Source organism: Eikenella longinqua (assembly GCF_001648355.1).
GTDB classification, from domain to species: Bacteria; Pseudomonadota; Gammaproteobacteria; order Burkholderiales; family Neisseriaceae; genus Eikenella; species Eikenella longinqua.
Genome location: NZ_LXSL01000030.1, coordinates 1 through 52466, shown reverse-complemented (window position 1 = coordinate 52466; position 52466 = coordinate 1). Strand labels below are relative to the sequence as shown.

Below are 52466 nucleotides of genomic sequence, written 5' to 3'. Positions count from 1 at the left end.
AGGAAATTGGGCAAGATTATTGCCTATTGTCAAGCATAAATTGATGGTTGGAATAGCAATTCTAGCGGCAAAGGTGTAAACTAAAACCGTAGAAAGCGAGAGGTTGTTTGAGATTGGAGCCGGTGCTTTCCGGCCAAACCGGCTTCGGAAATGCCCAAATGACGTAGAGTTAAGGCGGTATATTTCGCTATTAATGAAAATTATGGCGGATTATTCCAACACAAATACAATATAATATGCACGAATTTTCGTGCATGCAGCACAGGCCGGCCACAAGCCGGCCATATTGTTGTCGCCCTGGCTGCCTGCCCGGAGTGGCGCACATACTGCCTTTAAACCAGAAAGTATGATTGGATACCGAATCATGACAACTACTGTTTCGCTGGATAAAATCGACCTGAAAATCCTCCAGGCTCTGCAACACAACGGCCGCCTGAGCAATGTGGAGCTGTCCGAACGTGTTGCGCTTTCCCCTTCGCCCTGCCTCCGCCGCCTGAAACAGTTGGAGTCCACCGGCATCATCCGCGGCTATGCGGCACTGGTACACCCTTCTGCCGTGGCGCTCGGCTTGCAGGTGTTTATCCGTGTGTCGGTGGATAAGGCCAACCACCTGCGCGACGGCTTTGCCGAATCTGTGCGCAAATGGCCGCAGGTGTTGCGCTGCTTCGCGCTTACCGGCGAAACCGACTATATGCTGCACGCCTTTTTCTCCGATATGGAAAGCTTCTCCCATTTCATCCTGGATACGCTGCTGGCGCACCCCGGCGTGGTGGATGCGCGCTCCAGCTTTGTGTTGCAGGAAGTGAAAAACTCCACCGTGTTGCCGCTGGATCATCTGCAAACCGCCGAATAGCTTGGCTGGAAAACTGTTTTCAGGTAGCCTTTATGCCCGATTGCGGCATCAGGCTACCTGAAAATTTTTTTTGCGGGGCGGAATGGATAATATCAATATTGCAAACAACCCTATATGGCTCGGCGCGGCTTTTTTGGAGGCAGGGCTGGCGGCGGGCGTGCTGTGGATACGGCGGCGGCGCTTGTGCGGGCGCGATTCCTGGCTGCCGCTGTGGCGGCCGCTGGTGTGGCTGGCGGGCTGGCTTTCGCTGCTGTTGGGCATCATCGGCATTTTCCTGCCGGGGCTGCCCACCGTGCCTTTCGTGCTGCTGGCGGCGGGCTGCTGGTCGCGCACTTCGCCTCGTTTCCACCGCTGGCTGAGCACGCACCGCTATTTCGGCCCGATGGTGCAAAATTGGGAGCGCAAGCGGGCGATTCCGCTCAAGGGCAAGATTTTGTCGGCGCTGATGATGACGGCTTCGTGCGCTTGGATGTTTTACCGTTTTCCGGAGCGCTGGTGGGCAGGCGCGGGGATGGCTGCAGTGTGTTTGGCGGTGGCGTTGTGGATGTGGCGGCTGCCGAGCGAGTGAATGCGGTGGAAAAATGTGCCAAAAAGGCTACCTGAAAAATGTTTGTGCACTTTCAGGTGGCCTTTTTTGGTTTATGGCTGTTTACAGCCCGTACACTTTAAAGCGCTCGGCAACCGGGGCGAATTGTTTTTCGCCGGCGGGCGCGGCGATGCCGCCGAATACGAGCTGGGCGCGCAGTGTCCAATCGGCGGGGATTTGCCATTGTTCAGCCACAGCGGCGTCGATCACCGGGTTGTAGTGTTGCAGGTTGGCGCCGATGCCGGCGGCGGCGAAGGTGGTCCACACGGCGTATTGGTGCATGGCGTCGGCGTGCTCGGCCCACACGGGGAAGTTGGCGGCGTAGGCGGGGAACTGCGCTTGCAGGCCGCGCACCACGGATTGGTCTTCAAAGAAGAGCACGGTGCCGGCTGCGGCGGCGAAGCCGGCCAGCTTTTGGGCGGTGGGGGCGAATTTGTCGGCGGGTACGATTTGGCGCAGGGCCTGCTCGGTGAGCTGCCAGAGTTTTTCGTGTTCGGCGCCGAAGAGCACTACCACGCGGGTGGACTGGGAATTGAAGGCGGAAGGGGTGTGCAGCACGGCGTGCTTGACGATGGCGGCCACTTCTTCGGCGGGCAGCGGCAGGGTTTTGTTCAGCGCGTAAACGGAGCGGCGGGCGCGGGCGGCTTCTTGCAGGGTTTGGTGGGTCATGATGTTTCCTTTTGATGGGGTGGATAATGGGGCGCAGTATAACGCGCTTGGCGGAAGAGGGGTTAGCCGTGCTGGGAAAGGTGGTGTTTCCGGATAGGAAAACGGCGCGGCGGGCTGGAAAAGGCTACCTGAAAAACAGGCTGAAGCGGTTTCAGGTAGTCTTTCTGCGTTGTTGGCTCTCTATTCTATGAGAGAAGGGTGTGTAAACCTTAGGTTCGATTGAATTTCGATACTAAATGAATTTTCAGGTAGCCTTTTACTATTCATACCTTGTTTACTTTTGCGCCTTATGCCGGCGCGGGCACTTCCTTTCTTTGCTTCGCCAAAGAAAGGAAGCAAAGAAAGGCGACTGCGGGCACAGGTTTGGCTTTGCCAAACTTCCCTCACTCCGCACGGTTTTTCGGGCGGGCTCGCAACTTGCGGCTGCGCCGCTTCGAACATGCAAGCCCTTGTTTCCCGAAAAACCGCGCTCCATTCGGCTGCGCCAGCAGAGAACGGTGCAGCTCCAACCTTTTGCGCTCAATATGTTGTGCGTGGAGATGCAAAAAGTTTTAATGGAAGGAGAAAGGCTACCTGAAAACCTTTATCCGCTTGGCAGGCGCCACCTTTTCAGGTAGCCTTCCCGTTTTTGCCCAAACTGTTTCCTTGCCCGCCATGAACACCGAACACGAAGTGCAAACCGCCCCCGACATTCTCGAAGAAACGGCTGCCGAAAACGCCGCTGCCGCCGCGCCGGAGCCCGCCGCTGCCGATGCGGCCGCAGTGGAAGAAACGCCCGCCGCGCCTGTATCCCATCCCGCCGAAGCGGAAGGCGAGGACGATGAAGACGCCGCCGAAACCGGGCGCGAATGGCGCGAAGGCCGGATTGTGGACGCCGCCGTGCGCGTGTGGGACGCAGCCGAGCGCACCGGCATTGCCGACGTGGTGAGCAACAGCGAAGACGAACCACCGATCAGCGTGTTTTTGGTGGGCGACCTCTTCGCCGCCACCGACCTTTCCCCGCAGCCGGGCGACGTGTTGCGCGGCGTGTTGCAGAGCCACCCCTTCGGCGGCCACTGGCTGCTCGACAGCGCCGAAAACGCCGCCACTTCCAGCCTGCAACGGCGCAGCCCGGAAGAAGAGGAAGCGCTGTTTAAAGAGCGCAAACAGGCCAAACGGCAAGATAAATTGGTCAACGGCGAAACCTATGTGGGCAAAGTGGTGCGCTGGCGCGACGAAGAGCGGGCGGGCTACATCAAGGTGAAATCCATCAAAGCGCGCGTGTTTTTCCCGCAATCGGCCTTTGTGTTCCGCGACAAACGCCCGGCCAAACACCAACAAGTGAGCTTCGTGCTGGGGCGGCGGCGCGGCGAATGGGTGGCCACCCGCGTGATTCCGCAAGGCTACGAGCTGGGCTGGGCCGACCGCGAAAGCACGCCCTCCGGCACGGTGTTGGGCGGCGGCTTCAGCGAAACCCTGCTCGGCAGCGCGTTTATCCTGCTTTATTTGGCCGCCGTATCGTTTATCTCCCTGCCGCTGGCCTCGGCCTACCTGCTGGCCAGCTGCCTGCTGCTCATCCTCTACCGCACCGACAAGCGCAGCGCGCAAAACGGCCGCACCCGCGTGCCCGATTTCGTGCTGCACCTCCTGGCCGTGCTCGGCGGCTGGCCGGGCGGCTTGTTGGCGCAGATGCGCTACCAGCACCACACCGCCAACATCGGCTTCGTGCGCGCCTTCTGGTTCAGCGTGGCGCTCAATGCCGTCGGCAGCTACGTTTTGCTGGTGTATTTGGTGGGCAGCCTGCCTTCGTCTTCCTGAAGAACTGAGCGATGGATTATTGCACTTTCGCCCACAGCCTGCCCGACGACGGCAGCAACCCCAACAAACACTACCACGACCACCTCTACGGCTTCCCCATTGCCGACGACAACGAGCTCTTCGGCCGCCTGCTGCTGGAAATCAACCAGGCCGGCTTGAGCTGGACGCTGATCCTGCAACGCGCCGAAGGCATCCGCGCCGCCTATGCCGGCTTCGATATCGCCGCCGTGGCCGCCTTCGGGCAGGCCGAGCGCGAACGCCTGCTGGCCGACCCGCGCGTTATCCGCAACCGCCGCAAAATCGACGCCGCCATCCACAACGCGCGGCAAATCCTGCGCCTGCAACAAGAATCTGGCTCCTTCAAAAGCTGGCTCGACAGCCACCATCCGCAAGACTTGCCCGCCTGGGTGAAGCTCTTCCGCCAAACCTTCCAATTCACCGGCCCCGAAATCGTGTGCGAATTCCTCGTGAGCACCGGCTACCTGAAAGGCGCGCACCGCGACGACTGCCCCGTTGCCGCCCAAGCCGCCGCAGCCAATCCGCCTTGGCAGAGGGGCTAGGGCGGAGGGAAGGGCTACCTGAAAACGAGTTTTGCGGGTTTTTGCGAGCTAAAATTTAGCGGCGCAGAAACTTGTTGCGCTGTGTTTGATTACGTTTTAATTTTGTTGAAGTTGCGTTTTCAGGTAGCCTCTAAGCCAAGAGGCTACCTGAAAAATTTGGCGGCATAGATATAGCAAAAGGCTACCTGAAAAAGAGCTTTGCGAGTTTCTGCGAGGCTAGGGTTTTCAGGTAGCCTTTTGGTTTAAACGGATGGGCCGAGCCGGCGGATGGCGGCGTTGATTTCCTGCGCTGCTTGGTAGATGGGGTAGCGGGCGAGGGTGGGGAAATCCGGCCGCTGATATTCGTTCCAATAGCTGACGATGCGGCGCTGCTGGGTTTGCCAGTAGCGCGGGTTTTGGGCGCAGAGGCGGGCGAAGGCGGCGGGGTTGAGGCGGAAGAGGCGCACGGCGTCTTCTTGAATGGGCAGGATGTATTCGCCGAGCAGGGCGAGGGCGAAGGGCAGCACGAAGTCGGCCTGCCCGGCGCGCACCAGCCGCCGGAATGCGGCTTGGCGCACGAAGCCGTTGTGGTGGCGGCTGTGCAGGCAGTCGGCGATGAGTTGGGCGGTGTTGTTTGGCTGGGTGGCGTGCGGGTGCGGGGCGGGGTGGTAGAGGCGGCGGGGGAGGTGCAGGGTTTCGCCGTTGAGGCAGACAGCTTGGCTGGGCATGTCGGCGGGCTGGATGTGCAGGTGGCGGATGACTTCGTCGGCAGTGTCGTGCAGCGCGGCGGGGAAGGCGGCGGTGAGGGGGAGAGGGTGCATGGTGTTGTGGTTTGAGCGGTGATGCGGAGGCTACCTGAAAATGGGTGAAGCCAAGGCATGGGTTTTAAGGAAGATAAAAACGCGGTGCATATTTTCAGGTAGCCTCAATATGCCGAAAGAGGCTACCTGAAAAATATAGTGAGTTAAATTTAAAACGCTACGGCGTTGGCTCGCCTTGTCCCGTTTTTTGTTAATCCACTATAACTTTGCCGTTTTTCAGGTAGCCTCTCGCTGCACGGCGCCTTCCAGCACGCCGCGCATCCATTGCTGCACGGGGTCGAAGTGGGTGCGCTCGTGCCACAAGAGCAGTTTGTCGTAGCCGGCGCTGGGGAAGGGCAGGGGCAGGGTGGCGAGGCGGTTGCCGGGCTGCACCAGCCGCGAGGGCACCACGGCGAGCAGGTCGCTTTGGCGCAGGAGCTCGGGAATCAGGGCGAAGTTTTGCACGGAGAGGGCCACGCGGCGGCTGCGGCCGAGCTTGGCCAGCTCGCGGTCGATGGCGCCGGAGAAGCTGCCGCCGTAAAACGAGCCGAGCGCGAAGGTTTGGCGGCAGAAGGTGTCGAGCGTCCATTCTTGTTGCAATACGGGGTGGTGTTCGCGCAGGGCGCAGATGAAGTGTTCGTGGTAGAGCTTTTTGTGGCGCAGGTTGTCGGGCGCGGCGGGGTGCGCGGCGATGGCGGCGTCGAGCCGGCCTTTGGCGAGCTTTTCTTCCATTTCTTCGCGGCGCAGCTTGAAAAAGGCCACGCGGGTGTGCGGGGCGAGGCTTTGCAGTTGGGCGGCGAAGGGAATGCCCACGGTGCGGAAGCTGTTGTCGGTGGTGCCGATTTTGAACTCGGCCTCCAGCTCGGCGGGGGAAAATTCGAGCGGCTGCACCAGGGTTTCAATCTGGCCGATGATGCGTGCCAGCGGTTCGGCCAGGGCTTCGGCGCGGCTGGTGGGCATCATGCCTTGGGCGGTGCGCACCAAAAGCGGGTCGTCGAAATACTGGCGCAGGCGGGCGAGCATGCCGCTCACGGCGGGCTGGGTGAGCGAGAGGCGGGCGGCGGCGCGGGTAACGTTGCGCTCTTCCAAGAGGGCGTGCAGGGCTTTGAGCAGGTTGAGGTCGAGGTTGTGCAGGCGGCGCATGGCGGGGAAATTGCAAAATGAGATAAGGGGTATGCGATTTTATGATTTTGTTTATGCGAAAGATAGCGCTATGATGGGCAACGGGTTTTATCTTGCCCGCGCAAACGGTTATACTGCCGCCCCTTTGTGTTGCCTTCTTTGCCGGAAAAGCGATTTATGTGGAAACGCCTGATATTGAAAACGTTTAAAGTGTTGCTGATTTTGCTGGTGGTGCTGGCTGCCGCCGGCTTTGCTTTTTATCAATTCCACCCCGTGTTCGGTGGGCAGCCGGATGAGGCGAGCATGGCGAAAATCCGCGCCTCCAAAGCGTTTAACGGCAGCGAGTTTGAAAACCTCGAGCCCACGCCGCTGATGACGTCCGACGAATCGCCCTCCATTCTCGAATGGGGCTGGAAAATGCTCAATCCGCCCCCGGGCAAACACCCGGCCAAGCCCCTGCCCACCGTGGCTCTGGACACATCGCAGCTCCAAGACGGCAGCGTGGTGTGGTTCGGGCATTCCACCGTATTGTTCCGCACCGGCGGGCAAACCTTTATCACCGACCCCGTGTTCTACCGCGCCTCGCCCGTGCCCTTCACCGGCAAGCCTTTCGCCATGAGCCACGTGCCCACCGTGGGCGAGCTGCCCGACATCGACGCCGTGCTGATTTCGCACGACCACTACGACCATTTGGATTACCAAGCCATCCGCGAAATCAACGCCAAAGCCAAGCGTTTTATCGTGCCGCTGGGCGTGAAAGCGCACCTACAACGCTGGGGTATCCCCGACAGCAAAATCACCGAAATAGATTGGGAAGAACAAACCCGCGTGGGCAGGGTTGCCGTTACCTACGTGCCCGCCCGCCATTTCAGCGGCCGCACGTTTGAGCGCAATAAAACCCTGTGGGGCGGCTATGTGGTGAAATCGCCCGAATTGTCCATTTATTTCAGCGCCGATAGCGGCTACGGCAAACATTTTGCCAACATCATCGCCCAACACGGCCCCTTCGATTTCGCCATGATTGAAAACGGCGCCTACGACCCAGCCTGGGCGCTTATCCACGAAACCCCCGAAGAAGCCGCCAGCGCCGTGGCCGACATCGGCGCGCCGCTGGTGATGCCGATACACTGGGGTAAATTCGACCTCGCCAACCACCATTGGAAAGACCCCATCGAACGCTTCACCCGTGCCGCCGCCGAACGGAATCTTCAGGTGGCCACCTCGCGCATCGGGCAGATGTTCCAAATCGGCAAGCCGCCGCAGGAGAAATGGTGGGCGGATTTGGAGTAAAGGCGCGGAAGGCTACCTGAAAAAGTTAAAAGGGCTACCTGAAAATGTGTTTTCGTTTTCAGGTAGCCTTTTTCAGGTAGCCTCTTCGGCTCAAGCGTAAAGGTGCGGTGTAAAACATCAGGCGGCAATAAAGGCAGCCCGCATCAAGAAGGCTGCCTTTATTGCCGTTAAACAGAATTAGTGTGCGGCCGGAGCGTTCGGCAGCTGGCCGATGAAGTTGATGAAGCGCAGCGGACGGTGGCCGGTGTTTTTCAGCGCGTGCGACTGGCCGGGGCGGGCGATTGTAATGTCGCCGGCGGCTACCGGAGTTTCCTTGCCGTTGGAATCCACGAAGGTGCCGCGGCCTTCCACAATCAGATACACGTCTTCATTGTTGGCGTGTTTGTGCAGGCCCACGGAGGCGCCGGGCGGCAGGGTCATCCAGCCGATTTCGCGGATGGCGTCTTGGTCGTTGGTTTGGTGGCGGGTGTAGGCGAAGCGGCCGAGCAGGTGGCCTTGGCCGCCTGCGGCTTGGTCGCGGTCCCAGCGTTGCAGGTCGGCGCGGCGGTATACTTGCACGCTGCGGTCTACCGGCTCTTTGCTCGGCTCGTTGATGTCTTTCGCCCAAGCGCCGGCACTGGCCAGCAGGGTGGCGGCAATCAGGGATACGGCTAGTTTTTTCATGCTTGCTCCTTAGGGGTGCTTGAAGGGGTGGAAACGTTTAATCCGGCGGGCATGCTATGCGGTTTGCCGAAACGGGGTCAAGACGGCGGCGCGGCAGGCGGGGATTATCTGGCGATTATTTGATATAGGCCAAAACGATGTGAATATGGCAGCCGCGTTTCAGGTAGCCTCCATGCGGCGGAAGGCTACCTGAAACGCGGCTTCAATGCAGTGAAAACGGGCAGGGCGGGCGTTTGTGCAGGCAAAACGCGGGTTGCAGCGGAGCGGGAAGCGGCAAGCCCGCCCTCAGTCTGGTTTGGGTGCGGCAGCCAGCTGCGTAAGAAAGCCAAAACAATCCGACTGTTGGCGGGAAGTGTCGCTTTTGCGCGGCGCGGCACAGGTTTTTGGCGTATTGCGGGCGAAACTTGCTATAATCGCGGGCGCATTGCAGCGGCTTGCTTTTTAAACTTCATTGAAGCCCACACTTTCAGGTAGCCTGTTGCCGATGTTTTAAAGAGGCTACCTGAAAAATTAGCATGGCAGAATTTAAGGAGAAAGGCATGGTCAAGCGTTCCATTCTAGGCTGGATGAAGCTGGTCTGCCTGTGCGGCATGATGATCCTGCTGTGGCGGGGGAACGCCGCTTATGCCCTGCTTCCTTTGTTGGCCTATGCCGCTGCCGAAATACAGCAGAGGCGTAACGAACGCGCCGCCCTTGCCGCGTTCCGCGCCAATCCTGAAGCCGCCCGCCAATGGTTTGCCGAACACTTAAGCGGCGAACGCATCGCCGATATTAAAGCCGTCCGCGCCCGGTTCAGCCTCTCGTTGCGCGATGCCGTGGCTGTGTTGGGCGAACACGTGCAGCAGGAAAAGGATTGAATTGGCAGGGAAATTGCTGCCAGTCAAGCATATTGCAAACACATCAGGCCGCCTTTGAGGCTACCTGAAAAATTTCCGGAGCAGCCGGCGCTCCGCTCGATACGCCGGCACAGCGGCGCGCCGCCGGCCACTTTGGCTAAACTAGGCGCGCCAACCCATTCATCTTGATAGGAGATTCATCATCGCACAAGAACGCGAAGCACGCATCAACGGCGAAATCAGCGCCAAGGAAGTGCGTTTAATCAGCGGCACGGGCGAGCAGCTCGGCATCGTAACCGTGAAAGAAGCCTTGGCCATGGCCGAAGAGCAAGACGTGGATTTGGTGGAGATTTCCCCCACCGCCAAGCCCCCCGTCTGCAAACTGATGGACTACGGCAAATACAAATACGAGCAATCGAAAAAGCGCGACGAAGCCAAGAAAAAGCAGAAGCAGGTGCAGATTAAGGAAATCAAATTCCGCCCCGGCACCGACGAAGGCGATTACCAAATCAAAATGCGCAACGTAAACCGCTTCCTCGCCGACGGCGACAAAGTCAAAATCACCCTGCGCTTCCGCGGCCGCGAAATGGCCCACCAGCATTTGGGCGCGCAGCTTCTGGAGCGCGTGAAGGCCGATTTGGCCGAAGTGGCCGCCGTGGAGCAGTTCCCCAAAATGGAAGGCCGCCAGATGGTGATGATGGTTGCGCCGAAGAAGAAGTAAACGTATAATCCGCCGTTTTCCGCTCCGCCGCACGCGGGAAACGGCTTTGATGTTGTGTGCGGCATAAAACCGTGGTGCCGGGTTGCAAGCGCCGCCTGATTTCAGGCAGCCTCCCGATGCCTAATCCGATAAACCGATGGAGTTTTCCCATGCCTAAAATGAAAACCAAATCCAGCGCGAAGAAACGCTTCAAAGTGCTGGGCAACGGCGGCGTGAAACGCGCTCATGCGTTCAAACGCCACATCCTCACCAAAAAAACCACTAAGAACAAACGCCAGCTGCGCGGCACCTCTATGGTGAACGAGCGCGACGTGGCTTCCGTTCACAGAATGTTGCCCTACGCATAAAGGAGTCTGAAACATGCCACGCGTAAAACGCGGTGTAACCGCACGTGCCCGTCATAAAAAAGTATTAGCTCTGGCCAAAGGCTACCGCGGCCGCCGTAAAAACGTCTACCGCGTTGCCAAGCAGGCGGTAATGAAGGCAGGCCAATATGCCTACCGCGACCGCCGCCAGCGCAAACGCCAGTTCCGCCAGCTGTGGATTGCCCGTATTAATGCCGGCACCCGCCAAAACGGTCTGTCTTACAGCAAATTCATGAACGGCCTGAAACGCGCCGCCATCGAGCTGGACCGCAAAGTGTTGGCCGATTTGGCTGTGTTCGACAAAGCTGCTTTCGCGCAGCTGGTTGAAAAAGCCAAAGCCGCTTTGGCCTAAGCCAAGTAAGCAAGTAAGTGAATAAAGCTCAGCCGGGAAGGTTTCCTTTCCCGGCTGAATTGCGTTTGGCGAAAGCAAAATGGGAGGGCGGCGTAGCAACCCGCCCTCCTGCGGAAACCTGGTTTCAGATAGCCAGAGTAGGGCTGGGCGATTTTTCAGGTAGCCTCAATAAGCAAAGGCTACCTGAAAGCACAACTTCAACATCGTGAAAACGTAATCTTCAATGCAGTGAAAACCCAGCGCGGCATCGTTGCGGCGAAGCTAAAAAATAGCGCCAGCCGGTGTTATACTATCGCACCTTTCACCAACCACAGGGGGCGATGATGAGCATTTTGGTAACCGGCGCTTCGGCCGGGTTCGGGCGGGCAATCTGCCGCAGGCTGATTGGGGCGGGCTACCGCGTGATCGGCGCGGCGCGGCGTGCCGACAAATTGGCTGCATTGCAGGAAGAGCTGGGTGCAAACTTTCTGCCGCTGGCAATGGACGTGGGCGATACCGCTTCGGTGGATGCCGCCTTGCAAGGGCTACCTGAAAATTTCGCCGAGATAGATTGCCTGGTAAACAACGCCGGCCTGGCGCTGGGCTTGGATCCGGCTTATCAGGCCGATTTTGCCGACTGGCAAACCATGATTCAGACCAATATCATCGGCCTTTCCTACCTCACCCGCCAAGTGCTGCCCGGCATGGTGGCGCGGCACCAAGGCTATATTATCAACCTGGGCTCGGTGGCCGGCACCTATCCCTACCCCGGCGGCAATGTGTATGGCGCCACCAAAGCCTATGTGCGCCAATTCAGCCTGAATTTGCGCGCCGACTTGGCCGGCACCGGCGTGCGCGTGAGCAATATCGAACCAGGCTTGTGCGGCGACACCGAGTTTTCCAACGTGCGCTTCAAGGGCGACGACCAACGTGCCGCCGCCCTCTATGCCGACGTGGATTTCATCCGCCCCGAAGACATTGCCGACACCGTGCTGTGGCTGTATCAGCGCCCGGCGCACATGAACGTGAACAGCATCGAAATCATGCCCGTGGCGCAAAGCTTTGCCGCTTTGCAAGTAACGCGCAAACCCGCCGGGAAGGAGTCGCCATGACCGACCATTCCGCACTCAGCCACAAAGAAAGCATCATTGAGCGCGCCCGCGCACAAGGCTTGCAAATCACCGCCCTGCGCGAGCAGGTGCTCGACATCGTGTTGCAGCAGGATGGCGTGATTAAGGCCTACACCGTGCTGGCGCAGATGCAGCAGCGCAGCAAAGGCGTGGTGGCGCCGCCCACCGCCTACCGCGCGCTGGATTTTTGGGCGGAACACGGCGTGCTGCACAAAGTGGCTGCGGTGAACGGCTATGTGCTGTGCAGCCACGCCCGCCATGATTGCGACGAACATTGCCACAGCCCCGACGAGCAAAGCCGCCACCACAGCGCCTTCATTTTAGTGTGCACCGAATGCGGCGCCACGGATGAGCAAACGCTGAGCCGAGAATGGCGCGCGCTGCGGGCGGGCGTGGCGGCGCGCGGTTTCAAACTCAAAGAGGAACACGTTGTTTTAACAGGAATATGTAAAGAATGTCAGAAATAAAGAAAGCAAAAGTGCATTTGGTGTCCGGCTTTTTGGGCACCGGCAAAACCACCGCCCTGCGCCACCTGATGGAGCAGAAAAACCCCGATGAAAAATGGGTGATTGTGGTGAACGAATTCGGCGAAATCGGCATCGACGGCGCCGTGTTGAGCGACAACGGCATCCCCGTGGCCGAGATTGCCGGCGGCTGCCTGTGCTGCGTGGCCGGCGCGCAGATGGGCACCACCATCAACCGCATGGTGAGCGGCAACAAGCCCGACCGCATCATCATCGAAGCCAGCGGCCTGGCGCACGCGGCCAGCGTGATCGACGAGCTGCGCGCCAAGCCTTTCGACCAAATGCTGGACATCGGCGCCGTGTTTACGCTGGTGGACCCGCGCCAGTTTGTAAACCCGGAATACGCCAACCAGCCGCTCTACCGCGACCAGGTGAGCGTGGCCGACGTGCTGGTGGCCAACAAGGTGGATATGTGCTCGCCCGAGGAGCTGGCCGAGTTCCGCAGCCGCGCCGCCAAGCTGTTTCCGCCCAAGGCGGAGGTGGTGGAAACGCAGGATGCCTATTTGGACATCGCGCTGCTGGAAACGCCGGTGGCGGAGAAAAGCCGCTATCGTATCAAGGAGCTGGCCGACAACACCATGGGCTTCCAATCGCAGGGCTACACCTTCCCCGCCGACAGCAGCTTCGACGGCGAAAAGCTCACCAAGTTTTTCAATGATCTGCCCAAGCTGTGCGACGGCCTGGTGCGTGCCAAGGGTGTGTTTAAGGTCTTGGGCAGCTGGGTGTGGCTGAACTGGAGCGAGGGGCAGTGGGGCGCCAACCAAGTGGCGTGGCGGCGCGACAGCCGCTTTGAAGTGATTGCCAAATCGTTCGACAGCGACGTGCTGGAGCAGAGGTTGCAGGCAGCGCTGGAGAAATAAGCGGAAGGCCGGCTAAAAAGCAAAGTGCGTTTTCAGGTAGCCCTAGTTTGACGGCAGGCTACCTGAAAATGTGGGCGGCAATGCGATGGTGAAGAAACAAGCGCCTGCAAGTTAAGCCATCAGTGCTGAATTTCTCTGCTTCGGATGACCGCCAAACCAATTTGAGGCTACCTGAAAACCCGTTTTTCAGGTAGCCTCAATATTCATGGAGGCTACCTGAAAGCTATTCGGAATATTCATCCTGTTGCTTGCGCACTTCTTCGGCCAAGGTATGCTCGGTTTTGCCGATTTCCTGATGTTCGACACGCATCAAGGCTGCTGCCGCCAACACGGCAAATGGTGCCACCAGCCAAACTGGAATATCGGGCAGGCGGTTCTTTGCCACAGCGATGAGGCCGAGAGCGAGGGCAGCGCCAATCAGCCATGCCGGTTTTTTCCGCCGTGCGGCGCGATGCCGCATTTTCTGTTCGGTGAAGTCAGCGGGATTTTGCAATTCAATGGTGAGCGGCTGCGGGTATTTGGCGGCAAAATAGCAATACGGCAGAAATATAATAAACAGCCAAGTTGGCCAGTTGGTATCAAATCCTGCCAGATAACCCGCCAAAATCACAAACTGGCAAACAAGGAACAACCCCAATAGCAGGGCAGAGCACACAATGCCGAATTTGGCGTAATGCGCGTTTACCAATTGCATTTGCCGCTCGTCCAATTCCTGCGGGTATTTGCCGATCCAAAATTTAAATATCCTGTTGTATAGCCTGCTGCCCATCGTTTTCATGCGCCTGCTCCTGCGTCCAAAATAAAGTGTTCAAATCACTTTCCAATACCCGTGCCAATTTCAGGCACAGCGACAGCGTGGGGTTGTAGCGGTTGTTTTCGATCAGATTGATGGTTTGCCGAGCCACCTCCACGCGTTCCGCCAACTCTTGCTGCGACCAGCCCTTTTGCCGCCGCAAATCACGTACTTGGTTGGTGTTCATCCATTATCCATTTTGTCGTGTATAGATGACATTCTAAAAACGCACGGTATGGAATGTCAAATATAAATGACAAGAGGCTACCTGAAAACCCGTTTTTCAGGTAGCCTCTCCCTTTTTCATGCCCCGCCGCCCCATCATGCTCACCCCGCAAAGCTGCGACCTGTTCCAACGCCCCTTCTTCCAGTTTGCGCAAATCCGCCAATACCAGCCCGAAACCGAGGCGCAAACCAAGGCGGAATACAAAGCCGCGTGGCAGGTATGGCGGGCGCTGGTTTTTCAGGTAGCCTCCGAGCTGGGCGCGGGTTTCGCCCCGCCGCACATCGAGCGCTGGTGCAACGGCTGGCAGGTGCGTGCGCACTTTTTCGCCTATTTCAAATATGCCGCCCATGCCGATACGGCGGTGATTCTCTCGTTGCTGCTCAACCGCCGCCGGCTCACCGCCAGCCTGGAATGGCACGAATACCGCGCGGCAAAATCCACCCTGCCGCTGGCCTGCTACCAGCAGGCGCTGGCCGGTTTCCCGCGCCATGAGTTTGCCGACTTCCAAATTTGGCACGGCCGCGACAGCGAATATGCCGACTATCCCGCCGTCTCCTCCGCGCCCGCCGCCGCGTTTGCCCTGCAAGACGCTGCCGATTTCCTCTGCCTCGGGCGGCATTTGGAGCGGGAGAAATTGGCGCAGACCGACAGCGCGGCATGGCTGGCGGAGAGCATCCGCCGCCTGCTGCCGGTGTATGAGGCTTGCCATAATGTGCGGCTGTGAGCGGAACACGGCGGGCGGCCGCGCGTTGGCTTTGCGCCATGCGCTGCTGTTAAAGGCTACCTGAAAACGGTAGTGTGCGGATGGCTGGCAGTTGATTGGCAACCGCCGGGCTGCCGTTGGGTTTTGCTTGTTCTTCTAACATTTTCAGGTAGCCTGTTCACCTTCCTGCGGGAGGGTGCGGCAAACCGCAGGTATGCCTCACAAGCAGCCCGTTGCATTCTGCCGTTTGAAACAATAAAACATCGGAGAAACTCATGGACATCCCTTTTCTGCTGTTGCTGGCCGCCGGCTTTTTGGCCGGCCTGATGGACGCGGCGGTGGGCGGCGGCGGGCTGCTGCAATTGCCGGCGCTGTTCGGCGTGCTGCCGGCCGCCACACCCGTGCCCACTGTGCTGGGCACCAACAAGCTGGGCTCTTTCGCCGGCACGTTCACCGCCGCCACGCAGTTTGCCCGCCGCATGCCGCTGCCGTGGAAAATGCTGCTGCCGGTCGGCGCGCTGGCGTTTGCCGCTTCGTTTGCCGGGGCGAAAATGGTGGCCTATGTGCCGGTGCAGTATATGAAACCGGCCATGCTGGCGATTATGGTTGCCATGTTTGCCTACACTTTTTGGCGCAAGGATTTGGGGCAAACGGCGCGCACCGCCGCGCTCACCCGCCGCGAAACGGCGCTGGGCATGGCCTTCGGCGCGGCCATCGGCTTCTACGACGGCATCTTCGGCCCGGGCACGGGCAGCCTGCTGGCCTTCGTGTTCGTGCGCTTCTTCGCCTACGATTTTCTTACTGCCACCGCCTGTGCCAAAGTGATTAATCTGATGACCAATCTGGCGGCGCTGAGCTTTTTCGTGCCGGGCGGGCATGTGCTGTGGCAGTGGGCTTTGCCCTTGGCGGCGGCCAACCTACTGGGCGGTTTTTGCGGCGCGCGTTTGGCCGTGCTCGGCGGCAGCCGCTGGTTGCGTTATGGCTTTATGGCGCTGCTGTGTCTTTTGATTGGCAATTTCGCCCGCCAGCTGTGGCTGGGCTGAGGGCGGGTTTTCGGCGGCGGGCAAAAAGAGTATGCTTGAGGCCGAAGATTGCTTTGTTCACTTGATATTGGTTTTTCAGGTAGCCTCAGCCCAAAGGCCCTAAGAGCTACCTGAAAAGTATTTCCTTTTACCATTCATTCACTTGGAAAAGACATCATGCCCCACTCCAAACCCCTCCACCCGCAAACCTTAGCCATCCGCGGCGCCAAAGAGCAAACCGGCTACAACGAACACAACCAAGCCCTGTTTATCACCAGCAGCTTCATGTTCGACACCGCCGCCGACGGCGCCGCCCTGTTTGCCCACCAAAAGCCCGGCTTCACCTACTCGCGCACCGCCAACCCCACCGTGGCCGCCTTTGCCCAACGCATCGCCCTGCTGGAAAAAGGCGAAGCCGGCATCGCCACCGCCACCGGCATGGCCGCCATCCAAGCCGCCCTGCTCACCTTCCTCAGCGCCGGCGACCACCTCATCACCAGCCGCAGCCTGTTCGGCACCACCATGGGCTTCATCACCAACCACCTCACCCGCTTCGGCATCGAAGTTTCCCTCGTGCCGCAGAGCGACACCGCCGCCTGGCGCGCCGCCGTGAAGCCCAACACCAAAATGCTGTTTGTGGAAACCCCGTCCAACCCGCTCAACGAGCTGGCCGACATCGCCGAGCTGGCCAACATCGCCCACGGCTGCGGCGCCCTTCTGGCGGTGGACAACTGCTTCTGCTCTCCCGCGCTGCAACAGCCGCTCACCTTCGGCGCCGACTTATCCGTGCAATCCGCCACCAAAGCCATCGATGGCCACGGCCGCGTGCTCGGCGGCGTGGTGTGCGGCAAAGCCGATTTGATGGAGAAAGTGGCCATGTATGCCAACTCCGCCGGTCTGCTGCTCTCGCCCTTCAACGCCTGGGTGTTGCTCTCCGGCTGCGAAACCCTGCCGCTGCGCATGGAAAAACAAAGCGCGCAGGCGCTGGAAATCGCCCAATGGCTGCAAGGCCGGAGCGAAGTGGTCAAAGTGTATTACAGCGGCCTGCCCGACCACCCGCAAGCCGCATTAGCCGCCAAACAGCAGGCTTCCGGCGGCATCGTGGTGGCCTTCGAGCTCAAAGGCGGGCAGCACGCCGCCTGGCAGGTGATCGACCACGTGAAAGTGTTCTCCAAAACCGCCAACCTCGGCGACGTGCGCTCCACCATCACCCACCCTTGGACCACCACCCACTGCCGCATGGAGCCCAAAGCCAAGCTCGAAGCCGGCATCCGCGAAGGCCTTATCCGCCTCTCCATCGGCCTGGAAGACAGCGCCGATTTGATCGCCGATTTGCAGCAGGCGCTGGAACACATCCAATAAGCCCGCCGCGCATAGCAAAGGCTACCTGAAAATGCCGAAACATTTTTCAGGTAGCCTTTCTATTGCCCGCCATATCGGGCAGAATAGCGCCGTTTGAATTGAGCCAAACAATTTTAGCTTCGCAGAAACTCGCTTTGCTCGTTTTCAGGTAGCCTGCTATCCCGTGAAGGCTACCTGAAAAACCAAGCCTCGGCGCCGCAGGCTAAGCGTCTGCCAAGCCCAAACGCAAACCCATCCCATCAGTCCAACCGAAAAATCCAACCGAAAACACACACCATGACCGCCTTCACCCCGCCCCCCTTCGCCGGCCACAGCCCCTTAAGCTGGTACCAAGCCGCCGCCCAACAGCCCGGCTTCATCCGCGATGCCGCCCAAGAAACCGCCGTCCGCCGCCTTGACCGGCTCTGGCACGAGCTCGCCGCCCACCGTTCGCAGCGCGGCAGCCTGTTCGGCAAACTCTTCGGCAAAAAAGCTGCCCCGCCCAAAGGCCTTTATTTTTATGGCGGCGTCGGGCGCGGCAAAAGCTTCCTCATGGACGCCTTCCACGGCTGCCTGCCGCCCGGCAGCGCCCGCCGCGTCCACTTCCACGCCTTCATGGCCGAAGCCCACCGCCGCATGCGCGAACACAAAAACCAAACCAACCCCCTGCAAGCCGTCGCCCGCGACATCGCCCGCGAAGCCCAAGTGCTCTGCTTCGACGAATTCCACGTGAGCGACATCGCCGACGCCATGATCCTCGGCCGCCTGCTCGAAGGCCTGCTCGCCGAAGGCATCGTCCTCGTGGCCACCTCCAACTACGAGCCCGCCGGCCTCTACCCCCAAGGCCAAAACCGCAGCAGCTTCCTGCCCACCATCGCCCTGCTCGAACGCAGCCTCGACATCCTCAACGTAGACAGCGGCCAAGACTACCGCCAGCGCAGCCTCACCCCTGCCGACATCTTCTTCATTTCCGACGATGCTCGCAGTGAAGAGCAGCTCGCCGCCCTGTTTGCGCGGCACACCGGCCAAGCCCCTCAAGCCGGCACGCTGCCCCTGCTCGGCCGCCAAATCCCCACCCAAGGCCAAGCCGACGGCGCATTATGGTTTCATTTCGACGCCCTGTGCCGCGGCCCCCGCTCCCAGGCCGACTACCTCGCCCTGGCCGAGCAAAACCGCATGATTTTCGTCTCGCACATCCCCAAGCTCGGCGAAAGCGAACACGCCGAAGCCCGCCGCCTCACCTGGCTCATCGACGTGCTCTACGACTACCGCGTCAAACTCAGCGCCAGCCTCGCCGCCCCGCCCGAACAGCTCTACACCCGGGGCAGCTTCGCCCACGAATTCGTGCGTAGCGCCAGCCGCCTTACCGAAATGCAGTCCGAAGCCTACCTCGCCCTGCCGCACCTCACGCTGGACAAAGAGGCTACCTGAAAAACCAGACACAACAGCAATCCCGCGAAGTGAAAACCGAATCTTCAATTTTTCAGGTAGCCTTTCCGCCTAAGCCAAAGGCTACCTGAAAAACCAAACCAAAGGACACCCCATGCCCATCAAACTCATCGTCGGCCTCGGCAACCCCGGCCCCGAATACGACGACACCCGCCACAACGCCGGCTTCTGGCTGCTCGACGAGCTCGCCCACAAATGGCAAGCCCGCTGGCAAGACGACAAGAAATTCTTCGGCCACAGCGCCCGCAGCGTGCAGCCCGAAGGAGAAATCCGCCTGCTCAAACCGCAAACCTATATGAACCGCTCCGGCCAATCCGTGCAGGCGCTCGCCGCGTTCTACAAAATCAAGCCGCAGGAAATCCTCGTGATCCACGACGAGCTCGACCTCGAGCCCGGCCGCATCAAATTCAAGCTCGGCGGCGGCAATGGCGGCCACAACGGCCTCAAAGACATCCAAGCCCGCCTCGGCACGCCCGATTTCTACCGCCTGCGCCTGGGCATCGGCCACCCCGGCGAACGCAGCGAAGTGATCAACTACGTGCTGAAAAAGCCCCGCGCCGAAGACCGCGAGCTCATCAGCCAAGCCATCACCAAATCCATCGACACCCTGCCCGCCATCCTCGCCGGCGACATCGCCGCCGCCCAGCGCGTGCTGCACGGCAAATAGCGGCGCGGCTCGGGCAGATACTGGTAGATAAAGGCTACCTGAAAAACAGGGGATGAGCATGAGCAAAGATTTTCGTGTTTTAAAAGCATCGTTGGCCGCAATGATTACTGCGCTGGCAACAGGCGTGGGCTTGGGTGTAACAACGCTGCTGTTGGTGGTTTTAGGGCTGCTCACAGATGTATTTGAAATGTATTATGATGATGCCAATCAGGCGTTTTGGGCGGGGATGGCATTATCGCTGGCGGGTGCATTGATAGCGGGGGCCGTGGTGTTTGTCACTGTTTATTCTGCTTATTCTGCCGACGACGAAAAGCAGGACGGCAAGCGGCGTGTTCACATCCGCCGGAGGTGATGAGGAGTGAGGGTTTTCAGGTAGCCTCTTGCCGGGCGGATTGTCCAAACCGGCCGCCCGGCGTATAATCCGCCTTCCTTATCTGGGGGCGACCTTGGTTTCGACGGGGGTTGCAAAGCAGATGCGGGCATACCGGGATCTCAGATTTCCCGTAAAACACTGAATTCAAATAGTCGCAAACGACGAAACTTTTGCATTGGCCGCTTAAGGCCTGCCGTTGCAGCAGTTGGTCAATGGGCTGTGTGGCGCAAGCCACGGCAACGTCATTTCACATTGACTGGTTTTCCGCCGGGTTACTTGGCGGGAAATAAGATTTAAGGTAACTGGCCTCCAAACAGCCTGTCTGTCGGCGGAATGGGGGCGAGATTCAAGTTGGCACGACTAAGTATGTAGAACGCTCTGTAGAGGACTTTCGGACGGGGGTTCAATTCCCCCCGCCTCCACCAATTGGCAAAAATACCCTGCTTTATGCGGGGTATTTTTATTGCCTGCCGTTGGGGAGAGGCTACCTGAAAAGTGGCATGCGGCTGCTATAGCGGATCAACTTAACTTTCGCTACGGCGTTAGCCTGCCTTGCCGTACTCCTGTACTGTCTGCGGCTCGCTGCCTGGTATCGAAAGCCAATTTGATTCGCTATATGCGTTTAACACCATCTCGGGCGCAGGGTGCGGCTGGCGGGGTTTTGGAAGAAGGGGTGGAGCAGGCGCTGCAAGTGGGGCAGGAGCGGGGCGATGGCGGGCTCGCGGCAGTGGGCGGCGCGGTAATAGAGGGCGAAGATTTCGGCCTGCTGCTCCATGTTGAGGCGGCTGAGGTGGGGTACGGCGGCGAGGTGGGGCAGGCGGTAGGCGCGCTGTTTCAGGTAGCCGCCGCGCAGGGCGGTGATGAGGCCGCCGAGCCACACGGGGAAGCCGTTTTGGTGTTGCCACACGTGGGCGAGCTCGTGTATCAGCCAGGCGCGTTCGGGCTGGGGGCGGGCGGAGAAATCGGGGCAGAGTTTGCAGGCGGGGAAGTGGATGTGGCCGAAGGGGGCAACGGCCACGCCGAGGGGCGGCAGCCACCAGGTGCCGAAGCGCAGGCGGATGCGGGAGTAGTCCAGCCCGTTGCCGAACACGCTGCGGGCGAGCCGGGTTTCGGCGGGGGTGAGGGGGCGGGAATGGCGGGGCATGAATGGGAAGGGGAGTGGGCGGCGGTGGAGGCTACCTGAAAATGTGTGGGCGGCTGGGTGTGCGGCAGTTTGGTTTTATTGTGGGTGTGTGAACTTGTGGGCTGCTGGTGCTTTGGCTGCGCAGACATTTGCTTTGTTTGTTTTTCAGGTAGCCTGCTGTGTGTTGGCGGCGTTTGGATTGCAGCGGGCGAGCACTTCGTCGGCGAGTTCCAGATAGGCCAGGGTGCCTTTGGCTTTGGGGTCGTAGGCCAGGGCGGGCATGCCGTAGCTGGGGGCTTCGGCCAGGCGCACGTTACGCGGGATGATGGTGCGGAACACGAGGCGGGAGAAGTGTTTTTCCAGCTGGTCGCTCACTTCCAGGGAGAGGCGGCTTTGGGTGTTGTACATGGTGCGGGCGATGCCGAGGATGTCGAGCTTGGGGTTGATGGCTTTGCGGATTTTGCGCACGGTGGCGATGAGGTCGGAGATGCCTTCGAGCGCGTAGTATTCGCACACCATGGGCACCACGAGCTTGTCGGCGGCCACGAGGCCGTTGAGGGTGAGCAGGGTGAGGGTGGGCGGGCAGTCGATGAGGATGATGTCGTATTCGGACAAAAGCGGCTGGATGGCGGTTTTGAGGCGCATCTCGCGGGCGATTTCCTGAATCAGCTCGACTTCGGCACCGGCCAGCGAGCGGTTGGCGGCGAGGATGTCGTAGTGGCCTTTGGGGCTTCTGAGGCGGGCTTCGGCGGCGGGGATTTGTTCGAGCAAGACTTGGTAGGTGCCGGCGCGCAGGCTGCTTTTGTCGATGCCGCTGCCGGTGCTGGCGTTGCCTTGCGGGTCGAGGTCGATCAGCAGCACGCGCTGTTGGCGGCTGGCCAGGGAGGCGGCCAAATTGACGGCGGTGGTGGTTTTGCCCACGCCGCCTTTTTGGTTGGCAATGGCGATAACTGTGGCGCTCATCATTCGGCCTTTCTGTGTGGAGGGTTTCAAGTAGCCTGCGCGGCGGCGGCGCGGGCTATTTCTGCCGCATGATTACCATGTGCCGCTCGGCGTCGAGCATGGGCACGTTGAGCTTGTCGGCGGCCACTACTTCGATGTCGGCGGGGAGCTGGGCGATTTCTTCGTAGGGGTACACGCCTTTCATGGCGGCCCAGTAGCCGTGTTCGTTGAGCAGGTGTTTGGTGAGGGCGACGAAATCGGCGAGCTCGGCGAAGGCGCGGCTGGTAACCACGTCTACTTTTTTGTCGTAGATGGTTTCCACGCGGCCGGAAGCCACGGTAACGTTGGAGAGGCCGAGCTCGATTACGGTTTGCTGCAAGAAGGCGGTTTTTTTGGTGTTGGAATCGAGCAGGGTGATGTGCAGGTCGGGGCGGCAAATGGCGGTGGGAATGCCGGGCATGCCGCCGCCGGAGCCCACGTCCATCAGGGTTTTTGCCTCTTGCACATAGGGCAGCAGGGTGAGGCTGTCGAGGATGTGGTGGCTGATGATTTTGTCGTCGCGGCGCAGGGCGGTGAGGTTGTACACGCGGTTCCACTTTTGCAGCAGCGAGGCGTATTCGAGCAGCAGGAGCTGCTGGGCGGTGTTGAGGCTGAGGCCGAGCTCGGCGAGGCCTGTTTGCAGTTTTTGTTTGTTGTCCATAATGATTGCGAAAGATTAGGGCTACCTGAAAAAGGGTTTCGGCTGTTTTCAGGTAGCCTGTTTGAAAGTTTGGCTGATTTTACTCTATCCGGCGGTTTTGCAAAACCTAATGCGCTTCGGATATGCCCTGCCGCCGCGCCAGCAGGCGGGCACGCAGGTGGTCGAAGGCCCAATTGTAGGCCAGGGAATAGAGCACGATGAGCAGGGTGAGGCCGAGGTCGGCAAGCAGCGCCTGCCACAGCTTGATTTGCAGAAACCAGGCAATCAGCGGCGTGGTGAAAAACAGCAGCCCGCCTTCAAACGCGCCGGTTTGCAGCATCCTCACGCCCCAGTCGCGCCGCTCGCGCCGGCCGGTGAAGATTTTGTCGAAGCCCCAGTTGAACACAAAATTCCACACCATCGCCGTTACCGACACCGCCACGCTCATGCCAAACGCCGTGCCGGCCTGCGAATGCCCGAACAGCAGCACGGCAATCGCCGAAATCAGCACCGCGCCGATTTCAAACAGCAGGGAATGGATAAAACGCTCGAAGAAGCTCACGGTTTGGCTCGGATAAATCGGATAAAAAGGAGGCGGTATTATACCGCAGAGGCTACCTGAAAAAATTTCAGGTAGCCTTTAATGTGTCGGGCAGCTTGGGCATCCATGCCCGAGCCGGCGGGATTTTTCAGGTAGCCCCTATCCTGCTAAATCAGCCCGCGCTGTTTCAGCTCGTTTTTCAGATAAGCATAATACACCGGCGCGATGATGATGCCGCCGATGCCGAAAATCCGCTCGAACACCACCATCACCAAGAGCAATTCCCACGCGCTCGATTCAATCTGCGAGCCGATGATTTTCGCGTTTAAAAAATACTCCAGCTTGTGCACCACCACCAAAAACACCAGCGAAGCCACCGCCACATAGAGCGACACGCCCAGGCTGAGGATGATGATGACCGTGTTGGAAATCAGGTTGCCCGCCACCGGAATCAGCCCCACCACAAAGGCAATCACCAACACCGTGAGGCGGAAGGGCAGCGCCACGCCGAAGAGCGGCAGAATCAGATACAGATACGCCGCCGTTACCGCCGTGTCGATCAGCGAAATCTTCACCTGCGCAATAAACACGCGCTCGAAGCTGTGCTGGAAGTTCACCACGCGGCGCACCAGCTCGGCCTTAAACGCGGGCATTTGACGGCGTTGGCGTCGCAGGTTCAGGCGGTGGAAGCTGAGCAGCGCGCCGATGATCACGCCGATGATCACATACACGAAGGAGGTGAAACTGTTGCGGCTGATGCGGGTAAGCGTGGCGCCGTATTCGGTAATCAGCTCGGCGGCGGCGGCTTTGATTTCGGCCAGGTTTTCCGGCAGCATGTTTAGGATGGCGGGCGGCAGGTCGCTGCTGTTTTTTGTGTCGGCTAGGATGGCGGCGAGCTTGCCCAGCATTACGGAAATGTGCCCGCCGTGCAGCAGGCGGTACACGCCCAGCGCCATCAGGAAAATGGCCAGCAGCACCAGGCCGATGGTGAGCGTGGCGGAGACGAGGTTGATGTTGCGCACGTTGAGCGAGCGGTGCAGGAAGGTGTTGTGCGGCAGCAGGCGGCGGCGTATCCATAAAATCAGGCCGTTGGTTTGGCTGATAAACACGTAGGTGAGGATAACGGAGAGCAGCAGCGGCAGAAAGCGGTAGTGCAGGATCAGCAGCAGGGCGGCGGCCATCAGGATGTAGGAGGCGGTGCGGTGGGCGGGGTGGTCGGGTTTGGCGGGGAGCATGGGCGAGTTCGTGGTGTGGATGGGAGTGAGGGGCTACCTGAAAGTGGATGGTATTGGTTTCATTGAAGCTAATGTTTTCAGGTAGCCTGGGCGGGATAGCGGCGGCTGGGAGGCTACCTGAAAATTTCCGCGGCGGGTTTAGGGTTGGTGTTCCGTTTCGGCTGCGGCGGCGCTGTCGGTTTCTTTCACCAGCCGCCGTTCGTACACGGATTGCGCCAGCGTTCCGGCGTCGATGTATTCCAGCTCGCTGCCCAGCGGCATGCCCTGCGCCAGGCGGCTCACGCGGTAGGGCAGGTTTTTGAAGAGCTCGGCCAGCACATAGGCGGTGGCGTTGCCTTCGGGGGTGAAGGCGGTGGCGATGATCACTTCTTCCACTTCGCTTTCTTGCAAACGCGCCACCAGCTTATCCAGCGCGATGTGCTGCAAATCCATGCCCTGCGCGGGGCTGATCTGCCCCATGAGCACGAAATAGAGGCCGTCGTGGCAATGGGCGGCTTCCATGCCGGCCACGTCGGCGGGCAGGTGCACAATCATCAGGCGGCGGCGGTCGCGCTCGGGGTTGGCGCAGATGGCGCAGAGCTCGCCTTCGCAGAAGGTGTTGCACAAGCGGCAGTGCTGCACGGCGGTGAGGGCGTGCTGGAGGGCGGCAGCCAGCTCGGCGGCGCCGTCGCGCTTGTGGCGCAGGAGCTCGTAGGCCATGCGGCGGGCGGATTTGGGGCCGACGTTGGGCAGGATTTCGAGGGCGGCGGTGAGGCGGGCGAAGGCGTCGGTTTTTTTGCGGGTCATGGTGGGAATGGGTTTCAGGGGCCTGGGCGCGATATGGGGCCGAACGGCGGCGGCACAAGCGCGATGGTTTTCAGGTAGCCTCTTCTTTCTCCGATGAGGCTACCTGAAAACGCTGCGGCGGCTATTCGCCGGCTTCGCTGTTGTCTTCCGCCGGGGCGGGGTTGTCGAAGGAGGGCGGGGGTGGCAGCAGGTTGTTGAGCGTGAGGGCGGCGGGGTTGAGCGTGGGGTGGCCGCTGAAGCGGGCGGTGTAGCCGCCGGCGCCGTTGCCGCGGATGGCGGTGGGCACGCCCAGCGGGAAGGTGGCGAGGTTGCTGATGTGGCCGAAGGGGAAGCCGGTGAGCACGGGGATGCCGCTGATGCGGCGCAGGGTGCGGATGACGCTGGAGAGGTCGTAGCCGCCGTCGTACACGTCGCGGGCGTTGCCCATGCGGAAGTTGCCGAGCACGATGGCCTGCTGCCGCTTGAGGATGCCGGCTAAATGCAGGGTTTGCAGCATGCGCTCGAGGCGGTAGGGCTGCTCGCCCACGTCTTCGAGGAAGAGGATGCCGCCTTCCGGCTGCGGCAGGTAGGCCGAGCCGGCCAGCGAGGCGATGACGCTCAGGTTGCCGCCCCACATGGTGCCGTGCAGGGTGGGCACGTTATCGGCCTGCACGTCGGACACCTGGATGCTCAAATCGGCCTGCGTGCTGCCGTCGATGAAGGCCTGCATGGCATACACCGAGGGCTGCGCCTTGCCGAAGCCGCTGTAAAGCATGGGGCCGGCGAAGCTGCACATATTGCCCTGCGCCAGCAAGGCGAGCTGGATGGCGCACACATCGCTAAAGCCGAAAAACAGCGTGCCTTGCTCGCGCATGCGCGCGCCGAGCGAGGCCCAATCGATATGCGGCAGCAGGCGCACCGCGCCATAACCGCCGCGCATGCCCATCAGCACCTGCGGCGTGGGCACTTTGCCCGAAGCCACGTCTTGGAAATCGGCAATGCGTTCGGCATCCGTGCCGGCAAAACGCTGGTAGCGGCGCTCCACCGCCTGCTGGTTGGTGATGGCAAAGCCGGCGTTATACAGGCGCAACAGGCCGGCCTGCGCCTGCTCGGGGCGCGGGGCAAAGCCCGAAGGCGCCACCACGCGCAAAGCCGTGCCCCCGCCGCTGCGGCGTGGCTGGGTTTGGCCGCCCGGGGCAACGGCGTGCCCGGGCGAAGCAGGCATCACCGGCGCGCTGCACGCCTGCAAAATGCCGGCACCGGCCAGGGTGGCGGAAGCGCTGAGGAAGCGGCGGCGGGAAAGATGGGGAAACAGCATGGCGGGAATCCTTAATCGGTTGGTGTAGTGTTTGGGTGTTTTAGCTTCGCAGAAACTCAGCCTTGGCTGCGCCAAGACATCGTTTTCAGGTAGCCTTTTCGGGGTTTGGGCTACCTGAAAGCAGTTATGCCAAATCAAATTCCTGTTTCATCTGTTCTTGTTCTTTTTCGCTGAACAAGCAGATGCACAAAGCCTGGCAATCGTATTTGCTCCAGCCGTTTTTCGCTTCAAAGTCAAACAGGGCTTGCGACAGGGCTTCATTATTGTCCGCCACGTTGCCGAATGCGGCTTGGAGCGTTGCCGCGGCCACCGGCTCGGGCGTATCAATCAACATAACACCGCAATTATCGGCCAAATTTAAAGGCTCGGATAACGGCAGAGAGAAATAAGTTTTGCCGTCCCAATCCTGCAAAACGAGCTGGTTTTCGCGCACAGCAAAGAATGCGTCCGTGCCGAGCAGATACCACAAGTTTTCATATTCGCCCTCAATCGCATAATCTGCAAACGCTTGATGGAATTCTTTTAGGAAATTGTCTTGGCCGTTATCAAATAAAATGAGCGAGCTGGGCGAAATCGTCAATAAATACGGCTGTTTCATCACGCTTTTCCATTCCATCATTCACAACAAATACCGCCGTTAAAGCAAGCCCGCGATAGCGGTTTCAGGTAGCCTTTGCATTGGGCGAGCGGCAGGCATTATACCAGTCGCCCCTCACGCTTCGGCAGCCAGCAAAGCCGCCACCTGCCGCTGCCAATCGGCCGGCAGCGCCAACTCGGCTTCGCGGCGCGGCGCGGCGCGGCCCAAATCGAATCGGGGAAACAGGCATCGTTCTCAAAGCGGGCAATCACATGCCAATGCAGGTGCGGCACCTGGTTGCCCAGGCTGGCCAGGTTGATTTTGGCCGGGCGCAACACTTGCCGCATCGCCGCCTCGGTGCGCCACACCGCCGCCATGATTTCCTGCCGCGCTGCTTCCGGCAAATCCGTCATTTCGGCAATATGTTCGCGCCAAATCACGCGGCAAAACGCGGGCGCGGCGGGGCTGTCGTTTACGGCGATGATGCGCAGGCGGCTGTTTTGCCACAATACGGTTTCATCTTCGGCGCGGCACAGCGGGCAGGAGGCGGGCATGGCGGTTTCCTTTCGGGCGGGTGGGTTGGTCAGCCGGGGCAAGGATAGGGCACGGCGGTGGGTTTGCCAAGCGCTTTAACGCTTCGGCGGGAAAGGTAAAGGCTACCTGAAAACGATGTCTTGGCGCAGCCAAGGCTGGGTTTCTGCGAAGCTGAAATCGCTTCAACGCAGTTCAATGGGTGAAAACTTTTTCAGGTAGCCTTTATCGGCATATTGGAAGCCGCCATCAAACAGGCCGTTCCAATTCCCTATCCCAAAACGCCTGCCAGCTGCCGCCAGCCTTGCCGAGGTAAACGGAAAATTCGCTGTTCGCATGGTCGGCGCCATAATCGATTTGCGGCGGCTCGGCTTCATAGCAAACGATGGATACGCTGAATTGATGCGCTTTGCGCCAACGCTCCTGCGTCCAGCCGGTTTGGCGGTGCGCTTCGGGCACGGGCGATGCGGCAGCGCGTTCGCAATCGGCCTGAACTTGGTTGTCTATTTCGTTTAGGGCGCTCAAAATTTCCGCCATCTCGGCTTCGTATTCGTTTTTGAAATATAAGACAATATGGCCGGCGCCCGCGCCCAATTCCAATTCGGTATAGGCGCCATGCTCCGCGTAGCTGCCGCTTTCGTTGCACAAGCGGCGGGTGGCGGCCGCCAGCTCTTGCGCCCAGTTGGTGCCGGCAAAACGGTTGCGCGGAAATGGCGGCTCGGATTGGGCAAGTAGTTGCTTGAAAAAAGAAAACATAGGGCTCCTTGATGGAGTTGGGTTGAAAAGCGGCAAGGATTGCCACGCTTCGGCATCAATCCCCACGGCAATAGATAACGGCATCTAACTCCATGCTTTTTTGATAGAAACTTTATGATTTCGCCGTATCCGTGAACAGCCTGCAGGTAATTGGCCAAAATCTGCTGATGAGCGGGATAGAGCTTGGTGTCGCCGTAAGGGTCTAAATAGATTCCTGTTTTTTCTTTTAAGTGGGAAATGGCGGCCTGAATGGTGTGCTCATCGGTGTCCAAATCCAAATATCGGTATCCGCTGGTGTCTTGGAAATAAATATTCAACATTTTTGCTTTTCTTGAGAAGAAGCGTGGCAAGCATTGATGCAAAGGCATGCGGGCTATACAACTTGCAAGTGAGTTTAATGTACTGTTCCTGCGGGTAGTTGCTGCAGTCTGGCAGGATGCGGCATATTTTTCAGGTAGTCTCTCCCAGCATCCCCAGCAATTCCTCCTCACTCAACACAGCCACGCCCAAGCTCTGCGCCTTTTCCAGCTTGCTGCCGGCGGCTTCGCCCGCCACCACGAAGTCGGTTTTTTTGGACACGCTGCCGCTCACTTTGCCGCCGGCGGCTTCTATCAGGGCGGCGGCCTGGTCGCGTTTCAGCGTGGGCAGCGTGCCGGTGAGCACAAAGGTTTTGCCTGCGATTGCGCTGTTTTCGGAGTGCAGGCTGCCTGAAACGCCGTCCGCACTTTTTTCAGGCAGCCCTTCCGTGAAGGCGGTGATTTCCTGCAACAGTTTGGCGTGTTCAGGCTGGCTGCGCCAGTCTTGCCATTCCTGCGGCAGGGCGGGGTCGGCGGTTAGGGCGTGCAGGCTGCCGGCGAGCTGCCAGAGTTCGGCGGTGCGTTTTTCGCTGAGTTTGATATTGGGCAGACGTTGCAGCCATTGCTCGGGCGCGGCGTATTCTCGGGCTTGGGGCGACGGGGCGGCGGCCTGCGGGGCAACGTGCTGCAATAAGTCGTCCAACATTTTCTGCTGTGCAGGCTGCCTGAAATAGTGGGCGGCGGCATGGGCGACGACGCTGCCGATGTCGGGCAGGCAGGCGAGTATGGGCTGGGGGGCGCGGCGCACGGTGTCGAGGTTGCCGAAGGTGGCGGCAAGCTGTTTGGCGGTGCTTTCGCCGATGTGGCGGATGCCGAGGGCGAACAGGAAGCGGGCGAGCGGCGGTGTGCGGCTTTGGGCGATGCTGTCCAAAATGTTCTGCGCCCATTTGGTGGCGGCGGATTTGCTGTCTTTAATGGTTTGCAGCTTGGCAATATCCAGTTGATAAATATCGGCAAAGCTGTGCAGCACGTCTTGCGCGACGAGGGCTTCGATTTGCCTGTCGCCCAGCCCTGCGATGTCCATCGCCTTGCGGCTGGCGAAATGGATGAGCCCTTGGGCGCGCTGGGCCTGGCAGAGCATTCCGCCGGTGCAGCGGGCGACGGCTTCGCCGGCTTCGCGTTCCACCGCGTTGCCGCACACGGGGCAGGTTTCAGGCAGCCTGAACGGGTCGTACTGCGGTTCTTTGAGGCTACCTGAAAACAAATCGGGTGCAGGCTGCTTTTCCACCATCGGGCGGCGTTCCAGCACCACGCGCACCACTTCGGGAATCACGTCGCCCGCGCGGCGCACCACCACGGTGTCGCCCACACGCACGTCTTTGCGCGCCACTTCGTCCTGATTGTGCAGCGTGGCGTTGGTTACGGTTACGCCGCCCACGAACACGGGCGCAAGCCGCGCCACGGGGGTAATCGCGCCGGTGCGGCCGACCTGCACGTCAATCGCTTCCACCGTGGTGAGGGCCTCTTCGGCGGGGAATTTGTGGGCAACCGCCCAGCGCGGCGCGCGCGACACGAAGCCGAGTTGCCGCTGTTCGGCCAATGAATTGACCTTGACCACCATGCCGTCAATTTCATACGGCAGATTCGGGCGGTGTTCGGCCAGCCGCTCGTATTCGCGCAACACGGCCGCCGCGCCGGTGTACACGCCGAAATAGCCGTAGGGCAGCGAAAAGCCGAGTTCGCCCAGCAGCGCGAGTTCTTCGATATGGCTTTCAGGCTGCCTTGGGATGCCCGCCAGTTGGGCGATGCCGTAAGCAAAAAAATGCAGTTTGCGCTGCGCGGTAATTTTGGAATCGAGCTGGCGCAGGCTGCCGGCGGCGGCGTTGCGCGGATTGGCGAAAGGCTTCTGCCCCGCCGCGAGCTGGCGTTCGTTCAGCGCGGCAAAATCGGCTTTCAGCATCAGCACTTCGCCGCGCACTTCCATCATTTCAGGCAGCGTGTCGCCGTGCAGTTTCAGCGGGATGTTGCGCACGGTTTTGATGTTTTCGGTAACGTTTTCGCCCGTGGTGCCGTCGCCGCGCGTGGCCGCCTGCACCAAAATCCCGTTTTGATACAGCAGGCTGACGGCCAGCCCGTCAAACTTCGGCTCGACGGCGTATTCGGTCTGCGCCACGCCCAGTTCCTTGCACACGCGCTCGTCGAACGCCAAAAATTCGGCATGGTCGAACGCGCCCGTGTCGTAGTCGCGCGGCGAAAAAGCGTTGTTCAGCGACAACATCGGCACGGCGTGGACAACGGTCTCGAAGCCGTCCAACACCGCGCCGCCCACCCGCTGCGTGGGGCTTTCAGGCAGCCTGAACTGCGGATATTCCGCTTCCAGGGCTTCGAGTTCGCGGAACAGGCGGTCGTATTCGCTGTCGGGCACGGTGGGCGCGTCCAAAGTGTAGTATTCGCGGGCGTAGCGGTTTAGCTGGAGAGTGAGATCGCGGATGCGTTGTTGGGCGGTCATGGCGGCGGTGTGATGTGAACAAAAGACGGCGCATATTATCACGCGGGCAAGGAGAAGAGGCTACCTGAAAACGATGTCTTGGCGCAGCCAAGGCTGAGTTTCTGCGAAGCTAAAAACCGCCAAGCATTTTTCAGGTAGCCTGTATAATGCGGCGCATCTCAAACAAAGGAAACCGCCATGGCCGAACTTAACGACCACACCTACCAGCAAATCACCACCCTGTGCGAACAAGGCGATACGCTGGCCGATGAATCCCGCCACGCTGAAGCGCTGGAACACTACTGGCAAGCCTGGGATTTGCTGCCCGAGCCGCAAACCGAATGGGAAGCCGCCACCTGGATACTCGCCGCCATCGGCGACACCGAATTCCTGCGCGGCCGGCACGAAGCCGCCCGCGAAGCCCTCAGCCACGCCATGCACTGCCCCGACGCCATCGGCAACCCCTTCCTGCACCTGCGCCTCGGCCAAGCCCAATTCGAGCTCGGCAATCACGAGTGCGCCGCCGACGAACTCATCCGCGCCTATGCCTTGGGCGAAGAAGATTTGTGGGCAGACGAAGACCCCAAATACCTCGACTTCCTCGCCACCGTGTGCGACGGCATCGAAAACCACAGCCGCAAGCATTAGCCCGCCCCGCTCGATTGCAGCGGCTGGTTGGGGAGCGAAATACTGGCCAGTTCTCTCGCTCCAACCGTGTAGAGCCGGGGCGCTAAACTGGGTTTGGGTATTCCATTTGGCCATTAGTCCTGATTTTTCAGGTAGCCTTTGTCTGGGCAGCAGGCTACCTGAAAAATAAACGTGCCGGCATCATACATCAACGCGCTGTCCAAGCCGCTCCGCAAAACAAAATCCGGTATGCAAGATACCGGATTTTTTATGGGGAAACCCCGCGAGTGCCGTTGGGCTGGATTCGCTTGAACCTTGAGTCAAGGTTGGCCACTTTCGGCAGTTTCGGGTACGTTCACGGGGAACGCGCGCGCCCACCACACAATCTGCAGCCTGAAGCGATGTTATTGGTTCAAAGGAATGGTATGCCTTCGCGAACACCGCAGGGTTAAAAGAAGAATAACTAATTTATTTTTCCAAATCAAGTGCTTTATCGCAATTTTCTATTATGGTGCTTATTCTACGCTCAATTTCGCCGATTGCCAAACCGTCTTTCGCGCTCATTTTGAGCAAATCGTGGGTGAGGTTCAGCGCGGCCATGATCACGATTTTGTCGGTTTCCACAATCCGGCCGGAAGACTGAATCACGCCGATTTTCTGATTCAGCATGTGCACGGCCTGCAACAGGGTTTCTTTTTCGCTGTTGGGCGTGCCGATGTTGAATTGGCGGCCCAAAATATCCACGTTTACTTGTTCGATACTCATGCTGCCTGCTCCTCTTGGGCGGACACGGGCAGCCGGTCGAGCAGGGCGCGGATGCTTTCGGCGCTTTCTGCCAGCAGCTTGCGGTAGGCGGCGTTTTCCTGCTGCAAGGCTTCGATTTGGCCGGTGAGCTCGCGTTCCATGCGCGTCATGCGCTCGCTGTAGGCCAGTTGCAGGCCGTCGATGGTGGCGCGGTGGTCGTGCCGTTGTTTCTGCCAGGCGGCGTCCATCTCGCCGATTTTTTTGTGCAGCGCCTGTTTTTCGCGCACGGCGGATTGGTATCTGCCCACCAGGGTTTCGATGGAGGTTTGCAAATGCTCTAATTGGCTGTTCATGAATCTGCCTTTGTCAATCTTGGGCGCCGGCGCGAATCCGGGCGGGCGCGATAGTCTGCCCGCATTATACTGAAACTTGTGCCGCTCGGAAGCGGCGGCGGGTAAATTTACGCGTTATTCCACGCGGATTTCGCGCAGCATCAGTCGCTCGGCCACGCTGCCGACGTTGATTTTGCCGTCTAAGAGTTCGTTTAGGATACGGGTGATGGGCATGTCGATGCCGAGTTTGGCGGCTTGCACACCGGCTTCGCGGATGGTGTACACGCCTTCGGCCACATGGCCGAGCTCGGCAAGAATCGTGGGCAGGGGTTTGCCTTCGGCGAGTTTGAGGCCGACTTGGCGGTTGCGGGAGAGGGCGCCGGTGCAGGTGAGGATGAGGTCGCCCATGCCGGCGAGGCCCATCAGGGTGGTTTGTTTGGCGCCCAGGGCCAGCGCCAGTCGGTTGATTTCGGCCAGGCCGCGCGTCATCAGGGCGGCGCGGGCGTTGAGGCCGTATTGCAGGCCGTCGGCAATGCCCACGGCGATGGCCATTACGTTTTTCACGGCGCCGCCCACGCCCACGCCGACCATGTCGTCGTTGGCATAGAGGCGCAGCACGGCGGAGCTGAGCTCGGCAGCGAGGCTTTCGACCCAGGGCAGGTTGCTTGAGGCGAGGGTAACGGCGCAGGGCAGCTGCTGGGCGAGCTCTTGGGCGAAGCTGGGGCCGGAGAGGATGCCGATGCGGCTGTTGTCGGGCAGCTCTTGGCGGGCGACTTGGTGGGGCAGCAGGCCGCTGCCTTGCTCGAAGCCTTTGCAGGCGGTGAGGAGGGGGATGTTGCTCCAGCCCCATTGGCGGAGGGTTTGCAGGCTGCCGCGCAGGCCGGCGGTGGGGGTGGCGATGATGACGAGGTCGGGCCGGGGGGGCGGGGTGTCGGCGATGCTGAGTGTGGCGGGGAAGGGGAAGTTTTTCAGGTAGCCTGTGTTGCTGCGTTCGGCGCGCATGGCGGTGGCGTGTTCGCGTTCGCGCGTCCACAGGCTGACTTGTTGGCCGTTTTGGGCGAAGTGGATGGCGAGGGCGGTGCCCCAGGCGCCGGCGCCGATGATGCAGATTTGCATGGGTTGCTCCTGTGTGGATTGCTGGCGATAAAGGCTACCTGAAAAACGGCAAACGGGTTTTAGCTTTGCTGCGTTTTCAGGTAGCCTTCTTTGCTTTCGGTGCTTGCGTTAATCAGCCGGTGAAGCGTTTGAACGCGAGGGTGCCGTTGGTGCCGCCGAAGCCGAAGGAGTTGGAAATGGCGGCGCGGATGGGCAGGTCGCGGGCTTCGTTGGCGCAATAATCCAAATCGCAGCCGCCTTCGATGTCTTGCTCGAAGATGTTGATGGTGGGCGGCGATTTTTGGTGGTGCAGCGCCAGCACGGAATACACGGCTTCCACGCCGCCGGCGCCGCCGAGCAGGTGGCCGGTCATGGATTTGGTGGAATTGACCACCAGGTTTTTGGCGTGATCGCCGAAGGCCAGCTTCAGCGCGGTGGTTTCGTTGGCGTCGCCCAGCGGGGTGGAGGTGCCGTGGGCGTTCACGTAGTCGATGTCGCCGGGGTTGAGGCCGGCGTCTTTCAGGGCGCGGGCCACGGCCAGGGCGGGGCCTTCGGCGTTGGGCGCGGTGATGTGGTGCGCGTCGGAGCTCATGCCGAAGCCGGCCAGCTCGGCATAGATCTGTGCGCCGCGTTTTTTGGCGTGTTCGTATTCTTCCAGCACCAATACGCCGGCGCCTTCGCCCATCACGAAGCCGTCGCGGTTTTTGTCCCACGGGCGGGAGGCAGTGGCGGGGTCGTCGTTGCGGGTGGAGAGCGCCTTCATGGCGGCAAATCCGCCCACGCCGAGCATGCACACCGCGCCTTCTGCGCCGCCGGCCACCATCACGTCGGCATCGCCGTACTGGATCATGCGGGCGGCGTCGCCGATGCAGTGTGCGCCGGTGGTGCAGGCCGATACGATGCCGTAGCTGGGGCCTTGGTAGCCTTTGAGGATGGTAACGTGGCCGGCAATCAGGTTGATCAGCGAGCCGGGGATGAAGAAGGGGTTGATGCGGCGCGGGCCGTTTTCGTGCACCACGATGCCGGTGGCTTCAATGGAGGGCAGGCCGCCGATGCCGGAGCCGATGTTCACGCCCACGCGGGTTTTGTCGAGATTGGCGCAGTCGTCCAGCCCGGCGTCGGCAATGGCTTGCAGGGCGGCGGCAATGCCGTAGTGGATGAAGGCGTCCATGCGGCGGGCTTCTTTGCCGCTGATGTATTCGCCGATGTCGAAATCTTTCACTTCGCCGGCAATTTGCGCGCTCAGCTCGCCGGCGTCAAAACGGGTGATTTTGCCGATGCCGCTCACGCCGGCCAGCAGGTTTTGCCAGGCGCTGGCCACGTTGTTGCCCACCGGGGAAATCTGCCCCAATCCAGTTACCACCACTCTTCTTTGGCTCATGATTGTTTTGTCTTGTGTTTTCCGAAATTCTCCAGCCTGCCGCGAAGGCGGGCTGCATAACAAAAGCCCCTGCCGCCGGCGAACGATACGCCCGAGGCAGAGGCCGGTATTCTGCGGTTAAACCTGCTGCCGGTTAGTTGGAGCGGGAAGTAACGAAATCGATGGCTTGCTGAACGGTAGTGATTTTTTCAGCTTCTTCATCGGGGATGTCGCAGCCGAAGGCTTCTTCCAAAGCCATTACCAGCTCAACCACGTCCAGAGAGTCGGCGCCCAAATCTTCGCTGAAGGAAGATTCGTTTTTCACTTCGCTTTCGCTCTTGCCCAATTGTTCGGCAACGATTTTCTTAACGCGTTGTTCGATGTTTTCCATTGTGGGGTCCTTGTCCTTAATAAACGGGAAAAAATTAAAGGTAGTTCTCTAAAAGGCGGCATTGTAACGGATTTGCCCGCAGTTTGCTATCCGTATGTTGCGGATGAGCGGCGGCTTTGCCGATACGCGGCGCAATCAGGCTACCTGAAAACAACGGTGCGCATATTAGCATAGCGCGGCGGCTTTGCAAACTGTGTGAAAAAACCAATATAAACAAACAACCTATGCGCGCTTTCCTACTGCCGGGGCGCCTATGCTGCGCCAGAGGAAGAGCAGCACGGCGGCGAGCTCGGCGGCCACTTCTTCCTGCGAGGCGTTGCCGGTGTGGCCGCCGGCTTCGGGGGCATAGAGGCGGCTTTCCGCGCCGATTTCGCGCAGGCGGGCGTGGAATTTGAGGGCGTGGGCGGGGTGCACGCGGTCGTCGCTCAGGTTGGTGGTGATGAGGGCGGGCGGGTAGGCTTGGGAGGCGTGCAGGTTGTGGTAGGGCGAGAGTTTTTTCAGGTAGCCTCTGTCGGGCTCGGTGTCGGGGTTGCCGTATTCTTCGAGCCAGGAGGCGCCGGCGGAGAGGTGCGGATAGCGCAGCATGTCGGTGAGCGGCACTTCGCACACCATCGCGCCGATGCTCTGCGGGGCGCGGCAGTAGGCGGCGGCGCACACCAGCCCGCCGTTGCTGCCGCCTTGCAGGGCGATGCGTTCGGGCGCGGCCAAGCCCCGCGCGGCCAAATCCTGCGCCACGGCCACCAGGTCTTCGGCGCTTTTGTGTTTGCGTTCAGCGCCTTGGGCGGCGCTGTGCCAGGCGGGGCCGAATTCGCCGCCGCCGCGGATGTTGGCCAGTACGAAGGCGCCGCCTTGGGCGAGCCAGTGCCGGCCGATGATACCCAGATAATGCGGCAGCTCGGGCACGCCGAAGCCGCCGTAGGCATACACCAGCGTGGGCACGTTTGGCTCGTTGCCGCCCACGTGGTAATACGGAATGCGTTCGCCGTCGGCCGATACGGCGTGAAACTGGCGCACGGCCAAGCCTTCGGGGCTGAACTGGGCGGGCTGGCGTCGCATCACGCACCATTCCTGCCGCTGCAAATCCAGCGTGTAGAGCGTGAGCGGCGAGAGGAAGCTGCTGGCGGCAATATAGAGCACGTCGCCGCCCCACGGCTGATCGACGATTTCCACCACGCCGGCCGCGCCTTCCAGCGGCAGCTCGGGAACGGCGGCGTCCTGCCATTGTCCCTGGTGCAGCCGCCAGGCCTTGAGGCTACCTGAAACATTATCCAGCAAGGTGGCGGCCACGAAATGGCGCGTGGTTTCCACGCCTTCCACCGATTGCCCGGCCTGCGGCGCAAACAGGCAGTGCGCCTGCCCGAGCGCGCCCTTGTTCAGCTTCACTGCCAAGAGGCTGCCGGCGGCGTAAGCATGGTTGGCCCGCTGCCAGCCGCTGCGCAGCAGCACCAGCAGCCAGCCGCCCAGATAGCCGCAGATTTCCGCATTTTCAGGTAGCCCCAAGGGCAGCAGCGCCCCGTCTGAGGCTACCTGAAAATATTGCCGGCTGAAAAAGCCCGCGCTTTCTTCCAGCAAATCAATCGGCGCGCCTTGCGCATCCAGATAGCGCCAGGCGTGCACCCACACCGATTGCGCTTCTGTTTGCAACACCGGCTGAGCCTCCTCGAAGCTCTGACCGCGCCGCAGCAGCCACACCTCGCGCGGGTAGCCCGAAGCCGTGAGCTGGCGCTCGTCCCAAGCCGGGCACACCCACACGCTGTTTTCATCGCGCCAAGCGATGTGGTTTTTGCCGGCGGGGAAGTGGAAGCCGTTGGGCACCACTTGGCGCGTTTCCAAATCAAACTCCAACGTGAACGCCGCATCGCCGCCGCCCGGGCTGAGCGAAAGCAGCACCTTGTGCGGCTGCTCCACATAGTGCGACACGCCGTCTAAATACACATCCGCGCCCAAAATTTCGTCGAAATCCGCCACCGAAAACAGCACTTCCCATTCCGGCAGCCCGGCGCGATACGAAGCCGCGCTGCACACGCGGTACACGCCCTTGGGAAATTCCTCGCTCTGATAGAAGTGATACATCCGCGCGCGGTGCTCCTGGCAAAACGGAATCTGCTGCTCGTCTTGCAGCACGGCCAAAATATCGCGGCGCAGCGGCTCGTAATCGGGCTGGCTTTCCAGCCAGGCTTGCGTTTGCGCGTGTTCGGCGGCGGCAAAGGCGGCGGTTTCGGGGGCGGCGAGGTTTTCAAATACGGCGTGGCGGTCGGCGGGCATATTGGGCAGCCTTTGGATGGGGAAATGGAAAGGCGGGCATTGTAGCAGCATTGGCGGGGCGGGATGAGGCTACCTGAAATTTGCAGCCTCTCGAACACTTCGCGGCATGGTGTTTTCAATTCCTTGGAGCGGAGGTTTTCAGGTAGCCTGAGGTGGTTCACGCCCAAAGCCCAAGCGCTTGCACCGTGCTAAAATCTGCCGCCCGCAAACCAGCTTCATACCAAAGGAAACCCATGCGCCCATCCCTCTCCCTTGCCGCCGTGCTGGCCATTGCCGCCCTGCCGGCCCACGCCCACGATGCCACGCGCGGCGCCTTGCAGCACGACCCCGGTTTGGCCGGCTACGGTTACAACGTTCAAGGCCAGCGCCCATCCGGCAGCGGGCAAGGCAGTCGCACCCAATTTGCCCGGCCCGGGCCCGGCGTATTCCGCGATTCCAGCGCCTTCGTGCGCAACAGCCCCAGCCGCTGCGCTCCATTGAGCGGCGGAGAAAAAATCTGTTATCAGGCCTATCTCGACCCCAGCCTCAGTGCGCAGAAAGTGGAAATCTATTTTCAAAACCGACAAAACCGGCGCCACGGCCAAGCGTTCCACTACGAAAACGGCATTTTTGTGGAAAACGTGGCCTATGTGGACGGCAACGAATGGTGGACGGGTGGCAAGCGCTACAGCCGCCTCAATGCGCACACCTACGCCGTGGAAGAATACGGCCGCTACGGCAGGCGCGTACCCAACTCGCGCGCCGAAGTGCCCGCCGAACAGATGCTGCGCGAGCTCGGCCTGAAAAGCGTGCGCCTGAAAGACGCCGTGCCGCCCGAATTTTATGAAGAAATCATGCAGCGCGCGGAAGCGGCGCGGCGGAACAGATAGCTTGATGGGGTTGCATAAAAGGCTACCTGAAAAATTTCAGGTAGCCTTTTGCTGGGAAATTGCCGAAGCCGCTGAACCGTGCGTTGTCGAATATGAAGCGAATTATTTTGCGTCCAGCACCATAAATTGGTGGAGAGGGAGATCGGCAACAATTTCCAGTGAATCAAAATTCTTGTGCAAAATCTCCATCGGCCATGTCTGTGAACTGCTTATTTTCAGGTAGCCGTAGGGCGGACGATGAATTAGCTTCCTTGGCACGGGAATAGGATGCGGCTACGGATAATTTAAGTGGTCTTTGATAAAAGCTTCAAAGCTGTTCCAGTGTTTATTGAATTGTTTGGTTTCAATAAATTTTTTAATATTTTCAGCTTCAATGAAAAATACTTCATCTGTATCTTTGTCATACAGAATATAATCATCCAGCTCATTGTTTAATAATGAGAAATATTGATTTGGCAGCCCGATGTTGGCTCTTAAGCTTTCGGTTTGGCTGCTCGAGGGGTCTTCCAAATCCATGGATAAATCCACTAAATAGCCAAACTTCCCATAAATTTCATCGCTATATACAGACCAGAATTCGGTGAAGCTGCGGTTTGTTTCGTTAAATCCTAGAGAGGCAAACAAATCGCGGTATTCCTTTTGAATATCGGGCATGATTCTGCCTAATTCATCATCAAGATACTCTTTAAAATTTTCGTCCAACATGGCGGCTTTGTACTTTGTGGTTAGGTATGGCATGGATGCCTGGGTTTGGAGGCTACCTGAAAAATTTTAGCTGCGCAGAAACTCCGTTTCCTTCGGAAACATCGTTTTAGCTTCGCAGAAACTCAGCTTCCTTCGGAAACATCGTTTTCAGGTAGCCTTTTGCGCGGCTGGCGGCGTCACACGCGGCGGATGCTGTCTTTGTAGTGGCCGGCGCGTTCGCCGCCGATGAGGCGCGGGCGGCTGGCCAGGGCGCAAACGTGGGCGGCGCCGAGCTCGCGCTGCTGCGGGCGCAGGGGGATTTGCACGTGTTTGATGTGCATGCCGATGGAGGTGTCGCCGATGTCGAGGCCGGCGTGGGCGGTGATGAATTCCACTTCCACGGGGTCGCGCATGTATTTGAAGGCGGCCAGTTGGGCGCTGCCGCCGGCGTGCAGCCCGGGCAACACGTTCACGATTTCGAGCCCGTATTTTTCGGCCAGCTCGCGCTCCACGGCAAGGGCGCGGTTGATGTGTTCGCAGCCTTGCACGGCGAGGTAGATTTTGCGCTCGTTGAGGATGTCGAGCAGGGTTTTCACGATGACTTCGCCCACTTCCTGGTTGGAATCTTTGCCGATGCGCCCGCCGATGACTTCGCTGGTGGAAAGGCCGAGCACGAATATCTGCCCTTCGCCGATGGCGGATTGGTGCAGGATGTCGAGGGCGAGGGCGCGGGTGTGGGCGGCCAGTTGGGTTAAATCCATGATCTTTCTCCTTGGGTTGCGGTGGGGATGAGGGGATTCTATAGTGGATTAACAAAAATCAGGACAAGGCGACGAAGCCGCAGACAGTACGGGTAGTACGGGAAGGCGAGGCAACGCCGTACTGGTTTTTGTTAATCCACTATACCAGCCCGGCGGCGGCGGGGTGTTGATAAAGATAAAGGCTACCTGAAAAACGATGTCTTGGCGCAGCCAAGGCTGAGTTTCTGCGAAGCTAAAACAGAAACACTATTTTTCAGGTAGCCTTTCCATAGTGAGAACGGGCTTAGAGCTGCTCTTTCTTCACGGCGGCGAGTGCGCGGGCGAGGTTGTGGGCGAGCACGTCGTCCACCAGCTTGGGCACTTCTTCCAGGAAGGATTGCTGCATATTTTGAATTATCAGCGCGGTTTGCTTTTGCAGCGCGGTTTTCACCATGCCGGATACGGCGTCGGCCAGGTGGGGGCGCAGTTTGTTGGCCAGGGCGGCGAGCAGGGCGGGCTCGCTGAGGCAGAGCACGGGACGGCCGGGCTGGGCGGGCGGGGCATACACGTTGAGCAAGACGATTTTTTCGGCGGCGGCGGCCAGCGCGGCAGTGCTGCCGTCTGTGTCGGCGGCTTCTGGCGTGGCGGCGAGGGCTTCTTGCGCCTGCTCAATCTGCTCGGTGATTTCCTGCTCGGGGGTAACGCGGCTGCGTGGCTCGGCCAGCCATACGGTGGCCTGCTCGGCTATGGGCTGGTCGCGGCCGATGTGCAGGGCGTTTTGGGCGTTGAGCCAGTCTTCTTGAAACAGGATTTGCGGGTTGTTCAGCTCGGCTTCGGAGGCGGCGGTTTGCAGGTTGTGCTGCTGCTGCCAATGCTCAAGGTAGGCTTGGTAGGCCTGCTTTTGCTCGCTGAGGTTGAGGCGGCGGCCGCGGCTGCTGCTGAGCAGGTGGGACGGGGCGGGGCGGGGGGCGGATGCTGTCGTTTGCACGCTTGGCGCGGCTTGCGGGCGCGGTTCGGGAGCGGGCGTGGCCACGGGCGGCACGGGCGCAGCAGGCTGCACGAACGGGGCGGGCGCTGCGGCGGCATGGCGGTTGGATTGGGCGGCTTCGGCGGCAGGCTGGTGGCTTTGGCGGGCAAGGTGGCGGCGATTTTGTTGCAGGCGCTCCAGGCCTTTTTCCCAGTCTTCTGCTTCGGCGGCGGGCGCGGGCTGGGGGGCGGGGGTGTCGTCGGTGAGGGTGAAGACGATGTTGTCTTGGGGTGAGGTCATGGCGGTTTCCCGAAGAATGGTGAGGCGGTGTTTTTAATCCATCTTTTCTTTTTCAGGTAGCCTGTTGTGCCGCAGAGGCTACCTGAAAAACTGGTAGGCGGTATTATTTCATAAATTGGGGAGGAGTGGGCTGCCTGCTGTCCAAGCGGAGGGCTTGGGCTTATAATCCGCCGCATGTTCCGGCGCCGTGCGCCGCCTTTGAAAAGGATGAGGAAATGGAAGAAATCGAACAAAGAATCAGCTATTTGGAAGAAAGCTGCGAAGCCTTGCGCGTGCAAAACCTGGTGTTGGGCAGCGCGATGAAAAGCCTGCTGGGCAGCCTGCCCGCCGATTTGGTGCAAGACGCGCTGGAGGCCGTCCGCGCCGGTTTCGACAGCGAGCTGAACCGCTTGGAATACGAAGACAGCGCGCAGAGCGAGCTGTTCTACGATGCCACCTACGCTTTTTTCGGCGAGAAAAATTATTAAACACATCAAGGGAGTGAAGCCATGAATGCCCCGTTCCGTTTGCCCTTTTTCGGTGTGGTGGAAGTGGATGGACAAGACGCCGCCGATTTCCTGCACAACCAGCTTTCCAACCACATCTTGGATTTGCAGCCCGGCGAGGCCTGCTTCGCCACCTACAACTCACCGCGCGGGCGCGTGTTGGCCAACATGCTGGTGGTGCGCCGCGCCGAGGGTTTTCTGCTGCTGATGGCGGCGGATTTGCTGGAAAGCACGGTGAAGCGGCTGCGCATGTTTGTGTTGCGCAGCAAAACCGTGTTCCATACCGACAGCGCTTGGCAGGCATACGGCCTCAGCGGCGCGGCGGCGGAGGGCATCGACCCGGCGGCGCTGAAGCTGGCCGCGCCAGAAAGCGCCGAGGGGCTGATCCGCATCACGCTGGCCGGCGGCAACCAAATCCTGCTTAGCCCGCAGCCGCTGCCCGATGCCGAGCAGCCTGCCGCCGCCGAAGCCTGGCTGGCCGCCGAAATTTTGCAGGGCAGGCCGTGGATTGCGCAGGCCACCGTCGAGAGCTGCGTGGCGCAAATGCTGAACCAACACCGGCTCGGCGCGGTGCACTTCAAAAAAGGCTGCTACCCGGGGCAGGAAATCATCGCCCGCGCCCAATACCGAGGCCAAGTGCGGCGCGGCCTGGCGCTCACCCGCAGCACGCAGGCGGTGGCCATCGGCAGCAAAGTGGAAGCAGAGGGCGAAGAGGCGGGCATCGTCATCAACAATGCGGCGCACGAAGGGGTGTTTGTGCAGCTTGCGGTGATCAAACACGCGGCGGCGGGGAAGGCTTTGCAGGCCGGCGGGCAGGGCTTGGAAACACTGCGGCTGTGGCTTGAGGCCGAAGGGGCGGAATAAGCATCTTCGTGCAGGATAAGGAACAGGCTACCTGAAATTTTTTCAGGTAGCCTGTTTGTCAGATACCAAGATTATGGTTGTTGCGGTTGTTTGGCTGCACCGAATGCGCCGCTGTATTCACCTTGTTTGTGGAAAACACCGCCCAATTCTGCGGCATTCGGGCCGTAGAAGCTGCCTTGGAAAGAGACAGGACCACTGCCGGTGCCGGAACCGGTGCCGCTGAAGTTGGAACCGGCAATTTGGCCTCTGCCGAAATCACCTAATGTAATGGTGTCTGAGTCGACATTGATGATGCCGGATATGCCCGGTTGAGCGCCATCGAAGTTGACATCAAAGCGGGATGAGCCTGTGGAGAGTCCGGAGCCGCCCACTTTGGCGAGCACAGCATACCCGTTATAAACGGCTGAACCCGTGGTCGGCATATCGGTTGCGGTTTCGCCTTGCGCTACCATGTAGCCGTTGGCCGTATTGTCGCGAACATAACCGAATCGGGTATAGGACAGGGAAGAGCTGCCGACCGCACGTTCGCGTGAGGGGGTGGGGGGTTCTGAATAGGTGGTGCCGGCAGTGATACCATCGGGAATAATATCGATGGTTTTACCTTCTACGATGAGTTGGTTGATTCGGCCGCTATCGGCAAACTGTTGTGCATTGGCAGCGATAAAGGCATAACTACCTGGAGTAATTTGCAGCCGGTGATTTGTGCGGGAAACCACGGGATCCGGTTGCGGGTTCGGCTGTGGGTTTGGATTTGGGTTAGGGCTCGGATTGTGGCTGCCGTCGCCTAAAATACTGCCGCTGCTGCCGCCAGCGCAGGCGGAGAGGCCGAAGGCGGCGAGGGTGAGGGCGAGTAGGGTAGAAGTTTTCATAATGAATGCTCCTGTGGTGGGAAATATTGAGGGGTTGGGCCGATTTCAGTTTGGGCGAAATCGGGATAAGGTTTGTAATGGGTTGTATTCTAACACGCGGCAGGCAAAGGATAAATTCAAACGGCTTACGTGCTCATCAGGCGGACGGCTTTCAGGTAGCCTGCTTGGGCGCTGGCAAGGCCGATGAATTCGCCGCTTTCGCTGTAGATGCGCAGGGGGGTGTGTTCGGGCAGGCCGGCGGGGGCGGCGGGGGTTTGGCCGAAGCGCAGGGCTTGGATGGCGGCGCCGGGCAGGGTGTGGGCGGGGAGGTGTTGCACCAATACGTCGCAGGGGAGGAGGAGGGCGTCGCGCTGTTCTTCGCTGAGCGGGGTTAATTGATCGAGGCTGTGACTTTGTTCGATGCTGAATCCGGCGGTGGCGGTGCGGCGCAGGGCGGTGAGGTGGGCGAGGGTGTGGGAGCTTTTGGCGATGTCTTCGGCGAGGGTGCGGATGTAGGTGCCTTTGCTGCATTGCACGCTGATTTGGGCTTCGGGGTAGTGGAAGCGGAGGATTTGGATGGCGTGGATGCGGACGCTGCGGGGCTCGCGGGGGATGCTGATGCCCTGGCGGGCGTATTGGTAGAGGGGTTTGCCTTGGTGTTTGAGGGCGGAATACATGGGTGGGAGCTGCTGCTGTTCGCCGAGGTGTTGGCTGCAGGCTACCTGAAAATCGTTTGGGCTGACGGGGGTGTCGCAGCTGTCGGTGGGGCTGCCTTCGGCGTCGCCGGTGTCGGTGGCTTGGCCGAGGCGGAGGGTGGCGAGGTAGGCTTTGTCGGCGTCGAGCAGGTATTGGGCGAATTTGGTGGCTTCGCCGAAGCAGATGGGGAGGAGGCCGGTGGCGAGGGGGTCGAGCACGCCGGTGTGGCCGGCTTTTCCGGCGCGGTAGAGGCGGCGGGCTTGCTGGAGGGCGCTGTTGCTGGAAATGCCGGTGGCTTTGTCGAGCAGGAGGACGCCGCTGAGGGGGCGTTTTTGGGGTTTCATGGTGTGATGTCGGTTGTGGGGTTGGGGTGTTTTTCAGGTAGCCTTTGTGGTGCGGAGGCTACCTGAAAAATGGGTTGTGTCGGTATGGCGATGCGGGCTTAGGGTGTGCCGGTGTTTTCAGGTAGCCTTTTCGAGAAAGACGGAGGCTACCTGAAAAATATCGGCGGCTTTATTCGGCCAGCAGGCTGTCGGTGAGGCGGTACACTTCGGCGAAGTCGGGCTCGCCGACGAAGGTTTTCACCACTTGCCCTTTGCTGTTTACCAGGAAGGAGGTGGGGGCGGCGATAACTTGGTAGGCCTGCTGGGTGTGGCCTTGTTCGTCGTAGAGCACGGTGAAGGGCAGGCGGTGCTGTTCGGCGTAGGCTTTGACCACGGGCAGGGGGTCGCTGGGGACGGGGATGGAGACGGCGATGAATTGGAAGTTTTTGCCTTGGTAGTCGTGCGCCATTTGGATGAGCTTGGGCATTTCGGTTACGCAGCCGGGGCAGGAGGGGAACCAGAAGTTGATGAGGGTGACTTTGCCTTGCAGGGCGGATTGGTTCACGGTTTGGCCTTGCAGATTTGGCAGGGCGAAGGCGGGGGCGGGCTGGTGTTGGGGGGAGAGCAGGATGTAGCCGGCGGCAGCGAGCACCACGGCGAAGAGGAAGGTGCCGAGCCATTTTTTCATGTTGCGTCCTCCGCTGGGGGGATTTGGGCGGCGATGGTGTGGCGCAGGTTTTCGGGGAAGCTGATGGCGCGGCCGGAGCTGGGGTCGATGAGCATAAAGGTAACGTCGGCCTCCACCAGGATGCGCGGGTTGCCGGCTTGGCGGATGGTTTGGCGGATGAGGGCTTCCCGGCGGCTGATGCCGGCAAAGGCGGTTTCGATTTCGAGCTTATCGCCCAGGAGGGCGGCGCGACGGTAGCGGATGTCGATGTGGACGATGGCCATGCCGTAGCCGCCGTCGCGGAAGAAGGGGGCGAGGCCATGTTGGTCGAAATAATCCCAGCGGGCTTCTTCGAGGAATTCGAGGTAGCGGGCGTTGTTTACGTGGCGGTATACGTCGAGGTGGTAGCCGCGGACGGTGAGGCGGGTGAGGTGTGGCATGGCGGCGGGCTTAATCTTCGATGGGCGCGTAGGGCACGCGTTCTACTTCGCGGGCGGAAAGATCACCCACGATGGGGGAGAATTGGATGTGGAACCATTCGGCGAAGATGTCGGGGTGCAGGTCGGGCCACTGGTTTTCGTCTTCGCACCAGTCGGCCAGCTCGGCGGCGAAGATGGCTTCGATTTGCGGCTTGATTTCGGCCCACACTTCTTCGAGGTCGTCGCAGGGGTTGACGAGGTAGGCGTTGGCGTTGTCTTGCATTTCTTGCAGGGTGAGGCCGTCGAGGTCGGTGTCGGGCAGGCTGTCGAGCCAGTTCCAAAAGGGTTGCAGCGGCACGAGGCGGAATAGGCTGCGGTTAACTTCGTACATGATTTGCTCCTTTGATAGGTGAGTATTGATATTTTTAGCTTCGCAGAAACTCAGCCTTGGCTACGCCAAGACATCGTTTTAGCGAAACTCGCTTTGCTCGTTTTCAGGTAGCCTTTGGAACGGGATAGAGGCTACCTGAAAACTGTTTAAGCCGCGCAATCGCTGTTTGATTGGTTGCACGGGTGAATACTGGGATTTCAGGTAGCCCGGACAGATGGAAGGCTACCTGAAAATTTTGCCGGCGGAAACGGCGGCATGGGCTATGGGCGCTCGGTTTCCACGCGGATGGTGTTGGGCGGAAGCGGGCTGCCTGTGTTGTTAGCAGGCGCTGCGGCTTCGGCGGCCGCTTCGGCTGCTGGGGTGGCGGGCAGGTTGCCTGCGGTGGGCGCGGGGGTGCTCACGGTTTGGGCGGTGCTGCTTGTGTCCGCAGCGGGGGCGTTGTCGGCGTTGTTGCCGCCTTCTTCAAAGCTGGGCACGTAGTCGTCTTGGCTGCCGGGCAGGGTGGTGCCGGTTTGTTTGGCGCGGGCGGCCATGTAGGCGTCGCGGACGAAGGCGTAGCGGTCGAGTGCGGCTTGCTCGACGCTGTCGGTGAGGTCGAGCAGGCTTGCGCGGGTGTCGAGCACTTTCACGCCGGTGGCGGCCCAATAGCCGCTGCCGTTGCCGAAGAGGGCGGATTCGGGCGAATACGCGCTGGTGATGGTGTTGCCGACGGCGTCGCGCACGGTGCTGGGGCCAAGCAGGGGATAGACGAAGTAGTTGCTGTTTTTCCAGCCCCAGCTGGCGAAGGTGTCGCCGAGGGTGTTTTTGTTGTTGGGCATTTGCGCTTCGCCGGCGATGTCGATCAGGCCGCCGAAGCCGAAGGTGGTGTTGATGCCGACGCGCACGAGGTCGGTGCCGGCTTTGGAAATGTCGAGCCGCAGCAGATTGCTGCCCACGCTCACGATGTCGCGCAGGTTGTTGAAAAAGTTGCCGATGCCGCTGCGAACGGGCTTGGGCGTAACGGCGCGGTAGCCGCGGGCGGCGGGCGACAATACATGGCGGTCGATGCGGTCGTTCACGCCGAACATGAAGCGGTTGTAGCCTTCGTAGGGGTCGTAGGCGACGCCTTCGGCCAGGGCGTTGCTGCTGAGGCTGAGGGCGAGCAGGGTGAGGGTGAGCAGTTTTTTCATGAGGGAATCCAATCGCCTACTTCATACAGTTTGGCCAGCTCGGCCACGCCGGCGGGAATGCCGGGAAATGCCCAGTCGGCTTCGGGCAGGCTGCGTTTGGCGGCGGCCAGAAGCGAAATGCATACGGAGTCGGCTTGGCCGACGCCGGAGAAATCGACGGTGGGGCGGCTGCTGTTTTTCAGGTAGCCTAATTGTTGGCAGTAGGCGCGAAACAGCGGAGCCGTAACCGTGGATACGGTAACGTCTCCGCTCACATACACCGCGCCGTCGCGGCATTCGCTGTGCATGGCCTTAGTTGCCGTTTTTGCTGCGCAGTTCCTGAATTAGGCCGTCGATGCCTTTCTGCGCGATGGTGTTGTTGAACTGGCTGCGGTACACGGTAACCAGGCTGGCGCCTTCCACGGCCACGTTATACACGCGGTATTTGCCGCCGCTTTGGTACATGGTGTAATCCATGGTTACCGGTTTGCCGCCGCTGGGGGTCACGTCGGCGGTAACGATGATGCTGTTGCCGCGCTGCACGGGGTTGTTGCGGATAACTACATTGGCGTTGCGGTATTGCAGCATGGTGCCGGAATAGGTGCGAATGAGCAGGGTTTTAAACTGCTCGGTGAGCGCGGTTTTCTGCGCGGGGGTGGCGCTGCGCCAGTTGGCGCCCACGGCCAGCTCGGTCATGCGGGTGAAGTCGAAATAGGGGATGGCGTAGTTTTCGGCCTGGCGGCGCACCTGCACGTCGTTGTTGCCGCTGGCGCGTTGCAGGATGTTCAGGATTTGGGTGCTGTTTTGTTTGAGCTGGTCCACGGCCTGCTGCGGGGTGGCGAAAGCCAGGCCGATGCTCATGATGCCGATGCTTAAGGCGGCGGTGAATGCGGATTTTTTCATGGAGTTTGTCCTTTCAAAGTAAAAAATGGAAATGTTGCGGTGTGTTTACTGCGTGGCGCCGTTTTTTTCTACGGAGTTGGTCATAAACTTGCCAATCAATTGCTCCAGCACCAAGGCGGAGCTGGTGATTTCGATGGTGTCGCCGTTTTTCAGCTCGGTATCCTCCGCGCCTTGCTGCAGGCCGATGTATTGCTCGCCCAGAAGTCCGGAAGTGAGGATTTCGGCAGAAACGTCGGTGCTGAAGCGGAATTGGTTGTCGATATTCAGCACCACGTTTGCGCGGTAGGTTTTCGGGTCAAGCTCGATGGAGGAAACGCGGCCGACCACCACGCCGGAAGCTTTCACCGGCGCTTTCACTTTCAAACCGCCGATGTCGGTAAAGCTGGCGGAAACGGTGTAGTACGATTGCTTGGCAAACGATTGCCCGCCGGCCACGCGCAGCGACAAAAATACCACGGCGGCAATGCCCAAAGCCACAAAAATGCCAACCCAAAGTTCTAAAGTGCTTCTTTTCATAATCCGTTTATCCGATAAACATGATGGCAGTTAAGACAAAATCCAAGGCCAAAACGGTGAGCGCGCTGCTCACCACGGTGCGGGTGCTGGCGCGCAAGATGCCTTCCGGCGTGCTGCGGCAGTGGAACCCTTGATACACGGCAATCAGCGAAATGGCCACGCCGAACACGGCGGATTTAATCAGGCCGTTTACCACATCGTAGCCGAAATCGATGTTCGACTGCATCTGCGACCAGAAAATGCCGCTGTCCAAGCCCAGATGGCGCACGCCGATAAGGTAGGCGCCGTAAATTCCGGCCACATTGCAGATGGAGGCTAAGAGCGGCATCGACAGCACGCCCGCCCAGAAGCGCGGTACCACCACGCGGGCAACGGGATCCACCGCCATCACCTTCATTGCCTCCAGCTGCTCGGTGGTTTTCATCAGGCCGATTTCGCTGGTCATCGCGCCGCCGGCGCTGCTGGCAAACAGGATGCCCGCCAGCACCGGCCCCAATTCGCGCAGCAGCGAAGCGGCCACCATATAGCCCAAAATGTCGGCCGATTTGAATTTGGCTAGCTGCGTGTAGCCCTGCAAACCCAATACCATGCCTACAAACAGGCCGGACACGGCGATGATGATGATGGAGAGCACGCCGGTGAAATACATTTGGCGGATGCCCAGCCGCAGGCGCGGCAGCAAGGTGCCGGAGCGTGCCAATACGGCGAACAGGAACAGGGTGGTTTTGCCCAATTCCTGCAAAAAAGCCAGCGTTTTGCGGCCTATCGTGCGAAAAAATTCCATAGTCAGCGCTTGAGCAATGCTTGTTGTACGTTGGTTTCCGCCGGATAGCGGAAGGCGACCGGGCCGTTGGGCAGGCCGTTGACAAATTGGTGTATCCACGGCGAATCCAGGCTGCGCATTTCTTCCGGGCTACCTGAAAACAGGATTTCGCCGTGCGCTAGGAATACCACTTGGTCGGCGATTTGCAGAGAGCGGCGGATGTCGTGCGTAACCATCACGCTGGTGGAGCGCAGCGCGCGGTTGATTTTGCTCACCAGGTCGGTAATCACGCCCAGCGAAATCGGATCGAGGCCGGTGAAGGGCTCGTCGTAGAGTGTGAGCGCCGGGTCGAGGGCGATGGAGCGCGCCAAGGCTACGCGCCGCGCCATGCCGCCGGAAAGTTCGTCGGGCATCAGGTCGGCGGTGCCGTAGAGGCCGACGGCGTTGAGCTTGAGCTGCACCAGGTCGCGGATGATTTCTTCGGGCAGATCAGTTTGCTCGCGCAGCGGGAAGGCCACGTTTTCATACACCGACAAGTCGGTAAACAGGGCGCCGAACTGGAACAGCACGCCCATGTTGCGCCGGTGTTGGTAGAGCTCGCCGGCGTTGAATTGCGCGAGGTCGCGGCCGTTGATGAGCACGCGGCCTTCGGTGGGCAGGATTTGGCCGGTAATCAGCCGCAGCAGGGTGGTTTTGCCGCTGCCGGAGCCGCCCATCACGGCGGCAAACGCGCCTCGGGCTACCTGAAAACTGACGTTGTTCAGGATGGGCCGGTCGCCGTAGGCAAAAGCGACGTTTTGCATTTCGATAAAGGGTGTGGCCATGGGCTGCTGCGGGCTTCAGATACATACAAGGGTGTCGATTATAGGGAAAAAGGACACTCGGTTCAATGATTTTGCTTGTGGGCGGCGGGGATGCGGCGTGGGGTGTGGCGGATTTTTCAGGTAGCCTTTGCTTGCGGGGAAGGGTGATTTGATTCAATGGGATGGGCGGGCATAGAGGCTACCTGAAAAATAAATTGCCTGCCGTGCGAAGGGAGGTTTTCAGGTAGCCTTTTAGGGTGATAGTGCACAGCTATCGGGTGGTGCGGTGGCGTTGCCAGTGTTCGGCCATGCCCAGGGCGGTTTGGATGGCGGTGAGCAGGCTGCCGTGGTCGGCGCGGCCGGTGCCGGCGAGGTCGAGGGCGGTGCCGTGATCGACGGAGGTGCGGATGAAGGGCAGGCCGAGGGTGATGTTGACGCCTTGGCCGAAGGAGGCGTATTTGAGCACGGGCAGGCCTTGGTCGTGATACATGGCGAGCACGGCGTCGGCATCTTTGAGCAGGAAGGGCTGGAACAGGGTGTCGGCGGGGTAGGGGCCGCGCACGTCGAGGCCCTGGGCGCGCAGGGCTTGCAGCTCGGGCTCGATGATTTGGATTTCTTCCCAGCCGAGGTGGCCTTGTTCACCGGCGTGAGGATTGAGGCCGGCCACGAGGATGGTGGGGCGGGCGATGCCGAATTTGGTTTGCAGGTCGGTGTGCAGAATATGCAACACTTGGTGCAGCAGGGGGCGGGTGATGGCGGCGGCGATGTCTTTGAGCGGGAGGTGGGTGGTGGCGAGGGCGACGCGCAGGCCGTTGCCGGCCAGCATCATGACGACTTGCTCGGTGTGGCTAATGGCGGCGAGGTATTCGGTGTGGCCGCTGAAGGGGATGCCGGCGTCGTTGATGATGCCTTTGTGCAGCGGGGCGGTAACCATGCCGGCGAATTCGCCTTGGCAGATGCCGGCGTAGGCGCGGTCGAGCAGGGCAAGGACGTAGCGGGCGTTGGCGGAGTCGAGCTTGCCGGCATGGCAGGGCGCGGCCAGCGGGATGTGCAGGACTTCCAATGTGCCGGGGGCGGGGGTTTGGTTTGTTTGGTAATCGGAAATAGCGATTGGGTAGCCGAGTTGTTGGGCGCGGCTGGCGAGTAGCGGTTTGTCGCCGAGGACAACGCAGCGGCAGGGAAGCTTGGTGCGGGCGAGGGTGAGGCAGATGTCGGGGCCGATGCCGGCGGGTTCGCCGGAAGTGATGGCGAGAATGGGTTGTGTGCTGGGCATGATGAGGCTACCTGAAAAACGGATGGCGGGATTATAGCAGTTGGCAGGCAGCCGGGTTTGGATGAGTACAGTGTGTAGCGCGGCATGAAAAAAGGATGCTGCCTGAAGCAGCATCCTTGGTTTGGCCGATATGGCCGATTACTTATTCGTCGGCGCCAGTGTAAGGGCGAACGTTTACGGTTTTGCGGTTGTGGGCGCCTTTTACGGTGAATTCCACGTAGCCGTCCACTTTGGCGAACAGGGTATGGTCTTTACCCATGCCCACGTTGTTGCCGGCGTGGAACTTGGTGCCGCGCTGGCGAACGATGATGGAACCTGCGGGAATCAGTTCGTTGCCGTAGGCTTTCACGCCCAGGCGTTTGGCTTCTGAATCGCGGCCGTTTTTAGAGCTACCGCCGGCTTTTTTGGTTGCCATATTAAATACTCCTTAGAAATAATCTCGATGGGAATCAGGCAATGGCCACGATTTCAAGCTGGGTGAAATTCTGACGGTGGCCTTGGCGTTTCTGATAGTGCTTACGGCGGCGCATTTTGAAAATGCGTACTTTCTCGCCACGGCCGTGAGCCACTACTTTGGCTGTTACTTTTGCGCCTTCGATAAAGGGTGCGCCTACTTTCACAGACTCGCCGTCAGCAATCATCAGAACTTCAGTCAGTTCGATTTGGCTGTCGAGTTCGGCAGGTATCTGTTCTACTTTCAATTTTTCGCCAACAGCAACTTTATACTGCTTGCCGCCGGTTTTTATGACCGCGTACATACTCAACTCCATATATATGGTTAAAAATGATTCATACTACATACCAATGTGTCCGCCATAGAAGGCTAGAGCACAAGAGAGCGGCATTCTAAAGTAGTGTTGGGCTGATGTCAAAAAATTATTTTCTTTTGTGGTTCTGATAAATGCGTCCGAATGGGAAAATTATTTTCAAAATATGTTTGACAAAGATTTTATGCTGGCGTATAGTTCGCATCTTCGCTGCTTCCACGGCACCGTTTCGAAATTGGTTGGACTGATTGGTTTTGAGACGTGTCGTTTTTATTCGGGAGCGGAATTGTTCTTTAACAGTGAGATTACCGATAA

The 52466-nt window shown here is 59.9% G+C and carries 62 protein-coding genes, 2 other RNA genes and 1 pseudogene; 23 read left to right on the top strand and 42 right to left on the bottom strand.

Annotation, left to right across the window (positions count from 1 at the left end; genetic code table 11):
• Window positions 1–364: 364 nt before the first annotated feature.
• Both A7P95_RS09530 and A7P95_RS09525 read left to right on the top strand, forming a co-directional pair.
• Window positions 365–853: an Lrp/AsnC family transcriptional regulator gene (locus A7P95_RS09530; protein WP_067594536.1), complete on the top strand. Its 489-nt coding sequence runs from the start codon at window positions 365–367 to the stop codon at window positions 851–853.
• A gap of 208 nt (window positions 854–1061) precedes the next feature.
• Window positions 1062–1421: a YbaN family protein gene (locus A7P95_RS09525; RefSeq protein WP_067594709.1), complete on the top strand. Its 360-nt coding sequence runs from the start codon at window positions 1062–1064 to the stop codon at window positions 1419–1421.
• A gap of 81 nt (window positions 1422–1502) precedes the next feature.
• Here the strand turns inward: A7P95_RS09525 and A7P95_RS09520 are convergent, their stop codons facing one another.
• Window positions 1503–2108, bottom strand: a complete 606-nt coding sequence (locus A7P95_RS09520) for a nitroreductase family protein (RefSeq protein WP_067594533.1) — start codon at window positions 2106–2108, stop codon at window positions 1503–1505.
• 591 nt (window positions 2109–2699) lie between these two features.
• On the opposite strand from A7P95_RS09520, the gene A7P95_RS09515 reads away from it, so the two are divergent.
• Window positions 2700–3905: a DUF1294 domain-containing protein gene (locus A7P95_RS09515; protein ID WP_067594530.1), complete on the top strand. Its 1206-nt coding sequence runs from the start codon at window positions 2700–2702 to the stop codon at window positions 3903–3905.
• Between the two features lie 11 nt (window positions 3906–3916).
• Window positions 3917–4465: a DNA-3-methyladenine glycosylase I gene (locus A7P95_RS09510; protein WP_067594527.1), complete on the top strand. Its 549-nt coding sequence runs from the start codon at window positions 3917–3919 to the stop codon at window positions 4463–4465.
• 242 nt (window positions 4466–4707) lie between these two features.
• Here A7P95_RS09510 and A7P95_RS09505 read toward each other — a convergent pair whose 3' ends face one another.
• Window positions 4708–5265: a hypothetical protein gene (locus tag A7P95_RS09505; protein WP_067594523.1), complete on the bottom strand. Its 558-nt coding sequence runs from the start codon at window positions 5263–5265 to the stop codon at window positions 4708–4710.
• 216 nt (window positions 5266–5481) lie between these two features.
• Window positions 5482–6387, bottom strand: a complete 906-nt coding sequence (locus tag A7P95_RS09500) for a LysR family transcriptional regulator (RefSeq protein WP_067594520.1) — start codon at window positions 6385–6387, stop codon at window positions 5482–5484.
• Between the two features lie 156 nt (window positions 6388–6543).
• On the opposite strand from A7P95_RS09500, the gene A7P95_RS09495 reads away from it, so the two are divergent.
• Window positions 6544–7656, top strand: coding sequence for an MBL fold metallo-hydrolase (locus tag A7P95_RS09495; RefSeq protein WP_067594517.1), 1113 nt, complete (start codon window positions 6544–6546; stop codon window positions 7654–7656).
• A gap of 177 nt (window positions 7657–7833) precedes the next feature.
• On the opposite strand, the gene A7P95_RS09490 is transcribed toward A7P95_RS09495, so the two are convergent.
• Window positions 7834–8319: a cupin domain-containing protein gene (locus A7P95_RS09490; RefSeq protein WP_067594513.1), complete on the bottom strand. Its 486-nt coding sequence runs from the start codon at window positions 8317–8319 to the stop codon at window positions 7834–7836.
• A 539-nt stretch (window positions 8320–8858) separates the two neighbouring features.
• On the opposite strand from A7P95_RS09490, the gene A7P95_RS09485 reads away from it, so the two are divergent.
• From A7P95_RS09485 to A7P95_RS09455, 7 genes are all read left to right on the top strand, one after another.
• Window positions 8859–9176: a hypothetical protein gene (locus tag A7P95_RS09485; protein WP_156503576.1), complete on the top strand. Its 318-nt coding sequence runs from the start codon at window positions 8859–8861 to the stop codon at window positions 9174–9176.
• A gap of 178 nt (window positions 9177–9354) precedes the next feature.
• Window positions 9355–9876 (top strand): translation initiation factor IF-3, encoded by a 522-nt coding sequence (gene infC / locus A7P95_RS09480; RefSeq protein ID WP_082890789.1) that lies wholly within the window; start codon window positions 9355–9357, stop codon window positions 9874–9876.
• Window positions 9877–10025: 149 nt separating this feature from the next.
• Window positions 10026–10223, top strand: a complete 198-nt coding sequence (rpmI, locus tag A7P95_RS09475; protein WP_067594504.1) for a 50S ribosomal protein L35 — start codon at window positions 10026–10028, stop codon at window positions 10221–10223.
• Window positions 10224–10236: 13 nt separating this feature from the next.
• Window positions 10237–10593, top strand: coding sequence for a 50S ribosomal protein L20 (gene rplT, locus A7P95_RS09470; protein WP_067594501.1), 357 nt, complete (start codon window positions 10237–10239; stop codon window positions 10591–10593).
• A 323-nt stretch (window positions 10594–10916) separates the two neighbouring features.
• Window positions 10917–11684: an SDR family oxidoreductase gene (locus A7P95_RS09465; RefSeq protein WP_067594498.1), complete on the top strand. Its 768-nt coding sequence runs from the start codon at window positions 10917–10919 to the stop codon at window positions 11682–11684.
• On the top strand, window positions 11681–12169 hold the full coding sequence (locus A7P95_RS09460; protein ID WP_067594495.1) for a Fur family transcriptional regulator: 489 nt from the start codon (window positions 11681–11683) through the stop codon (window positions 12167–12169). The genes A7P95_RS09465 and A7P95_RS09460 overlap by 4 nt, the downstream gene beginning before the upstream one ends.
• Window positions 12157–13086 carry a CobW family GTP-binding protein gene (locus A7P95_RS09455; protein WP_067594492.1) on the top strand — a complete coding sequence of 310 codons (930 nt, stop codon included), beginning with the start codon at window positions 12157–12159 and terminating at the stop codon, window positions 13084–13086. Before A7P95_RS09460 ends, A7P95_RS09455 begins: the two co-directional genes overlap by 13 nt.
• A gap of 223 nt (window positions 13087–13309) precedes the next feature.
• Here A7P95_RS09455 and A7P95_RS09450 read toward each other — a convergent pair whose 3' ends face one another.
• Together A7P95_RS09450 and A7P95_RS09445 are read right to left on the bottom strand one after the other, a co-directional pair.
• The gene (locus tag A7P95_RS09450; protein ID WP_156503575.1) at window positions 13310–13864 is read right to left on the bottom strand and encodes a hypothetical protein; all 555 of its coding nucleotides are present in this window, start codon (window positions 13862–13864) and stop codon (window positions 13310–13312) included.
• Window positions 13824–14066 (bottom strand): helix-turn-helix transcriptional regulator, encoded by a 243-nt coding sequence (locus tag A7P95_RS09445; protein ID WP_067594486.1) that lies wholly within the window; start codon window positions 14064–14066, stop codon window positions 13824–13826. Before A7P95_RS09445 ends, A7P95_RS09450 begins: the two co-directional genes overlap by 41 nt.
• Window positions 14067–14202: 136 nt before the next feature.
• On the opposite strand from A7P95_RS09445, the gene A7P95_RS09440 reads away from it, so the two are divergent.
• The 7 genes from A7P95_RS09440 to ssrA all read left to right on the top strand — a co-directional run bounded on the left by A7P95_RS09440 (window position 14203) and on the right by ssrA (window position 20085).
• Window positions 14203–14829 carry an HI_0552 family protein gene (locus A7P95_RS09440; RefSeq protein ID WP_067594704.1) on the top strand — a complete coding sequence of 209 codons (627 nt, stop codon included), beginning with the start codon at window positions 14203–14205 and terminating at the stop codon, window positions 14827–14829.
• Window positions 14830–15083: 254 nt separating this feature from the next.
• On the top strand, window positions 15084–15851 hold the full coding sequence (locus tag A7P95_RS09435; RefSeq protein WP_067594483.1) for a sulfite exporter TauE/SafE family protein: 768 nt from the start codon (window positions 15084–15086) through the stop codon (window positions 15849–15851).
• A 156-nt stretch (window positions 15852–16007) separates the two neighbouring features.
• Window positions 16008–17192: an O-succinylhomoserine sulfhydrylase gene (metZ, locus tag A7P95_RS09430; RefSeq protein ID WP_067594480.1), complete on the top strand. Its 1185-nt coding sequence runs from the start codon at window positions 16008–16010 to the stop codon at window positions 17190–17192.
• A gap of 276 nt (window positions 17193–17468) precedes the next feature.
• Window positions 17469–18602: a cell division protein ZapE gene (gene zapE / locus A7P95_RS09425; RefSeq protein ID WP_067594477.1), complete on the top strand. Its 1134-nt coding sequence runs from the start codon at window positions 17469–17471 to the stop codon at window positions 18600–18602.
• A gap of 112 nt (window positions 18603–18714) precedes the next feature.
• The gene (gene pth, locus A7P95_RS09420) at window positions 18715–19287 is read left to right on the top strand and encodes an aminoacyl-tRNA hydrolase (RefSeq protein WP_067594474.1); all 573 of its coding nucleotides are present in this window, start codon (window positions 18715–18717) and stop codon (window positions 19285–19287) included.
• A gap of 58 nt (window positions 19288–19345) precedes the next feature.
• Window positions 19346–19639, top strand: coding sequence for a hypothetical protein (locus A7P95_RS09415; RefSeq protein WP_156503574.1), 294 nt, complete (start codon window positions 19346–19348; stop codon window positions 19637–19639).
• Window positions 19640–19723: 84 nt separating this feature from the next.
• Window positions 19724–20085: a transfer-messenger RNA gene (gene ssrA / locus A7P95_RS09410) on the top strand.
• A 197-nt stretch (window positions 20086–20282) separates the two neighbouring features.
• On the opposite strand, the gene A7P95_RS09405 is transcribed toward ssrA, so the two are convergent.
• From A7P95_RS09405 to ligA, 11 genes and pseudogenes are all read right to left on the bottom strand, one after another.
• Entirely contained in the window at window positions 20283–20804 is a 522-nt protein-coding gene (locus A7P95_RS09405) for a hypothetical protein (RefSeq protein ID WP_067594468.1), read from the bottom strand.
• A gap of 144 nt (window positions 20805–20948) precedes the next feature.
• A complete protein-coding gene (locus tag A7P95_RS09400) occupies window positions 20949–21746 on the bottom strand; it encodes a ParA family protein (protein ID WP_067594701.1) in 798 nt (265 codons plus the stop codon).
• Between the two features lie 55 nt (window positions 21747–21801).
• Window positions 21802–22425, bottom strand: coding sequence for a 16S rRNA (guanine(527)-N(7))-methyltransferase RsmG (rsmG, locus tag A7P95_RS09395; RefSeq protein ID WP_067594463.1), 624 nt, complete (start codon window positions 22423–22425; stop codon window positions 21802–21804).
• Between the two features lie 106 nt (window positions 22426–22531).
• Window positions 22532–22966 (bottom strand): PACE efflux transporter, encoded by a 435-nt coding sequence (locus tag A7P95_RS09390; RefSeq protein ID WP_067594460.1) that lies wholly within the window; start codon window positions 22964–22966, stop codon window positions 22532–22534.
• Window positions 22967–23112: 146 nt separating this feature from the next.
• Window positions 23113–24180, bottom strand: coding sequence for an AI-2E family transporter (locus A7P95_RS09385; protein WP_067594457.1), 1068 nt, complete (start codon window positions 24178–24180; stop codon window positions 23113–23115).
• 138 nt (window positions 24181–24318) lie between these two features.
• The gene (gene recR, locus A7P95_RS09380) at window positions 24319–24966 is read right to left on the bottom strand and encodes a recombination mediator RecR (RefSeq protein ID WP_067594454.1); all 648 of its coding nucleotides are present in this window, start codon (window positions 24964–24966) and stop codon (window positions 24319–24321) included.
• 121 nt (window positions 24967–25087) lie between these two features.
• Window positions 25088–26263, bottom strand: a complete 1176-nt coding sequence (locus tag A7P95_RS09375; protein WP_067594451.1) for an LD-carboxypeptidase — start codon at window positions 26261–26263, stop codon at window positions 25088–25090.
• Window positions 26264–26387: 124 nt separating this feature from the next.
• Window positions 26388–26882 carry a hypothetical protein gene (locus A7P95_RS09370; RefSeq protein WP_245636600.1) on the bottom strand — a complete coding sequence of 165 codons (495 nt, stop codon included), beginning with the start codon at window positions 26880–26882 and terminating at the stop codon, window positions 26388–26390.
• A 93-nt stretch (window positions 26883–26975) separates the two neighbouring features.
• A pseudogene (locus A7P95_RS09365) lies at window positions 26976–27394 on the bottom strand (HIT family protein).
• Window positions 27395–27620: 226 nt separating this feature from the next.
• Window positions 27621–28127, bottom strand: a complete 507-nt coding sequence (locus A7P95_RS09360; RefSeq protein ID WP_067594446.1) for a hypothetical protein — start codon at window positions 28125–28127, stop codon at window positions 27621–27623.
• A gap of 450 nt (window positions 28128–28577) precedes the next feature.
• Window positions 28578–30932 carry an NAD-dependent DNA ligase LigA gene (ligA, locus tag A7P95_RS09355; RefSeq protein ID WP_067594443.1) on the bottom strand — a complete coding sequence of 785 codons (2355 nt, stop codon included), beginning with the start codon at window positions 30930–30932 and terminating at the stop codon, window positions 28578–28580.
• Window positions 30933–31109: 177 nt separating this feature from the next.
• Here ligA and A7P95_RS09350 point away from each other — a divergent pair, with 177 nt between their 5' ends.
• On the top strand, window positions 31110–31559 hold the full coding sequence (locus A7P95_RS09350; RefSeq protein WP_067594439.1) for a tetratricopeptide repeat protein: 450 nt from the start codon (window positions 31110–31112) through the stop codon (window positions 31557–31559).
• Between the two features lie 253 nt (window positions 31560–31812).
• On the opposite strand, the gene ssrS is transcribed toward A7P95_RS09350, so the two are convergent.
• The 7 genes from ssrS to A7P95_RS09315 form a co-directional block, all read right to left on the bottom strand.
• A non-coding RNA gene (ssrS, locus tag A7P95_RS09345) (6S RNA) lies at window positions 31813–31990 on the bottom strand.
• Window positions 31991–32006: 16 nt separating this feature from the next.
• Window positions 32007–32303 (bottom strand): cell division protein ZapA, encoded by a 297-nt coding sequence (locus tag A7P95_RS09340; RefSeq protein WP_067594436.1) that lies wholly within the window; start codon window positions 32301–32303, stop codon window positions 32007–32009.
• Window positions 32300–32635 carry a hypothetical protein gene (locus A7P95_RS09335; protein WP_067594433.1) on the bottom strand — a complete coding sequence of 112 codons (336 nt, stop codon included), beginning with the start codon at window positions 32633–32635 and terminating at the stop codon, window positions 32300–32302. Before A7P95_RS09335 ends, A7P95_RS09340 begins: the two co-directional genes overlap by 4 nt.
• Before the next feature lie 114 nt (window positions 32636–32749).
• A complete protein-coding gene (locus A7P95_RS09330; RefSeq protein ID WP_067594430.1) occupies window positions 32750–33730 on the bottom strand; it encodes an NAD(P)H-dependent glycerol-3-phosphate dehydrogenase in 981 nt (326 codons plus the stop codon).
• A 112-nt stretch (window positions 33731–33842) separates the two neighbouring features.
• Entirely contained in the window at window positions 33843–35090 is a 1248-nt protein-coding gene (gene fabF / locus A7P95_RS09325) for a beta-ketoacyl-ACP synthase II (RefSeq protein ID WP_067594427.1), read from the bottom strand.
• Window positions 35091–35223: 133 nt separating this feature from the next.
• Window positions 35224–35460: an acyl carrier protein gene (gene acpP, locus A7P95_RS09320; protein ID WP_003824915.1), complete on the bottom strand. Its 237-nt coding sequence runs from the start codon at window positions 35458–35460 to the stop codon at window positions 35224–35226.
• A gap of 222 nt (window positions 35461–35682) precedes the next feature.
• The gene (locus tag A7P95_RS09315) at window positions 35683–37725 is read right to left on the bottom strand and encodes a prolyl oligopeptidase family serine peptidase (protein ID WP_156503573.1); all 2043 of its coding nucleotides are present in this window, start codon (window positions 37723–37725) and stop codon (window positions 35683–35685) included.
• Window positions 37726–37958: 233 nt separating this feature from the next.
• On the opposite strand from A7P95_RS09315, the gene A7P95_RS09310 reads away from it, so the two are divergent.
• The gene (locus A7P95_RS09310) at window positions 37959–38594 is read left to right on the top strand and encodes a hypothetical protein (protein ID WP_067594424.1); all 636 of its coding nucleotides are present in this window, start codon (window positions 37959–37961) and stop codon (window positions 38592–38594) included.
• Between the two features lie 273 nt (window positions 38595–38867).
• Here A7P95_RS09310 and A7P95_RS09305 read toward each other — a convergent pair whose 3' ends face one another.
• From A7P95_RS09305 to A7P95_RS09295, 3 genes are all read right to left on the bottom strand, one after another.
• Complete coding sequence (locus A7P95_RS09305) at window positions 38868–39332, bottom strand: hypothetical protein (RefSeq protein WP_225747486.1); 465 nt, start codon at window positions 39330–39332, stop codon at window positions 38868–38870.
• Window positions 39333–39475: 143 nt separating this feature from the next.
• On the bottom strand, window positions 39476–40039 hold the full coding sequence (locus tag A7P95_RS09300) for a TIGR01440 family protein (RefSeq protein ID WP_067594421.1): 564 nt from the start codon (window positions 40037–40039) through the stop codon (window positions 39476–39478).
• A gap of 283 nt (window positions 40040–40322) precedes the next feature.
• Window positions 40323–41285: a hypothetical protein gene (locus A7P95_RS09295; protein WP_082890788.1), complete on the bottom strand. Its 963-nt coding sequence runs from the start codon at window positions 41283–41285 to the stop codon at window positions 40323–40325.
• A gap of 215 nt (window positions 41286–41500) precedes the next feature.
• On the opposite strand from A7P95_RS09295, the gene A7P95_RS09290 reads away from it, so the two are divergent.
• Both A7P95_RS09290 and ygfZ read left to right on the top strand, forming a co-directional pair.
• Complete coding sequence (locus A7P95_RS09290; RefSeq protein WP_067594418.1) at window positions 41501–41752, top strand: NGO1151 family protein; 252 nt, start codon at window positions 41501–41503, stop codon at window positions 41750–41752.
• A 21-nt stretch (window positions 41753–41773) separates the two neighbouring features.
• Window positions 41774–42634, top strand: a complete 861-nt coding sequence (gene ygfZ / locus A7P95_RS09285; RefSeq protein WP_067594415.1) for a CAF17-like 4Fe-4S cluster assembly/insertion protein YgfZ — start codon at window positions 41774–41776, stop codon at window positions 42632–42634.
• Window positions 42635–42705: 71 nt separating this feature from the next.
• Here ygfZ and A7P95_RS09280 read toward each other — a convergent pair whose 3' ends face one another.
• The 15 genes from A7P95_RS09280 to A7P95_RS12045 all read right to left on the bottom strand — a co-directional run.
• Entirely contained in the window at window positions 42706–43503 is a 798-nt protein-coding gene (locus tag A7P95_RS09280) for a transferrin-binding protein-like solute binding protein (protein ID WP_067594412.1), read from the bottom strand.
• A gap of 125 nt (window positions 43504–43628) precedes the next feature.
• Window positions 43629–44522 carry a tRNA pseudouridine(55) synthase TruB gene (gene truB, locus A7P95_RS09275; protein ID WP_067594409.1) on the bottom strand — a complete coding sequence of 298 codons (894 nt, stop codon included), beginning with the start codon at window positions 44520–44522 and terminating at the stop codon, window positions 43629–43631.
• Between the two features lie 169 nt (window positions 44523–44691).
• Window positions 44692–45189 carry a peroxiredoxin family protein gene (locus tag A7P95_RS09270; protein ID WP_067594406.1) on the bottom strand — a complete coding sequence of 166 codons (498 nt, stop codon included), beginning with the start codon at window positions 45187–45189 and terminating at the stop codon, window positions 44692–44694.
• Entirely contained in the window at window positions 45186–45608 is a 423-nt protein-coding gene (locus A7P95_RS09265) for an acyl-CoA thioesterase (protein ID WP_067594403.1), read from the bottom strand. The genes A7P95_RS09270 and A7P95_RS09265 overlap by 4 nt, the downstream gene beginning before the upstream one ends.
• A gap of 10 nt (window positions 45609–45618) precedes the next feature.
• Complete coding sequence (locus A7P95_RS09260) at window positions 45619–45978, bottom strand: VacJ (RefSeq protein WP_067594400.1); 360 nt, start codon at window positions 45976–45978, stop codon at window positions 45619–45621.
• Window positions 45979–46238: 260 nt separating this feature from the next.
• Window positions 46239–47147: an MlaA family lipoprotein gene (locus A7P95_RS09255; protein ID WP_067594397.1), complete on the bottom strand. Its 909-nt coding sequence runs from the start codon at window positions 47145–47147 to the stop codon at window positions 46239–46241.
• Complete coding sequence (locus tag A7P95_RS09250) at window positions 47144–47434, bottom strand: STAS domain-containing protein (protein ID WP_067594395.1); 291 nt, start codon at window positions 47432–47434, stop codon at window positions 47144–47146. The genes A7P95_RS09255 and A7P95_RS09250 overlap by 4 nt, the downstream gene beginning before the upstream one ends.
• A 4-nt stretch (window positions 47435–47438) precedes the next feature.
• Window positions 47439–48029 (bottom strand): MlaC/ttg2D family ABC transporter substrate-binding protein, encoded by a 591-nt coding sequence (locus tag A7P95_RS09245; RefSeq protein ID WP_067594392.1) that lies wholly within the window; start codon window positions 48027–48029, stop codon window positions 47439–47441.
• A 45-nt stretch (window positions 48030–48074) separates the two neighbouring features.
• Window positions 48075–48545 (bottom strand): outer membrane lipid asymmetry maintenance protein MlaD, encoded by a 471-nt coding sequence (gene mlaD, locus A7P95_RS09240; RefSeq protein WP_067594389.1) that lies wholly within the window; start codon window positions 48543–48545, stop codon window positions 48075–48077.
• A gap of 7 nt (window positions 48546–48552) precedes the next feature.
• Window positions 48553–49329, bottom strand: a complete 777-nt coding sequence (mlaE, locus tag A7P95_RS09235) for a lipid asymmetry maintenance ABC transporter permease subunit MlaE (protein ID WP_067594385.1) — start codon at window positions 49327–49329, stop codon at window positions 48553–48555.
• Window positions 49330–49331: 2 nt separating this feature from the next.
• Complete coding sequence (locus A7P95_RS09230; protein WP_067594382.1) at window positions 49332–50132, bottom strand: ABC transporter ATP-binding protein; 801 nt, start codon at window positions 50130–50132, stop codon at window positions 49332–49334.
• A 250-nt stretch (window positions 50133–50382) separates the two neighbouring features.
• Window positions 50383–51384, bottom strand: a complete 1002-nt coding sequence (gene pdxA, locus A7P95_RS09225) for a 4-hydroxythreonine-4-phosphate dehydrogenase PdxA (RefSeq protein ID WP_067594379.1) — start codon at window positions 51382–51384, stop codon at window positions 50383–50385.
• A gap of 142 nt (window positions 51385–51526) precedes the next feature.
• On the bottom strand, window positions 51527–51799 hold the full coding sequence (gene rpmA, locus A7P95_RS09220) for a 50S ribosomal protein L27 (protein WP_067594376.1): 273 nt from the start codon (window positions 51797–51799) through the stop codon (window positions 51527–51529).
• A gap of 34 nt (window positions 51800–51833) precedes the next feature.
• The gene (rplU, locus tag A7P95_RS09215; RefSeq protein ID WP_156503572.1) at window positions 51834–52142 is read right to left on the bottom strand and encodes a 50S ribosomal protein L21; all 309 of its coding nucleotides are present in this window, start codon (window positions 52140–52142) and stop codon (window positions 51834–51836) included.
• Between the two features lie 118 nt (window positions 52143–52260).
• A partial coding sequence (locus A7P95_RS12045; RefSeq protein WP_218916370.1) for a hypothetical protein occupies window positions 52261–52466 on the bottom strand: 206 nt, incomplete at its 5' end.

Excerpts from the sequence above, each read along its gene's own strand:
- A7P95_RS09385 (WP_067594457.1), bottom strand. The coding sequence starts at position 24,180 with ATGCTCCCCGCCAAACCCGACCACCCCGCCCACCGCACCGCCTCCTAC.
- A7P95_RS09495 (WP_067594517.1), top strand. The coding sequence starts at position 6,544 with ATGTGGAAACGCCTGATATTGAAAACGTTTAAAGTGTTGCTGATTTTG.
- recR (WP_067594454.1), bottom strand. The coding sequence starts at position 24,966 with ATGACCCGCAAAAAAACCGACGCCTTCGCCCGCCTCACCGCCGCCCTC.
- A7P95_RS09375 (WP_067594451.1), bottom strand. The coding sequence starts at position 26,263 with ATGCTGTTTCCCCATCTTTCCCGCCGCCGCTTCCTCAGCGCTTCCGCC.
- rpmI (WP_067594504.1), top strand. The coding sequence starts at position 10,026 with ATGCCTAAAATGAAAACCAAATCCAGCGCGAAGAAACGCTTCAAAGTG.
- fabF (WP_067594427.1), bottom strand. The coding sequence starts at position 35,090 with ATGAGCCAAAGAAGAGTGGTGGTAACTGGATTGGGGCAGATTTCCCCG.
- A7P95_RS09335 (WP_067594433.1), bottom strand. The coding sequence starts at position 32,635 with ATGAACAGCCAATTAGAGCATTTGCAAACCTCCATCGAAACCCTGGTG.
- rsmG (WP_067594463.1), bottom strand. The coding sequence starts at position 22,425 with ATGGACAACAAACAAAAACTGCAAACAGGCCTCGCCGAGCTCGGCCTC.
- A7P95_RS09270 (WP_067594406.1), bottom strand. The coding sequence starts at position 45,189 with ATGAAAAAATGGCTCGGCACCTTCCTCTTCGCCGTGGTGCTCGCTGCC.
- A7P95_RS09265 (WP_067594403.1), bottom strand. The coding sequence starts at position 45,608 with ATGCCACACCTCACCCGCCTCACCGTCCGCGGCTACCACCTCGACGTA.
- A7P95_RS09245 (WP_067594392.1), bottom strand. The coding sequence starts at position 48,029 with ATGAAAAAATCCGCATTCACCGCCGCCTTAAGCATCGGCATCATGAGC.
- A7P95_RS09450 (WP_156503575.1), bottom strand. The coding sequence starts at position 13,864 with ATGAAAACGATGGGCAGCAGGCTATACAACAGGATATTTAAATTTTGG.
- A7P95_RS09400 (WP_067594701.1), bottom strand. The coding sequence starts at position 21,746 with ATGAGCGCCACAGTTATCGCCATTGCCAACCAAAAAGGCGGCGTGGGC.
- A7P95_RS09490 (WP_067594513.1), bottom strand. The coding sequence starts at position 8,319 with ATGAAAAAACTAGCCGTATCCCTGATTGCCGCCACCCTGCTGGCCAGT.
- A7P95_RS09260 (WP_067594400.1), bottom strand. The coding sequence starts at position 45,978 with ATGTACGAAGTTAACCGCAGCCTATTCCGCCTCGTGCCGCTGCAACCC.
- mlaD (WP_067594389.1), bottom strand. The coding sequence starts at position 48,545 with ATGAAAAGAAGCACTTTAGAACTTTGGGTTGGCATTTTTGTGGCTTTG.
- truB (WP_067594409.1), bottom strand. The coding sequence starts at position 44,522 with ATGAAACCCCAAAAACGCCCCCTCAGCGGCGTCCTCCTGCTCGACAAA.
- metZ (WP_067594480.1), top strand. The coding sequence starts at position 16,008 with ATGCCCCACTCCAAACCCCTCCACCCGCAAACCTTAGCCATCCGCGGC.
- zapE (WP_067594477.1), top strand. The coding sequence starts at position 17,469 with ATGACCGCCTTCACCCCGCCCCCCTTCGCCGGCCACAGCCCCTTAAGC.
- A7P95_RS09305 (WP_225747486.1), bottom strand. The coding sequence starts at position 39,332 with ATGCCATACCTAACCACAAAGTACAAAGCCGCCATGTTGGACGAAAAT.
- A7P95_RS09465 (WP_067594498.1), top strand. The coding sequence starts at position 10,917 with ATGAGCATTTTGGTAACCGGCGCTTCGGCCGGGTTCGGGCGGGCAATC.
- A7P95_RS09445 (WP_067594486.1), bottom strand. The coding sequence starts at position 14,066 with ATGAACACCAACCAAGTACGTGATTTGCGGCGGCAAAAGGGCTGGTCG.
- A7P95_RS09255 (WP_067594397.1), bottom strand. The coding sequence starts at position 47,147 with ATGAAAAAACTGCTCACCCTCACCCTGCTCGCCCTCAGCCTCAGCAGC.
- A7P95_RS09340 (WP_067594436.1), bottom strand. The coding sequence starts at position 32,303 with ATGAGTATCGAACAAGTAAACGTGGATATTTTGGGCCGCCAATTCAAC.
- A7P95_RS09370 (WP_245636600.1), bottom strand. The coding sequence starts at position 26,882 with ATGATGGAATGGAAAAGCGTGATGAAACAGCCGTATTTATTGACGATT.
- rplU (WP_156503572.1), bottom strand. The coding sequence starts at position 52,142 with ATGTACGCGGTCATAAAAACCGGCGGCAAGCAGTATAAAGTTGCTGTT.
- A7P95_RS09510 (WP_067594527.1), top strand. The coding sequence starts at position 3,917 with ATGGATTATTGCACTTTCGCCCACAGCCTGCCCGACGACGGCAGCAAC.
- pdxA (WP_067594379.1), bottom strand. The coding sequence starts at position 51,384 with ATGCCCAGCACACAACCCATTCTCGCCATCACTTCCGGCGAACCCGCC.
- A7P95_RS09230 (WP_067594382.1), bottom strand. The coding sequence starts at position 50,132 with ATGGCCACACCCTTTATCGAAATGCAAAACGTCGCTTTTGCCTACGGC.
- A7P95_RS09460 (WP_067594495.1), top strand. The coding sequence starts at position 11,681 with ATGACCGACCATTCCGCACTCAGCCACAAAGAAAGCATCATTGAGCGC.
- pth (WP_067594474.1), top strand. The coding sequence starts at position 18,715 with ATGCCCATCAAACTCATCGTCGGCCTCGGCAACCCCGGCCCCGAATAC.
- ygfZ (WP_067594415.1), top strand. The coding sequence starts at position 41,774 with ATGAATGCCCCGTTCCGTTTGCCCTTTTTCGGTGTGGTGGAAGTGGAT.
- A7P95_RS09505 (WP_067594523.1), bottom strand. The coding sequence starts at position 5,265 with ATGCACCCTCTCCCCCTCACCGCCGCCTTCCCCGCCGCGCTGCACGAC.
- A7P95_RS09280 (WP_067594412.1), bottom strand. The coding sequence starts at position 43,503 with ATGAAAACTTCTACCCTACTCGCCCTCACCCTCGCCGCCTTCGGCCTC.
- A7P95_RS09415 (WP_156503574.1), top strand. The coding sequence starts at position 19,346 with ATGAGCAAAGATTTTCGTGTTTTAAAAGCATCGTTGGCCGCAATGATT.
- A7P95_RS09455 (WP_067594492.1), top strand. The coding sequence starts at position 12,157 with ATGTCAGAAATAAAGAAAGCAAAAGTGCATTTGGTGTCCGGCTTTTTG.
- A7P95_RS09500 (WP_067594520.1), bottom strand. The coding sequence starts at position 6,387 with ATGCGCCGCCTGCACAACCTCGACCTCAACCTGCTCAAAGCCCTGCAC.
- rpmA (WP_067594376.1), bottom strand. The coding sequence starts at position 51,799 with ATGGCAACCAAAAAAGCCGGCGGTAGCTCTAAAAACGGCCGCGATTCA.
- A7P95_RS09530 (WP_067594536.1), top strand. The coding sequence starts at position 365 with ATGACAACTACTGTTTCGCTGGATAAAATCGACCTGAAAATCCTCCAG.
- A7P95_RS09435 (WP_067594483.1), top strand. The coding sequence starts at position 15,084 with ATGGACATCCCTTTTCTGCTGTTGCTGGCCGCCGGCTTTTTGGCCGGC.
- A7P95_RS09250 (WP_067594395.1), bottom strand. The coding sequence starts at position 47,434 with ATGCACAGCGAATGCCGCGACGGCGCGGTGTATGTGAGCGGAGACGTT.
- ligA (WP_067594443.1), bottom strand. The coding sequence starts at position 30,932 with ATGACCGCCCAACAACGCATCCGCGATCTCACTCTCCAGCTAAACCGC.
- A7P95_RS09330 (WP_067594430.1), bottom strand. The coding sequence starts at position 33,730 with ATGCAAATCTGCATCATCGGCGCCGGCGCCTGGGGCACCGCCCTCGCC.
- acpP (WP_003824915.1), bottom strand. The coding sequence starts at position 35,460 with ATGGAAAACATCGAACAACGCGTTAAGAAAATCGTTGCCGAACAATTG.
- A7P95_RS09300 (WP_067594421.1), bottom strand. The coding sequence starts at position 40,039 with ATGGATTTAACCCAACTGGCCGCCCACACCCGCGCCCTCGCCCTCGAC.
- A7P95_RS09485 (WP_156503576.1), top strand. The coding sequence starts at position 8,859 with ATGGTCAAGCGTTCCATTCTAGGCTGGATGAAGCTGGTCTGCCTGTGC.
- A7P95_RS09440 (WP_067594704.1), top strand. The coding sequence starts at position 14,203 with ATGCTCACCCCGCAAAGCTGCGACCTGTTCCAACGCCCCTTCTTCCAG.
- A7P95_RS09405 (WP_067594468.1), bottom strand. The coding sequence starts at position 20,804 with ATGCCCCGCCATTCCCGCCCCCTCACCCCCGCCGAAACCCGGCTCGCC.
- rplT (WP_067594501.1), top strand. The coding sequence starts at position 10,237 with ATGCCACGCGTAAAACGCGGTGTAACCGCACGTGCCCGTCATAAAAAA.
- A7P95_RS09295 (WP_082890788.1), bottom strand. The coding sequence starts at position 41,285 with ATGACCTCACCCCAAGACAACATCGTCTTCACCCTCACCGACGACACC.
- mlaE (WP_067594385.1), bottom strand. The coding sequence starts at position 49,329 with ATGGAATTTTTTCGCACGATAGGCCGCAAAACGCTGGCTTTTTTGCAG.
- A7P95_RS09360 (WP_067594446.1), bottom strand. The coding sequence starts at position 28,127 with ATGTTTTCTTTTTTCAAGCAACTACTTGCCCAATCCGAGCCGCCATTT.
- A7P95_RS09520 (WP_067594533.1), bottom strand. The coding sequence starts at position 2,108 with ATGACCCACCAAACCCTGCAAGAAGCCGCCCGCGCCCGCCGCTCCGTT.
- A7P95_RS09315 (WP_156503573.1), bottom strand. The coding sequence starts at position 37,725 with ATGCCCGCCGACCGCCACGCCGTATTTGAAAACCTCGCCGCCCCCGAA.
- A7P95_RS09290 (WP_067594418.1), top strand. The coding sequence starts at position 41,501 with ATGGAAGAAATCGAACAAAGAATCAGCTATTTGGAAGAAAGCTGCGAA.
- A7P95_RS09310 (WP_067594424.1), top strand. The coding sequence starts at position 37,959 with ATGCGCCCATCCCTCTCCCTTGCCGCCGTGCTGGCCATTGCCGCCCTG.
- A7P95_RS09350 (WP_067594439.1), top strand. The coding sequence starts at position 31,110 with ATGGCCGAACTTAACGACCACACCTACCAGCAAATCACCACCCTGTGC.